The sequence below is a fragment of the Enterobacter cloacae complex sp. 394F7 genome, from assembly GCF_057320385.1.
The window spans coordinates 399,357-440,461 of the sequence record NZ_JBXWCS010000003.1; the positions used below are offsets into that span (position 1 = coordinate 399,357).

Consider the following 41,105-nt stretch of genomic DNA (forward strand, 5'->3'; position numbering starts at 1 on the left):
ATTAACGTAAGAAAGCATCGCGTGTGAGGTATAATATGTACTGTGCAACTAACAATCCTGGCTATTTATCTCATACAGGTGGACAACCTGTTTGTCATACCCCTGACATGCGTTGTTATGGTTGCGAAAAGCAATGCCGCTTTAATACGTCTGAAGATGGCCAAAACCGTGATTGCCACGCGCTTGAATATTATATCTGGCCTGATAATAACACCTTTTTGGTTGAAGGCATTCGTCATCACTTTGGCGAGGTAAATGATAAATATATTTCGCAGCCGGTTGTCATCATCGACTTCAGTCATAAAAACATCAATTATTTTTTATCTGAAAACTGGTTAGATCAGTTCAAAAACATGAGACTGATTCTTGTCACTGATAAAAAGATGACAGCAATTGCGCACTACTGGTTTTACAACGACACGTTAGAAACCACTATCAGTTCAATTATCTTTTATGACGATAGCGCAGAAGAAGTCTCGACGAAACTGAAAAAAACGTTCCTGGCAAAAACGATTAAACCGACAGGTAACAGACCCAAACTGAGTCAGAATGAATTCAGCCTGTTTTCATTCCTCTTTAACGGATGGTCGCCAAAGAAAATCGCCTACCGGAACGGCACCAGTGTTAAAAACACCTACGCCATGAAGAACCGAATTGAACGCAAGCTGGGCGTGTCCATCACGCGGCTTGCAAGTTAGTGTAAAACTGACAATACGCTCTGTCGAAAATTCCTGGATGAACAGAGCGTACTCTGACTGTCACTCGTGTTTTTCCGTAATGCATAATTAATCTGATTGTTGATATATTACATAATATTTTACATATATTATATGGACGCGTAGCGTTTGATCACATGAACATTATTACTATTAAACAAAATGAGAATGACAACTACACTATGCGTTGTTACGGATGTGTGCATAAATGCGCCTACGCCTCCATTCGCAGCACAAAGTGCGATGAATGTTCGGGAGCCGAGTTTTATATTTGGCCAGAAAATAACTCATTTCTGATAGAAGGCATTTTACAATACTTTGCTGATATTAATTCAAAAATAATTTCACAACCCATTGTCGTGATAGACTTTAATTACAAGAATATAAATTACTTCTTATCAAACAATTGGTTATCTCAGTTCAGAAACTCGCGCCTGATTCTTATCACCGATAAAAAAATGGCGGCCATTGCCCACTACTGGTTCTACAACGACACGGCAGACACGATCATCAGCACGGTCATTTTTCATGATGACCTGGCCGAGGATATCAAAATGAAGATCAGCCAGTCTTTTATGGGAAAAATAATACGACCTTCAGAAAAAAGAGCCAAACTTAGCGCAAATGAATATGCACTCTTTTCTGAACTGTATAAGGGCCAACTGCCTAAAAAGATTGCCATGAAAAATGCCACGAATGTCAAAAACATTTACGCCATGAAAATAAGAATTGAAACAAAGCTGGGCGTTCCCATTTCAAGACTGGCGAGCTAATACGTCCACGTAAGAAAGAGACGTTAAAACATCAGCATAGCAAATATGACGTAGAGTATTCTTAAAGGAACAGTTACTTTTCCTTATTGTGTGTAAGAGGGATAAAACCCTACACTACGATATTACCAGTGCTTGTATTTTTACATAATCCACCCGCGTCACCCGTTGTATTTACGGATGCCCCTGGTCGTTTTTAAATAACATATTCTTTACTTTTTAATTCTAAGTGAGGAACGCAACTACAGGTCTGAATTCAAAATGAATACGCATCTTTCCACGGTAAAAATTAATTCAGAGCATACTCTTGATGATATTGAAGCCCCTGAAAAAGATTCTCTTCTGTGGGGCGTTGAATGGCTTTGTGGGCATCATTCTAAGTATGCCAGCAAAGAGGTGCTGTATGCAGGCCTGCCAAAAAGCGACAAGCTGGAGCCTGAAATGGCATTACGTATGCTTGAGCAGATGGGCATTTCCGCCGGTTGGGTTAAACGCGATCTGAATTCGCTTTCCTCCTGGCTGTTCCCTTTGCTTATTGCACGCAAAGACGGGACATACTGCATTCTTACCGCACGCAAGGGAAAGCGCGGGCAACATACGTATCAGATTGTGGTACCTGAAAACGACGGAACGCTCCTCGTTGCAGAGGCGGATTTACACGAGGCTTATGGCGGTTATGCCCTTGTGACGACGCCAAAACCCACGTTGGACGCGCGTGCTGAAGACCAGCTGTTACCGAAAGCCCAGGATGAAGGTCACTGGCTCTATTCGACGCTGTGGCGCTACCGGCATTACTTCTACAGCGCGGCACTGGCGGCGCTGCTGGCGAACATTCTTACGCTGGCCGGTACCTTCTTCACCATGAACGTCTATGACCGCGTGATCCCCACCCAGGCGTACGTCACCCTGTGGTCGCTGGCGATTGGCGTGGTGATTGCCATTATTTTTGAATTTGCCAGCCGACAAATCCGCGCCTATTTGATCGACATCGCCGGTAAAAAAGCCGATCTGATCCTTGGTGCGAAGCTGTTTCGCCAGGTGATGTCGATGCGCATGGAATACAAGCCGCAATCCTCCGGAACCTTTGCGAACCAGTTACGCGATTTTGAGGCCGTCCGCGACTTTATCACCTCTGCGACCCTCGCCACGCTGTCCGATTTGCCGTTCTGTCTGCTGTTCATGTTCATCATTTACATGATTGGCGGCCCACTGGCCGTTGTACCGCTGGTCGCCATGCCACTGATTTTGATTGTCAGCGTCATTATCCAGTGGCCGCTGGGTCGCTACATGGAAGAAAACGTCCGGGAAATTTCGCTTAAGCAGGGTCTGCTGATCGAGAGCATCGAAGGGCTTGAGGCCTTAAAAGCCGCTCAGGGCGAAGGGGTGATGCAAAAGCGCTGGAATGATTTCAGCGCACTGGCTGCGGCGTCCTCGATGAAAACCCGCTATCTCTCCATGCTGACCACCAACTTTGTCTCTTTTGTGCAGCAAATCACCACCGTCTGCATCGTGGTGCTCGGCGTCTATTTAATCCACGCCGGAGAGCTGACCATGGGGGCCATGATTGGGGTGGTGATCCTCTCCAGCCGTTCGCTCGCGCCTCTGGCCTCCGTGGTCGGTCTGGCGCTGCGTTATCAGCACGCCAAAACCGCGCTGAAATCCCTTAACCAGCTGATGGAAACGCCGACCGAGCGCGATGCGCTGATCAATTATCTGCCGACGCCCAATTTCACCGGCAGCCTGCGTCTGAAAAAGGTGGGATTCACCTATCCGGTACCGGGAATGATGGTCGCGCCACGCATTCTGGACAACATCAATATCAACATCGAGGCCGGGGAGCAGGTGGCCGTGCTGGGCAAAATTGGCAGCGGTAAGTCGACCCTGCTGCGCGTGATGGCGCGCCTGTACCAGCAGAGCAGCGGACAGCTTTTCATTGATGGTGTGGATGCGACACAGGTGGATCCCGCCGACTGGCGCGCCGCGGTGGGCTACGTCGGGCAGGACTGCCGCCTGTTTTACGGCACCCTGCGCCATAACATCGTCATTGGCAATCCGGGCGTGAGCACGGAAGAGTTTCTGCGAGTTGTTCGCCTGACCGGGCTTGATCACGTAGCGGCCAGACATCCACTGGGTTTTGACATGCCTATCGGCGAAATGGGCAATTGCCTTTCCGGTGGACAAAAACAGCTCGTCGCCCTCGCCCGCTGCCTGTTGCTGCGACCAAAGATTTTGCTGATGGATGAACCCACCAGCTCAATGGACGCGATGACGGAAACCCTGTTCCTTCGTCGGCTCAAAGAAGCGACGCAAGGACAAACGCTGGTCATTGTGACCCACCGCATGTCCGTACTGAGCCTGGTAGAGCGTCTGATCGTCATGGAAGACGGACATGTAGTGAAAGACGGTCCCAAAGATCAGGTGATGGCCAGCCTGAATGAGAATGTCATGAAGAAAAAGCAAGCAATGCATTCAGTCGAAGAGAAGCAACAGAAACAAGGTGTGAATGAATGATGAACGAGGACGAAGTGAATCATAACGCCTCAAAGGGAGAGGCCGAAACGGATGCAGGCGTACCCTCAACGGCACTGGATAACGTCAACGCTACGCAGAGAACAGGCACCGGGCTGGCATTACACCCCACACAGCCAACGGGGAAAGTGAAAGCCGACGATCTGAAATTCATGCACGACCTGCAGGGCGCGCTGATCGCACAGAAGACCCCTTTCAGCATGATCATGCTCTACACCATCACCCTGGTTGTGGTGGTGGCGCTGGTCTGGGCGCATTTCGCCCGGGTTGAGGAAATTACCCGTGGCGACGGGAAAGTGATCCCCGCCAGCCGCGAGCAGCTCATTCAGAGCCTGGAAGGCGGCATTCTCGAAGAGCTGAACGTGCAGGAAGGCGACATCGTCGAGAAAGGCCAGATTCTGCTGAAGATTGACCCGACTCGCGCCGGGGCCAGCTATGGCGAATCGTTGTCCAAAGTGCAGGGGCTGAAAGGCAGCATTGCCCGTCTGAGGGCGGAAGCCTACGACACGCCCCTGACCTTTCCGCCGGATATCGCCGGGATTGAGTCAATCGTGCGTGATGAGACCCAGGCCTATAACGCCCGCCTGAAAACTCTGAATGAAAGCGTAGAGGCCTTAAAACGGAGCCTGACGCTGGCGCAAAACGAGGTCAGTCTGTCGGAGCCGCTGGCGCGCAGAGGGTTAATGTCGGATGTCGAAATCCTGCGCCTCAAGCGCCAGGCGAACGAATTCAGCCTGCAGATCACCGAGCGTACCAACCGCTTCCGCTCTGATGCTAATAGCGAACTGAACCGCCTGGAATCCGAGCTGGCGCAGGCGGAAGAAATTCTGCGCGGACGCCAGGACGTAATGAACCGTACCACGGTGGTGGCGCCCGTGCGCGGCACCGTCAACAACATCCGGGTGACAACCCGTGGCGGCGTCATTCAGCAAGGGGCGGAGATCATGACCCTCATTCCGCTTGAAGATAACCTGCTGGTTGAAGCCAAAATCAAACCCTCTGATGTGGCCTTTATCCATCCGGGCCTGCCCGCCACGGTAAAAATTACCGCCTACGACTATGCCATTTATGGCGGATTAAACGGTGTCGTTGAACACCTCAGCTCAGACACGCTGATCGATGAAGAGAAAGCCCGTCAGGGGCGTGGAGATTCTACCTATTACCGGGTGTTCGTCCGCACCGACCGTGCCGCGTTACAGGTAAAAGACAAGTCGTTCCCGATCATGCCGGGAATGGTGGCAAACGTAGAAATCAGAACGGGGGAGAAGACCATTTTGTCTTACATCCTCAAACCGATACTGAAAGCGCGCGAAGCCTTCAGGGAGAGATAATTATATGGTTAAGGCACGTAAAGAGCGTCGTTGGGCAAGGGTAGCAACCGCAGTTGCACTCTGCTTGCCCTGCTCTTCTTTTGTCATTCCGCTGCACGCGGCTGACATTGCTCAGGCTAAAAGCAGCCTGGCGTCATTGCCGCCGATGCGCACACAGTCACAGCTCAACCGCGACGTGCAGCCTGTGCAGCGGACGGTGTCGCAAAGTGCGGCATCGCCGCGTTCGCTGCCCGCCATGCGTACCCAGTCGCAATACGTCAGTACGCAAAAGGCGATGCCAACGCAAGCCACTGCGCGCCCTGAACGTTACGCCTCTGCACCGACAGCCAGGGAGTTTGCCCCCGCCCCGTCAAAACCGGTGGAAAGCCGGGCTGTGCTGAAGAAAAACGCAGACTTCTTCCCGCCCGTCACCGAGTATTACAAACCGGACCCGGCGTACGCCGGGGTGCGTCGTGACGGCAGTGCGCGTCAAGCCATCAGCGGCATGTCGCAGGGCTACCGTGCCGGTAGTCAGGATTCGCTTGTTTTTCTGCGCAGCATGGTGGCCAGAGCGCTGGCGTATAGCCCGGAACTGCGGGCCGCCTCAGCAGAGGTGATGGCGTCTGACTACATGGTCGATCAGGTAAAAGGCCAGCGCATGCCCCAGGTACGTCTGGGCGTAACCTCGCCGCTGTCGACCGTGGGCGGCGATCGCCAGTCGTCATCCAACAATAGCCATATCAGCGACTCTAGCGGCACAGTCTCCGTTAATACGCCGATTATTGACTGGGGAAGGATCAGTAACCAGGTGGACAACTCTCTGGAAACGGCAAAAGCAGCCCGTTATTCAAAAGAGTATTCCCGCGAACAGCTGGCCTACAACACCGTGTCCGAGCTGATGAACATGGGGCGTTACCAGCACAGTAAGGTTGTGGCGAAACAGTATGTTGGCCGCATGAAAGAGCTGGTCACCATGCTGTCGCAAATTACCCAGGCAGACCGCGGCAGAGAGAGTGAACTGGTGCAGGCCAAAGCAAAACTGATGTCGGCCCAGGCGAGTCTCGACAACATTGAGCATCAGCTGAGCGCCAGCAAAATCAAACTGGTGCGTCTGCTGGGGACCGAGCCTGAATTACCGGAAGGCATAAGCTGGCACGACACGGTCATCCCGGCGTCGGTGGCGCTTTCTGGGCTGGATAAAAACCCGATGATGCTGAACCTGCAGTCCAAAGTCCGGGCGGCGGAGTATGAGGCTGAAAGTATTAAATCGTCGGCCCTGCCGCAGGTGAACTGGGTCATCTCCAAAAGCACCGCCAAAGACAGCAACGGCAACGAAGCGGGTTGGTATACGGGCTTAAACGTCGAGTGGGAGGCGTTTAGCGGCGGCTCTCAGCGTGCCGCTGAGATGTCGGCACGGGCGAAAGCCAATATGGCGCAGCAGCAATATGAAGTGAGTTACAAAGATCTGGAGTATCAGATTAACTATCAGATTCAGGTACGTGACTCCTCTTTCCTGCGCGCCGATGATTACGATCGCCTGACAAGTGAAACGGATCGGGTGCGTCGTATGTTCTACGAACAGTGGTATCACCTTGGCAAACGCACCTTGCTCGACGTGCTGACGGCAGAAAACGATCATTTTAATAATCAGCTTTCTGCCATTAACAACCGCTACGACGGCTATATTTCCAACATTAACGTCATTGCCAGCGCCTCCATGCTGCTGTCATGGATGAAAATGAGCTAAGCGAAACAGACGTAATAAAAAGCCAGACCGTCAGTGATGAGGGTCTGGCTTTTTTATGTCTTTCAGAAGGCGACTACCAGGGGGTGTCCTCTCTGCTGATCTCCGCCCAGCGCAGATACATATCGCTCGACATCATAAAATCGGTATGCCATTTCCACCAGGTGTGCAGCGTGTAGTACACCAGACATGGCAGATAGCAAAGCAGGAAATAGACCTCAAACCAGACCTGCCATCCCGAAAGCGTAAGCAGCACGCCGATAACAGCCGACCAGACACATTCCACGCCCACCAGCATCACCAGCCGCAGCCATAATGGTTTCTCAGACAGCGTCCTCCACGGGATTGACGGGGAGAAATAGAGATCAATCTCGTTAAGGAACAGATGGCCCAGAAACACATAGCGTCGGGTAAAGCGCAAGAACAGCAGATTGATTCCCAGCACCACCACGCAGAGCACCACCATGGTAATGATGGCGGTTAAGGTGAAGTAGCGCCCATAGAGATCAAACTGCGCACTGTTGCGTAAGGGGCTGATGGTCAGGAGATTCATCACCACACTCATCACAACAGCAACGGCCACATACTGTGAAAGCTGCGTGTATTTTGCCTTGTCTCTGGCTGAGGCAACGACCTGCTGAATATAGACATGGCGCAGCGCGGCAAAGATCCCCCAGATAATCAGCGGCGCCACGAAAACCATGATCAGCAGCGTGATGCCTGGCGTGGTCAGCGCAAGGAAGAGCCCCGTGATGCCCGCGAAAATCAGGATCGAGACGGCCAGCACGATAAACGGTTCGAAGATGATCGAATTCGTTTTCGGGCTCTCTTTGCCGACAAATACCGACAAATCAACATTCTTGACGACGCATTTATAGGCCCAGAAGGCCTTAAGGTCGGCAATGAAGCTATACCCGATCAGCGCGAAAATACCGCTCGCGACCCAGGCATCCTGCCGGGAAAAAGAGAAACCGGCATTTTTCCAGTAAAAGCCCAGCAGGATAAACGTCACGATATAGATAAAAAGCACGTTCCTTTTATCCTGATAGCGGATGAAGGTTAAATAATCTGGAATCATAGCTCGGCCATTACATCCCTAACACTTTTCTGCAGTGCAGGACACGCCCGGCAGAAAAACCGGAAAAATCGTTCAGCATCTGTCCCAGATAGGGTTTGTTGCTCATCTCCAGGAACAGCGGCTGGTCTGGATGATGGATGAATCTGGCCATGGAATCGGCCCATTTCACCGTCTGCGTAAGATGCAAAGAGAGGTTCTCTTTGATATTGTCCGGCACCGTTTCGACTCTGGCGGTCACATTCATCAGCACGTCATAGGCTGGCGAGGTGAAAGGCTGTCCCGCCAGGAAGTCACGCATCAGCTGCACGCCCTCAGCCATTAAACGGGTATGCCAGGCCCCGCTGACGCCGAGCTTGATCGGCTCATAGCCTTCATCGGCCAGCACTTTGGCAAAATCACTCAGCGCAGACGGGGTCCCGCCAATCACCTGCTGACGCGGGGTGTTGTCGCAGCTGATATCCAGCGCGATCCCGGAACGGGTGATGATGTCACTCAGCGTGGCAAAATCGGCCCCCTTCAGCGCCAGCATCGCGCCTTTCTGCTTTTTACTCACCGCATCCATGGTGCTGGCACGAAAATGCAGCGTACGGAACAGGGTCTCCAGCGAGATCGCGCCTGCCGCGTACAGGGCACTGTATTCGCCAACGCTATGGCCGCAGGCACCCACGACGCGCAGCGCCGGGAAGCGCTCGCGGCAGAGGCTATAAAGCGATACGTTGATTGCCGTAACGGCCAGCTGTTGTACCGTGGTCTGGATCAGCCTGTTCATCGGCCCCTTAAGGCAGAGTCGGCGCAGATCGAGGCCCGACACATCGCTGGCACAATCCCAGATCTGTTTCGTCGTTGCATTGAGATCCCACAGATCGCTGCCCATACCAATCACCGGGTTTCCCTGGCCGGAAAACAGCAGCACCACAGGCTGCGATGGATTATCAAGCGTCATAGTCATTTCCTTATAAGTAATACTTAAAGCCAACATAGCCACCGGCAACATCGCCGAAGAAAGCAAACTCAGAATTTGCGCTACCCAGTGCTGAATAGACGCCGGTATACGCTTCCAGCTGGTCATCAATAAAGGTCAGCGGTGCGCTGATGTGGAGCCCCGACAGGGTGCTTTTATCCATCAGATTGACGACGAAATAAGGCTGCACGGCGATCTGATGCGTGAGCTGCACGCTGGACCAGGCGTTGAGATAGTGTTTCCCCTGCAACATGCCTTTGTTGCCCGTATTGCTGATTTCAGACGCCATCAGGTACTTATAGGAATCAAACGCCCTGTCGAGCGGCGCATAACCTGTCGGCGTATTCAAAAAGGTCATCAGCTCGCGCTGTTTGCGCCATTCCGTGCGGGAGTAGCCTTCGCTCTGGTAATAATATTCCAGGCCGAAAACGTTAAAGGTATCAGTGGTATATTGCCCGCCCACCGCCAGCTCTACGCCATTTTTGTCCTCGGTCTCATACAGCGATGAAGGAAATGCATAGTTCTGGACTTCTGCACTTTTCTCCTCAGAGAGATGACGCCAGCGCTGCTCCCGGTGCCAGGCCATCTCGGCATTCAGGGTCAGCTGTGGGGTGTAGTGATAGCTGTCAGAGACGGCAACCGACTGCGAGTCTCCCAGCAGAATGCGCATCCCCGGCGTATGTTGACGGAAGGCATGTGAGGTATAGCTCAGAAGCCAGGCCTCGCTGCTGTTGCCACGCTGGTTCGCGGACCAGTTGCTGGAGGTCAGATAGTATTTATCGATCGTCGCCAGCTTCGGAATCATGGTCAGCGAGAGCGACTCATCCCGGTTGTCCATTGACAGCGTCGCGGCCCAGGACGAGGACTGATACGCAGTGCGAAGCGCGGGATCGTAAAGCCGCGTCGGTTTGAACCCGGCGTAGTAATGCGGAGTCAGATCGGAAGGTGAGCGCAGGAAAAAGAGCCCCTGCTTCGCCTGAAGTTTTCCCACTTCAAGCTGCACGCTGTCTGAAACGGCGTAAACCAGTCTCAGACGCTCAATCAGCAGCTGAGAGCGGCTGTCGTCCTCTTCAAATGCTCCCACCTTGCGCGGTGAGTACCAGGTGAGCCCGTAGAGAGACAAATCCAGATCCAGCGCATTATCAACGATCGCGCACTTGCTGGTGAGATTCACGCCCGCGTCATTGTAGATATTGTGTCTGGTATACGGATTTCGGCCGTTAATTCGCCAGTCTGAAATTTGTTTTTTGACCAGCGACACCTGCTCATACAGCGTGACAGTGCTGTTTTTTGCAAAGTCGGAACCGGACAGGCAGTCCGCCAGTGCGCTCACGGGCAGAGCGGAGAGTGCCAGGGTTAACCCCAGTAATGTGCGTTTCAATTGGCACCTCGCTGAATAGACTCGCGAGTAAAGTGGGATTCAGGCAAGGACTCCAGGCGAACATCGCTGTACTCCATCACGGAGTAGCTGTTACCGTGACGGGCCTCCTTCACAATAATTTTCATCGGACGCATCTTCCCTAATACCATCTGAAAATCCTGGTACAGCACTTCTTTCATCAATTTATTATCCAGAGAGTAATACGACGCTTTAAAAGGACGGTTCTCCCCCTCTTTTTCAACGTAATAGATGACTTTTGGCCACGTGACGTCATCCGTTTTGCGCACCAACTCCAGCTTATAGCACTGCGTATCGCCGCATGCTTCCTCGCCCAGCAGCGTGGCGTGGTAGGCATACTCAAAATTGGTGACAATGACGTCGCCATTGGAAATTTGTCCAATCAGGCGCTGCTGGCGCGAAACGGGAACCGGTCGACGCAGTTCTGGCGTGTAGAACCAAAGATCGTACCAGTCAGAGAGCAGCACTTTGCCTTTGTCCCGCGGGGGATAAATAAAACGCGCCAGCGAACGGGCATCGGCTTTCATTCCCCCTTCGGGTTTCATAAAGCGCATGGAAATATCCAGCACCTGCTTATTGTCAGGCTGAGATGCGCCCGACTTATATTCATAAATGGTCAGGGTGTAGCGAAAAGGTTTATTCGGGGAACGAACCTCATCGGCACGACGAATAATCTCTGATGCTTTGTTATCCACCGGCGCTGATAATACCGCCGAGGAAAACAGGCACAGACAAAAGAGCAGTTTTGTGATGACAACGCGTTTCATATCGCTTCCTTACGAAAATTTAAAAGCATCTGAAATATTCAGCCGTGAAGCACGTAATGCAGGCAGCACAGAGGCGCCGGTTGCGGCCAGGATCGGTAATACGAGGGTTATCCAGGTCAGTGCTACGCTGTCGGTTTTAATAAAGGCCGTATAGCCCAGCGATTGCCCCGGTGACGGCGGCATCGCAATACCGTAAAGATTGATGGCAGAGGCAATGGCATAACCTGTCGCCAGACTGCCAAGGGCGCCGATAAGACCAATGAAAATCCCTTCCAGTAAAAACAGCCTGGTGACGTGCAGGGGTTTCAGGCCAATCGCCCTGAGGGTGGTTATTTCCCGGGTACGTTCGATAATATTCATGGTCATCGAATTGCCGATCATAAAGATCACGATCAATCCGACGATGAGCTTAATGAAGAAATAGATCCCGGATAATAAGCCTTCGACTTGCTGATAAAAGATCGAGGTCTCTTTCCAGTCTTTGACCAGCAGCGGTAAATGATGCTTCGCAATAAACTGGCGCAGTTTGGCGCTAAAGACGGCGGTATCGTCGTCCTTCAGCAGGATTAATACTTTACTGACGCTGTTGGTTCCCATGATGCGCTGTGCGGTATCAAGCGGGATTTTCATCGCCACATCATCGTAATCCTTAATACCGGACTCAAAGATGCCGCGCAACTTCATCGATAACGCGCCCTGGCCGCCCTCGGTATTCACCACCAGCACATCCAGCCAGTCGTCGTAGTGGGCATTGAGCGTTTTCGCCAGCCCACTGCCCAGCGTGATTTCGTCGGTACGCACCCGGGAGAGATCGCTGCCGGAAATTAATTTATCAAACGATCCCAGCTTTAACGCAGGCAGCGGCTCCACACCCAGGGCGGAAAAATAGCTGGACGTTTCGCTTTCATATTGCGAAATCACCCCGGTAAATTCCAGCTGACCGGACAGTGTCGAAATATGCGGTGCAAGATCCGGATCGTTGAGAATCGCCTTTTTCAGGGATGCATAATCGGCAATCAGGCTTTTATTTTTATTCGACGTCTGGAAATAATTTTCATTATAAATTTGCACGTGACCAATATTGGTTCGAATCGTTTGCTCTTTCAAAATCCAGAAAGAGTAATCGATAAACCCGCCATACAGAAAAATCGACACGCCACCGAGCATAATGGCGGCAATGGTTGAATAAGATCGTCTCTTGTGGCGAAAGAGGTTTAAAAAAGCAAACTTCACATCCCGCGAGCGGAATAATACGCACCAGAGGACAAAAATCAGAATCAGTACAACAACACTATTCGCTAACACCATAACCCCGGACATTTAGTTCCCTTTCACCAGCGGTAACAAGACCTCTGTCACTTCGTTGATATCCCACTCTGGCGCGTCGCCAGAAGCCAGTGGTAATGCAGAGTTGGCGTGACGCAGTTCTGTTTGCGCCAGCAGCGCGTCTGCCTCGGCGGTACGGTTACAGCTCAACAGCGCGCGATAACGCATTTCGTCAATGTGCTTCATCAACCCGGCATTGAATACGTCAGGGCTTTTCGCCATCTGTTCCGTATCTTTTAACGTCACCACACAGCGGCCAATATCGGCTGGCAGGTACGCGTCCACACGGGCACGCATGTAGCGCACCCGTTGATTGCCCTCGTAGAGGTCCACCGCTTCATCGAGATAGAAAAAGCCCGTTTTGCCATACTCAGACGCCTGAATGACGTCATTGGTATTGAGGGCATGTTCCGCCTGGCGCAGCATGCCGTAGGCATAAAAAACCAGCGACAGCGCGTTATCATTGGCCTTGTATTCGGTAAACAACGCACGGGTGATATCGGCTAGCTTATCGGCCTGCGTCGGGAAGCCATTTTTTATCACCTGCTCAGCCACGGGGGCCGCGGCGGCTTTAACGCTCCCGGCATAGGCCATGCAGATCAATAGCCAGCAGAGAATGAAGAAATTACGATTGTGAATCATGAACTAATACTCCGTCCTTAATTTCAACCACACGCCGCGCGCGCTCTTTCAGCTGGCTTGAGTGCGTCGAAATAATGAAAGTGGTGCGTGTCTCCCGGTTGATTTTCAGCAGCAGATCGAGAATGGCCTCACCGGTGACCAGGTCGAGGTTTCCGGTTGGCTCATCGGCAATCACGACCTGAGGGTCATGCGCCAGTGCACGGGCAATAGCCACACGCTGCTGTTGTCCACCCGAAAGCTGGCCCGGCTTACGTTCGGTATATCCCGCCAGTCCTACGCTCTCGATAAAATGCAGCGCCCGCTCTTTCGCCTCTTTTTTGCCAATGTGCCCATTCAGCACCAGCGGGTAAAAAACGTTATCAAATACGCTCAGCACGGGGATGAGGTTAAAAAACTGAAATATGAACCCCAGATGCTTGCCACGAATTTCTGATAATTGTTCTTCCGGTAAATTGTTGAGTAATTTTCGCAAAAACATCACCGAACCAAATCCCGGTTTATCAATACCCGACAGGATATTTAACAGCGTACTTTTACCGCTGCCGGAGGGGCCGCACAGTGCCAGAAATTCGCCTTTCTCTATTTCAAGATTGATATTTTTCAGGGCATCGACTTTGCCTTCGCCCGAGCCATAACTCTTATAGATATTGTTCAGCGATATCATTGGGAGTTCTTTAATCATTCCGCTCATGGGGGTGTCGTTATTCCTTGCAATAGTCAATGTCGAAATAGCTGTAGCCGAACTGTTTATCGGGAACGACAGTTCTTAATTTTCCCGCAAAATGAGGAGCCTGCTGGAGATACGCAAAGCTTAATGCTGGCGTCAGACAGCCACTGGCACCAAAGGTATCGACCAGATCTAACGTCTTTTGCGGCGCAACGGTTGAGCGAGACAGCATCTCTTTGCGCAGACCGGCAAACGCCACGCGATCCGCTGCCTGCGTGTCCTCAAGGGTATCGGCCATCACGTATTGACCGCCGTTCACCCGGATTGCGCTTTCATACTGGCTAAAGATGAAACAGCCCGCACGCTCAACGGTTAAATTGACATCCTGGGCTTTCCCCCTGCGCTTCTCTCCCCACTTCAGCGCGATATCTTCGTCCGAAAACACCAGCACCGGGATCGCACGGTAGGCGGCGCAGATCACCACGTAATCAAACACATCCCAGTTCAGATAATCCTTTGCCAGACTCATGGCCTGGATGAAGGATTGCCTTTCACCCCGGATTTTGCACGTCGGTGAATTCACAGAGAATTTCTTCACCAGGTTTTTTGGCAGCGTATCAATCATTGAGATGTGTAATGCGCTGGAGATATTTTCAAACGGCCCGGATTCGCCCCAGGAGTCGACATAAATAAATGCCGTGCGCTGCTTTAGCAGCTTCATTCGCTCTTTCGCCGGCAGCGCCATGAGCGCGTCATCCGCCGCTTGCTCCATCGCATCCAGGTATTTTTGATACTGAGGATTGCGGATCATCTCACCGGCATATAACTCCGGCTGCGTACCAAAACGTTTCAGACCCCAGCCGTTTGCATGGGTTGATTTGAGCGCTTTATTAAATAAATGCGACTCCCACGCGTTTAGCCAGCTGGGCTGATAGAAATAAAATTTATCTTCCGGCTCAATGAGCGAAAATGAGGATAAATACATGTTACTCTCCATGATCGTTCAACAGCCAGGATGACCCGTAGACATGACGGCGCCAATAATGGATCCATCCACGCCAACCCCAACTTTAAGCAGATGGTTTTTGTGATGACCAATAACGCCACGGTCAATCAAAACATGCTGAGCAACGGCATCAATAATGGTGTCATTACCAACGGGGGAAATAAGCTCCTGCTGGGTGAGCGAATGATGACCAATAATTAAATCGACAATCCCAGAGCCGGTTGCGGTATAGCCAATCTGGCCTTTATAAGCCAGAACCGGAACCGGATGTCCTTCCGTCAACATCGCTATCGCTTTGGCTTCCGCTTTATCGCTGACGGATGAACCGTTACCGTGAGGGATAATCGCGCACAATGCCTCAACGTCCAGTTCGGCTTTCTTCATTGTGGCCTGCATCACTTTTAAAATATTGGTGCTGAGCCATGAGCTGTCGTTGCTTCTGCCTGCGCTGATTTGGGTATAGGTTGTTTGCAACCGCACGCCGCCCTTCGCCTTTCTGGCGCGACGGTGGCGGGAATTTTCCAGCAGAATGGCGCTATAGCCTTCCGCGAAAAGCACCCCCTGGCTGTTTTCACCAAAGGGCTGAACAAGATGGCTATCCAGCATGGATTGCGTATCCAGAAACCAGATATCCTGCGTTTTAATTTTTGAGCAGTTCACCACCAGGACAATATCTACGCCGCCATGCTCGATGGCCTGGCAACCTAAATGCACGGCTGTCAATGATGAATTACTGGTGCAATTCATATTCGGGGGTAAATACTGCAGGTTGTATTTACGCGCAAGGTGACCGGCAATACGATCCTGCGACATATTATCCACATGCAGCTGCATTAATGATTTTGAAAGATAAATATCTTCCACATCATTTTTGTTATAGAAACTCTTAAAGGCCATGCCATCGACCCGCGGGCCGATACCGGTTAAATAAACCCGGGCATTGCACCCGGCGAGCCATTGAACATCCAGGTCGGCCTGGTCGAGTGCATCGTCAATCAGACGATAAAGCAGATCTAATGCGCTATCATCCGTATGATCCAGCGTGGCAATATGTTTATTGCCATCGAACCCACATTTAATTGCCTCGTCGTCGGATTTAAACCAGGGTTTTCTTTCAACGCGTTTGCCCAGCTTCAGATTTTGAATAAGCTGAAGACTGTCTTCGGCAAACGGCAGACAAGAACTGAACCCCGAAATGATAGCGGCATTATCCACAATATTATCCTTTAATCACAAACGCGTAGTAGTTACCGCCTTCCGTCGCACCCACCAGCAATACGTGCTTCAGGGCAAGTTTTAACGGTTCACGAACGAAGTTAATTCGCTTATCGAAAAACTCGACGGTATGAGGAATAGCGGGCACCGCCTGCGTCTTAAAACAGTCAATGATGACGGCCAGGTTAAGCAGTCCGGCAGCAGACGCGACAAAGCCAAAGCAGGCGTTGTAGTTCACGACCGGTACGTCCGGTTTTGCCTGGGCGAAGGTGGCGTAAATCGCATCGATTTCAATGCGTGAGCTCTCATCGCTACCGTTGCTGGTACCACAGACCAGGTCGATCTCCTGCGCCGTTACACCGGCATCCGCCAGCGCACGGTCGATAGCCAGCGCCATGGAGGAGGATTTCTCGTCCCGCTGAGAGGCATCAAAATAGCTGTTGCTACAGGCTTTACCGTAGCCGGCCACTTCCGCCAGCACTTCTACACCACGCGCGGCTGCACGCTGCGGATCTTCCAGCAGCAACATGCAGGCACCTTCGCCAGGAATGTAACCCTTCGGATCGTTACCGTAGATCTGATATTCCCTGGCGTCGGAGGTCATATGCAGCTTGCGGGTAACGGCGTCCATATAGAGTGACATGGACGGGAAATACTCGTCCGCGCCGCCCACCAGCACCTGCGGCTGCAGATCCTGACGCACGATTTCGTAGCCGTAGGTTAATGCGCCTAATGCCGCATTCTCGCCGGTCGCCAGCGTAGTGGTGTAGCCCTTGATCCCTTCCGAAATACCGCAGAACGTCGGGATGGAGTTCATCAACGATCCCGGGAATTCAGAGGTTCTGACTTTACGTGGGTCTGGCTTAAGGCTCTGCAGATATTTGTAGGTCGTCTCCTGCGGGCCACTGGACATTCCCATGACCATGCCAAGCTCATCGCCATCACGCTTGATTTTACGCTTCGCCTGCTCCAGCGCTTCGGACAGGGCAATTAATGCGAACGTACCGCCACGCGTGGCCTTGCGAGGGTCAAAGCGGCGCAGATGTTTACGCGGTTCCAGCCCGGAAACCTGGAAGGTCTTAAAGTGTTCATTCGCTTCCGGCAGCGTTTCGGCCAGCGCGTTGAAATCGTCACCAAACAGCGCTTCGAACTGACGGGTGGTTTCCAGCACATCCAGTAACTCTTTTGCCTCTTCCAGCGTGTCTTCCGGGAAGGTGACGCCGCCCAGCTCAACGGTATGGTTCTGTTGCCATACGTTGTCGAGGATCTCGTGAACGGTGTGACCAATCGCGGAAACGGCACCCAGGCCGGTGATCGCCACGCGCTTTTCGTCGTAGGCACTGACCGGGATCGAACAAGGCTCCATGCTGATAATCATGCTGCAGTTGTTACCGCCGAAGGCATAATTGTTCTTCATGAAGAGGTTGATTTTCTGGTCACGGAAGTCGTTTGGCACGTAATCCAGATCGCAGTTTGGACGCGCGTTGGTGAAGTTCAGCGTCGGCAGAACGCGGTTATCCGGCAGCGTGACCAGGCAGGCGATCAGTTCGACGATCCCCGCCGCGCCGATGTTATGACCAAAATAAGACTTGGTAGAGCTCACCAACAGTTTCTCATTGTTGGCAAACACCTTTTTCATCGCCAGCGTTTCGATACGGTCGTTGGCTTCTGTTCCGGTACCGTGGGCGTTGACGTATTCGATCTGATCCGGGGTAACGCCGGCATTTTCCATCGCCTTATGCATCACCTGTACCGCGCCGCTGGCGCGTGGATCCGGTCCGGTTTCGTGGAACGCATCGCAGGAGGTGGCATAAGAGAGAATTTCACCGTAAATGGTGGCGCCACGTGCGACAGCATGTTCGTACTCTTCAAGCACGATCGCCCCGGCCCCTTCACCGATGGACATACCCGAATTGCCGGAGAACGGCGTGCAGGCGTCCGGATGCATCACGTTCAGGGCATAAAAGCCCGCGAAGGTGGGCAGGTAGATAGGTTCTGTCCCGACGGCCAGCATGGTTTTGCTTTTGCCGTTCTGGATGTAGTCAAACGCCATGCCGACCGCGTTAGGGCTGGCCGTACAGGCGGTCGCGACCAGTTCAACACCGCCCTGTAACCCGAGCAGCGTGGAGACGCTGGAACAGCAGGAGGAGAAACCGCCAGAGAACAGCGCCTTACGCAGGGAAAAGTCTTCCATGCGTTGCTCAAACAGCGGCAGAAATGCCTCGGTCCCGGCAGACGACACGCCAACAATTAAACCGGTTTCTTTGAGGTGCGCTTTGTTCTCAGCCAGCCCCGCCTGATTGAGCGCATCTTTACCCACTTTGTAGGCCCAGAGTGCGGCATTATCCAGGGAGGCGATAACGTCGTCCGGTAATTCCGAATAGTCAATGTCATGCAAGACTTCAGCGGCTCTGGCGTTTTCAAACCATTTTGAAAAACGCACGCTGTCCGTGACGCCATTTTTTTTATTCAGTAAGGCGTCTCTGAAATCCTGCAGGTTTTCAGCCAGCGAAGAGAGAATACCGATCCCGGTAATGACAACCCGTTTTCTGTTTGTCTTCATAAATATATGTACCGCCATGTACAGGCAATGAGCAGCGAAAAGGATCCGTGGTGTTATTCCCACGGATTCGCTTCTCGCTGTATCGATTAATAATTACAGTGCGCTTTTCGCTTTAGAGGCATCCACAAAACTGTGTTCAGTTGGATTAACCAGCATGCTCAGGTTATAAATAAATGGCATACCTTTGGTTTTCGCGGCTACCGTTTCAGAGCGCGTTTGAATAGCAAAGCCGCTAATATCAGACCATGCATATTCATTGTCGATCAGCGCCAGGGCAATAAAGCACTGCAGGGCTGGAGAATAGATAGCCTTAGCGACTTTCCCTACCACCTGATCCTCAACCAGTACGTTATCGCCGGATTCAATGCCTGAACATTCGCCCTCGACAATCATGCCGATCACCTTGCGTGCGCCTTCGCGGTGAGACAGCTCTTCGGCCGCGTCTTTACCTACAAAGCCCTCTTTGTCGTACTGCACAGCCCATTGCAGCTGCAGCTCTACCGGATTGAGGTTGTACTCAGCCCACAGCGCGTCATCCCAGCCTGGGTTTTCGATACGCACAATTTTCTGGTAATCCAGCCCGCCGGTCTGCAGCAGGTATTTGCCGCCGTGCTCCAGCAGTTGCTGCCACTGATCCAGCAGCTGTTCCTGCTGGCCAACAACCATATAGGCGAATTCACCGTGTTTACCGCAACGGAATACCATCAGCTCGTCGTCGGTATTCATGTACTCGTAATAAGGCAGACCAATCACGTCGAAACCGTGGATTTCAGACATCAGTTCCCAGGAGTACGGCCCTTCTACCATGATCGCGCCCCAGTTCTGCTCGCGCATATCAGCAATTTCAGGGGTTTCCTGGATATCCAGTTCGTCGGCTTTTTCCAGAAGGGCGTTCAGGCCAGCGATAATTTCCGCCGCCGGAATGTTCTCGGACATGATGTAATAGCCGTCGGATGAGCAGAGCACATACACATCACCGCGCACCGTACCGTCTTCATTCAGTACCAGCGAGTAGATCCCTTGCTCGTCACGGATAATTGATACATCGGCAGAGACAAAATAATTCACCAGTGCCCAGGCATCATCACCCATCACGCTGACAATGGACATGTGGGAATAGTCCACCAGCAGGGCATTTTCACGTACGGCTTTATATTCCACCATCGGATCGTGATAGGCAGAAGGAACGTTGGCATTGTTGTAAATGCCCATTTTCGCATTGTTTTTTAAATGAAAATCATAAAGAGACTTCATAACGTGATCCTGTTATTCGCAATGATAAATTAAGCTTTTTTCTTCTGGATGATAAACGTCGCCAGATTGTTGATACTTCTCATATAAGAAGGATCATCGCTTTCGCTCACTTTGATATCGAAAACTTTATCCAGCATGACCACGATTTCCGTTGCATCAACGGAGTCCAGTTTTAAACCATTACCAAACAGGGCGGTATCATCATCAATTTGAGATTCATCACGTTGGATATTTAAACGCTGAATGATCTCAGTTTTAATTGTCATCAGCACGTCCTTGCGCTGGTCAATTTCGTTTTTCATTGTAGACATGGTTTTAACTCTCTCAGGGGTTTACTTTGTTTCGCGGAAATTAATAATGGTGCCATGGCTGATTAACCGCTTGCCGACGTTAGCCGTCACGGAATAATGCTTAAAGCCATGGGCATCAGAAAATGCCAGCTTGCTGGTCACTTCAATCGAATCACCTGGGTAGGCAATATCTTTAAATTTCAAATTCTGGGCCGCCAGAACACCACGAACCTGCGCGCGGCGCGTGCGAATGATCTCCCGCATCTCGTCACGCTGAATGAGTGCATGAATATCGCGTAACGATTTCAGTTCCGTGCCGTATGTCTGGTTGTAGATATCGCAAATATCGGTGAGGAACGAGAGGTACTCGCTGGCCTGACCAAAAATCTCAGAAATAATAACCCCAGGCATGATCGGATCGTCCGGGAAATGCCCGAGCAAATAGGGCTCGTTGTAGGTGATATGCTTCGTCACCTTCACAAAGCCATTTTCGCCATATTTGAAGTCATCAATTCTGTCGACCATCAGCAGCGGCTGACGCCAGCCGCCCATTTCCAGAAAGATCTTCGAGGGGATAACGTATTTAGACATAAATCACCGCATCACCAGGCCGCCATCGATAACGATGGTTTGACCCACAATGTAGCTGGAGGCAGTGGAGCCCAGATAAACGACGGTATTGGCAACCTCGTCGCATTTACCCAGACGACGCAATGGAATAGAAGCCGTTACGCCACGCACCACCGTGCGGGATACTTTTTTCACCATTTTGGATTCAATCATCCCCGGCGCGATGGCATTTACGCGCACGCCATACGGCGCCAGTTCAGCCGCCAGCGTGCGGGTGAATCCCAGGATTGCGCCCTTCGACGCGCTGTAGTTCGCCTGCCCGACGCTTGGGATAATGGCCGCAATGGAGGCCACATTGATGATGGCCGGGTGTTCTGCGGAGCGCAGCAGCATTAAGGCTTCTTTCGTCAGACGGAAAATGCTGAACAGGTTGGTGTCTACCACCTGGCTGAAGTCATCAAAGCTCATCGAGGCAAACAGGCTGTCTTTTACAATCCCGGCGTTGTTAACCAGCACATCCAGCTTGCCCGCTTCCTCGGTCAGGCGTGAACAGAGTGCAGTGACACTCTGCGCATCGGCGAGATCGCACTGAATTACAGTGAGCTTGCTTCCTGCCGAATGCGTTTCTTTCAGTTCCGTTAATTGCGTGGCATTGGATTTATACAGCGCATAAACATCGCAATTCTGGTCAAGAAATTTAGCGCAGATCGCCAGGCCAATATCACCACTGGCGCCGGTGACCAGAACCGTCTTTTCCTTAAGATCATTATATTGATACATAATATTCACAATTAGTTAGGTTAATAAAGTATGACAACGGCTGTCGCATAGTGCTGACAATGCGAAATACTGAGCGAGGCATTCGCCATCTGCTTTTCAATAAGCAGCTCTTTGACTCGCCCAGAGAAAATCAGATGGGGACAACCCAATTCGTCATGGTTTATTTCAATATCCTTAAAGGTGATGCCGTCGCGATATCCACAGCCAAGCGCCTTAACGACCGCCTCTTTTGCCGCCCAGAAACCTGATGCGCGCTCATAGTTAGGATCTTCCCGGTTAATTTTTATATTTTCTTGCGGAGTAAAGACGCGCTGTAAAAAATCGCTTTGCCAGTTTGTTATCGCTCGCTGTATACGCGAAACTTCCACAATGTCCGTGCCGATACGCATTTATCGTGCTTCCCTTTCAAAGCTGATAAGAAAGATTCAGATTAAAATTAAATTTATTCACGTCCATGCTGCCAGGATATTTAACCGGCATGGAGACTGATGAATCGTACGCCAGGCTTTTCACATTCCCCTGAATACCCAGGGTGCTGCCGACGATAATCTCTTCACCATAGACACTGTCCCGTCTTATATGACCGGCATCTACGCCAACATAATAATTTGCGTTCATTCCTCGCACCGGGCGATAAAATGTATTTTGCAGGTAGTACCCGCTGTTCCCGGTCAGGCCAACGCTGTTTTCAAACCCGCGCACGCTCCAGCGATCGCCCATCGTCATTTGATCCTGCAGCGTCAGCTCACGCGGTGCGTATTGCGCCAAAAAAAAAGCGCTATAGGCGTTTTGAGAAAATTGTCGGGTATAGCGACTTTCCACATTCACCAGCTGACTGACGGGACTGACATTGCCATACACCATATCCGGCGTTTTTTCGGCGCCGAACCAGGTGACAAAACGCTGCCAGGATACCGTTGAATCCCAGTTGGCATTCACCAGCTGCTGCGTGTAATTCACACCAAACCTGACGTTATCCATGTCACGCTTCTGTAAGACAAGTTCCTCGCCATTAAGGGTATAGCTGGCTTTTCGACGGATCAGCTCGGCATTCCCCGTTACCTTCCGGCTTTTATCCCGGTAGACCGTGCGCGTCGCCTTAATGCTCCCGTAGTCACTCTTACCGGCGTAATCCACCGTGGTGTAATAGAGCGGTATCGCCTGACGCGACTTGCTGCTGCTATAAAACAGCGAATAGTTCCAGTAGCCTACCGGCAAGGCATAGTAACCACTTACACTCTGATACTGACCCGTCGTGCTCTTCGTTCCGGCGAGATAAAACAGATCGCTAAACCGGGCGATGTTATAGAGATAGCCCACCACAGAGGTCAGGTGTTCTCCTGTCGCTTTATCGCCCCAGTTGTTATAGCTCGCCCGCACGCTCCACTGTTTTTCCCGGTTGGTGCTGATGCGAATGGTGCTATACCCGTGCTTTGTACCCGGCTCGATATTGATCTTCACATCCACGCCGGGTTCTTGCTGCAGGTTTTCCAGACCCTGCTCGATATCGCGAATATTAAGGATGTCCTCTTTCGCAAACGGCAGCATCCATGGATTAATATCATTATGCTCGACAATAATTTTTTCTATTTTCCCCGCATTGACGTCAAGCTTCAGCGTGCCAGACGAAATATTCTGCGAAGGGATCGTAATGCGGGTCGTGATGTAACCGGCATCGATATAAAAATCCTGTAACGCGGCGGCAATTTTCACCACACCGATGCTGCCCACGCAGCGTCCGACGATCTCTTTTTTTATCGCCTTTTCGGTTTTACGTTTCAAAAAATCATTATCAAGAACAAGTGCTTTAAGGGTAAAACAGTTTTTCTCCTCAGGTAATTTTTCCAGTCTAAATACTTTACGTTCGGTGCTGGAGAAAACATCCTGCCGATACACCTTGTGTTCTTTGAAAGTATTTAGATCTGCATTTTGCTGTTGTTTAATCAGGGCATTAATATCGTCATCTGCAAACGCTTGAGACGACATTACCAGCAATGACAGTAAAAATTTAAATCGCAGTTCCATTCACTTTCTCAGAAAAAAAGGCAGCAGGGTCTCGTACTGACTTTGCGCTATCAGACAATAGCTGCTGCCTTTTGTTACACCTTTAGATTACATACCAACAATCGTGCCGGTATTGGTCACTTTATTGGTAATCAGTTCCATACCGTATAAGCCACCAAATACTGCATCCTGACCGCTGTTTGTCACGTTATTCGCAGTGACACCTGCAACGCCATAAGTCAGCATATTGAGGTAGTTATAGATATTCCCTGCTGTTTTCACAGACAGCGTATAATCGCTCACAATATTACCGCGGTTGTTAATGTCGGCACCGGCATTAATCACGATATTCTGTGCAAGGATATTGCCGTTGGCATTATTGGTAACATGACGCTGAGTATCAATTTTCGCGCTGGCCACACCCACGATGTCTTTAAAGTTCTCAACACCGTTCAGGGCATTAATCGCCAGAGCGTTACCTGAAGAGATTGCATTGCGGTTAGTCAGTGCACCTTTCAGGATAGTGAAGTTCAGATCGCCTTTACCGCTGATCCAACCGTAGTTGGTGACGTTGTTATCAACCGTCAGATTGAGATTCTTATCTGACGCGATAACGCCGGTCGCCGTGTTGCTCTCCATGCTGCCATCGCTGTAGTTGTTCAGCGTACCTGCAGTGATGTCCAGGTTGCCTGCACTGTAGGTGGTGGCATAGTTGTTATAGAACGTACCGGCCGCTTTGATGATGGCGTCAGCGCCGCTCACCAGCATAGCGCGGGTGTTGTCCAGCGTCCCTTTAGACAGCACGCTCAGCGCACCGTTATCAGCGATGATGCTACTGTTGTTGTTGTAGACGTTTTGACCGGAAACAGCGACACCTTCACGGCCAATCATGCCACCCACATCGCCCGTCACACCGAAGGTTTCGCCATGATTACGTACGAAGTTGTTACCGTCACGGTTTTCAACATTCCCTGCCGCGTTCACGGAGAGCTTTTTGTCCGCCACGATCATCGCAGTGTTGTTGTAAACCGCACCTTTGGACTCGACGGTGACATTCTTACCGGCAATCAGACCGTTGTTGTTATCAACGGTGTTGGCAGCCAGTGTGATATCACCCGTCTGAGAAAGGACGGAACCACGGTTGCTGTCGTAATACCCCGTCAGCGCCAGATCGATATTGCCGTAAGCGGCAACCCGACCGTAGTCGTTGTTCAGACGGTTCGCTTTCAGCGCAATATCGCTACCGGACAGGAGCTGGCCGTAGTAGTTATCTACGGTGCCACCCGCATTGATAGTGATATCGCCAGTCTCAGAGCTGATTTCGCCGCGGCTATTGCTTACATTCCCGGCCGCTGTCAGCGTGACATCACCCACCGCTTTGATTTTACGCGAGGCGTTATCAATGTTATTGGCACTTAAGGCAAGGTCACCATAGCTGATCATATTCAGATCGTTATAGATATTGCCTTTAGCGCTCATCGCCAGGCTGCTGTCAGCCACGATATTGCCACGGTTGTTAATATCATAGACCGCAGAGATCGTGACCTTATCACCCACCATATTGCTGTTGGAGTTGTTGGTCACACCACGCTGGCTGTTCACCACCAGATGCTCGCCCGCGGCGATATCTTTCAGGTTTTCAACCCCGGTCTGTGCAGATACGGTCAGAGACTTCTCAGCGGAGAGCGTATTACGGTTAGTTAAAGAACCGTTCAGAATATTGAGAATGGCATCACCGAGGCTGCTGATCCAGCCATAGTTGGTGAAGCTGTTCTTCACATTCATGGTCAGTTTTTTATCTGCCGCGATAACGCCAGTCGCGTTGTTATCTTCCAGCGCACCGTTGCTGTAGTTGCTCACGCTGTTCGCATCAATCAGCAGGTCGCCCACGCTGTAGATGGTTGCGTAGTTGTTCGTCAGGGTGCTTCCCGCTTTGATGGAGGCATCCCCGCCGCTGACCAGCAACGAACGCGCGTTATCAATGCTGCCTCGTGCCTGCATTGTAAGCGGGCCATTTTCAGCAATGATGCGGCTTTCGCCGTTATAGATATAGTTCCCGGACAGCGAGACGCCTTCTTTACCAACCATACCGCCGTTCTGCTGCGGCATGCCGAAGTAGGTACCAAATGCGGATCCGAAATCGGTACCGTAACGGTTTTCGATGTTATCGCCTGCAGTGACGCTCAATACCTTACTGGCAACGATGAACGCGGTGTTGTTGTTCACCCCTGCGTTGGCATTAATGGTGACGTTTTGTCCCATAATGAAGCCACCGCGGTTGTTCAGGGCATTCGATGCCAGGGCAACATCCCCTTCTTCAGAGCTGAAGACGCCGATGTAGTTGGTGATATTTCCACCCACTGCGGCACTCACACCGGTACGACCCGCAACACCGCCGTTGTCGTTACGCATAGAAGCCGCTTTGGCAATAACCTTGCTGTTTGAGTTCAGTTTGCCCGAGTAGTTATCAATCGCGCCGGCACTTTCAAGGGAGATATCGCCATTTGACGCCATCTGCCCACCGTTGTTATTGATGCTGTTCGCGGCAATCTGCACGCCCTTCTCAGCGATAATGCCTAACGAGTCATTGCTGGCGGTATCTGCGGTTTTGGTCGCGCCGTTGTTAATCGTACCTTTCGCGGCAATCTTGGTGAAACCGCCCGCAGAACGGATCATGCCCCGGTTGTTATCGACGTTACCGCCGCTCACAACGTTCACATCGCCAAGGGAGTCAACTAAACCGCTGTTGTTGTTCACAGCAGCAGATTCAAGACCCACATAACCGCCCTTGATCTGGCCGTTGCTGTTATTCAGGGTACCGGTTTTTAACGCCACGATACCGGCTTCAATACCGACAGTATTCCCTTTGCCGTAGTTGGTTAAGGTGTTGCCGTTGGTATCCGCCGCCAGCATGCCTGCCGCCGCCATTTTGCCGTTGGTGTTATCAATGGCGCCGCTATTGACATAGAGGTCTCCCATTGTCGAAATGTTGCCTGAACGGCTGTTGTTGAGGCTGTTTTTATTGGTGTCCAGCGCGATGGTACCCACAGAGGTAATATCCCCGGTGACGTTGCTCAGTGCGCCGTTGGTTTTAATATTGATCTGACCAGAGGACTCAATGCGCGCATTGTTGTTCAGCAACTGACCGTTAGCGTCAATATTTACGCCGTTGATGCCACCCGCAATAATGCCCTGGTTACGCACGCCCACACCGCTTTCGGTGCTGACGAGGTTAATCTTATTGGCATACATACCGCCCAGCGCAGCAACGTCAATGCTGTTGGCATTACGCGTTCCGGCTGCGGTTACTGAACCGGTCACCTGACCTGCAGCGTTAACGTAGTTATTACCGGCGACAACGTTCAGCTCGTTAGCTGTGACTTTGTCGGTCACGACAACATTGCGAGACAAAATTTCCGTCGGGCTGGCGTTATTCAGTTTACCCAGCGTAATGGTGCCACCGTTAACAGAATAACCGGCTAACTGATCGTTCTGAATATCCGGCGTACCGGTTGTCAGGGTCAGTTTACTGGTGTTAATGGCGCCGCCACCGTTAACGGTAATACCGTTCGGGTTAGCAATAATTAAATCGGCTTTATCGCCGGCCACTTCCATCATGCCGTTAATCGCAGAGGCATTTTTAGACGTGACTTCGTTCAGGATGACTTTCGCCGTCCCGGACGTCAGGTTGCTGTTCCCCTGAATCTTACCCGCCAGAACGGTATTTGATTCAGTCATGCTGTTATTGAAGATAAGCCCATTCTTATCAACGTTTAACTTGTCATACACATTATGAGAAAGCCCCTTATCGTTGGCTTTATTAATGTTAATGACAGGCACATTCCCGGCAGTATAAACCACGCCGTTCTTGATGTTGATCTCTGCTGAGTGCGCAACAATTGGCAGAGCGAGTAGCACAGAAGCGGCAACAGGATGCCACTTCAACTCTAGTTGAAAGACTTTATTTTTATTACTATTCATTTAATCGACTCTTTATTTCGGAATCATTACATTTTTTCAAAATATAACATCACCACTCTAAATAACTACTTCACATCCGTTGATTACTGTTTATCCCCCCTTGTGGTTCCCTGATGGTTCATTAATTTAGATTTTAAGAGCATTCCTTGGTATTAATTCTGGCATTTTTATCTGGAATTGGCATTCAGACTGCATTACATAACGGGAACTTTTAACCAGGAACAAGTCCACAGGCATTAGGAATATTAGACATTCCCGGCCTGTCAAGACTTATTCCTTAAAAGAAGAGAGATGAATTACTCCTGGTATGAGTAATCGCCATAGCTATAGGTGGCCGAAGCGCGTTTTTCAACGCCGTTGAATATGACCCCCTGGATGGCAATCCCGTTTTGATTGAATCGACGCAGCCCCGCTTCCACCTCCTGGACCGAGTTCTGTTCGAACCTGACGACCATCAGAGATGTTGAGGCAAATCGGCCAATAATCGCGGCATCCGTGACGCTCAGAATAGGCGGCGTATCGAGAATAATGACATCGTATTGCGCTGAACAGGCGTCAACGAGTGTCTGGAATTTCTCCGTCATAAACAGCTCGGCGGGGTTATTGACCATTCTTCCCCGGCCAATAAAATCGACGCCCTGGTACTCTGTCTCTTCTATCACCTGGGACACCGCCACATTCGCTGAGAGATAATCGGCAAGCCCGGCATGGCCTTCCGCCTGGGAGAAGATGCTGTGCAAATATCCCCTTCTCAGATCGCAATCAACCAGCAGCACCCGTGAACCGGCCTGCGCCATCAGCACCGCCAGGTTTGAACTGACGAAGGATTTACCCACCCCCGGAGAGGTGCCTGAAATCATTAATATTTTATTTTCTGACTTCAGCATGGCGAAATGAAGGCTGGTCCGCAGCCCTCTTATCGCTTCGACCGCCAGCGAGGTTGGCGACGATTTCACTAACAGCTCATCAGACTGATAGGTGGTAATCGCCCGGCAGCGTCTGCTCTTTGTCAGTTCAGGTGCCAGCGGTACGACGGCATGGACAGGGATGCCCCGTTTTTCCAGCTCCGCGGGTTGTTTGATCCCTTTAATTAACATGTTCCGTAGCAGAATCACACCGGAGGCGAACAGGAAGCCCAACAGCGCCGACAGGATGACAATCAACGTTTTTTTCGGTTTAATCGGCTTATGCTGCGTGACGGCATTGTCAATAATGCGAACATTGCCCAGCGTACTGGCCTTATTGATATTGAGTTCATGCTGCTTATTCAACAGCACCATATAGATATCATTTCCCATCTGCACATCACGGGTCATGCTCAAAATTTCTTGCTGAGTCCGCGGCATCGTACTGATACGCTGATTGAGCTTCTCTTTCTCTTCCTGCAGTACCGCACGTTTTTCTGACAGCGCTTTATAAGCCGGATGCGAACGTTTATAGAGCTTTGATATTTCAGCTTCTTTAAAGGTTAATTCATTCAGTTGGGTATCAATGGACACCACATTGTCTAAAATGAATTTCGCTTCAAGGGATAAATCCACCGACTCATTATTCTTTCTGAAATCATTGAGTTTCGTTTCTGCCGTCACCAGATTGTTTTTGATTTGCAGTAATTGTTCGTTCACAAAGGCCAGACTCTTGCTGGCCTCTTCTGACTTACGCTCAACGTCCTGGGCAAGATAATTGTGGCTGATGGTTTCAAGGATTTTACTGATCATGACCGGATCGGTGCCGGTCATGCTCAGATGCAGCATCCCATTGCCACCGGATTTTCCATCCACGACGATATTGTTTTTGATCTCATCAATTACCGAATATTCATTGTGCTTACGTAAAATGAACACGGTGTCCTGGGTCAGTTCGGCACGTTCAATCATAAAATCAATGCCGTGCGCGTGAAGAGGAACCCCCACTTTACCGTGCAAAACGGCCTCGCCGACCTGCAGGGTGTACTCACCCGCAGCAGTTATCGTCAGGATCAACGCTTCGTTCAGGAACTCCTCGGGGACAGTTAAGGTTGAAACCTCAATGTTACCCGTGGGTTTACCAAGCAGGCGCAGGAGCAGGCCATTCGCAAACGGATAGCGTTTTTCAGTCACGGAGATATCCAGCCCCAGATCGCGCACGGTTTTACCGATCACCATCCGCGATTTAATTAACGAAATTTCAGATTCTGAAGCGACCCCGGAACCTTCAGGCAGCATCGTAGAGAGCTTATTCAACAGCCCCGTAGATGCATTTCTCTCAACCTGAATTAACGCATCACTTTTATAGACCGGCGCTAAGGTGTAAGCAATAACGATGCCGAAAGCGATAAACAGTAATGTCGTCGCCGCTATCCAGACCTTACTGTAATATAAGACTTTGAGGAGTTGAACGATGTCAATATCCTCCTGCCGCGGAACATTATCGGTTTGCGAATTGCTAATCTGTTTGTCAAACATGCTCTAATCAGCCCTGATTATTTAACCTGCTGGAAAACCTTGACCCATTCTTCGGCAGCGGAAAAAAGTTGTTGAAAAATAAAACCTGAGATATCTCGACCCCGACGATAAGGATCAGGAATTTCCATTTGCTGGAGCCAATATCCGAATAAAAATGTCTTTCCCCGGGCTTCCATCGCCAGGCGGGTCACGGCTTCAATATGGTTTTGCTCCATGGCCAGAATCAAATCATATTCACGACACATCAGCGGTGTAAGTTGTTTGGCACAATGACCCTCTAACGAAAGGCCATTCTCACGTGCAGTGTTAACCATTACGGGATCTGCCGCTTCACCCGTTAACGCAGCAATCCCGGCGGAATCCACGATCATATTGGGCAAGCGTGAACGCAAAATGCGTTCCCCCACCGGGGAACGACAAATATTGCCTGTGCAGACGACAAGAATGGACTGATACCTGCCATTCATATCAATTACTCCAGTTTCTGATGAAGCGCGTCGTTTCAGTCAGGCTGTAGACACCACTAATGGTTGGCATTAATTGATTAATGACTCTGTTCCAGCGCGCAATCGGTGCGGTCGTCACATACACAATATCGTACGGCTTGAGCCTGAATTCGGTGCCAAGCACCAGCGCCGTCGCATCCCTGGCATCAAGCTGATAAATATTTGCCTGTTTTCCCTTTGACGCATCCGGCTTGTTTTCCGAACGGATCACAAAAATACCGCTGGCATCACTGGTTAATTGATTCATGCCCTCCGCATTACCCAACGCTTCGGTCAGCGTCATGCCTGAGCGATCCATTTTCATGGTGGTTTGCTTCACCACATCGCCCATAACAAAGACTTTTAAATCATCATTACGCGGGATATACAGAATATCGCCGGAATAGAGCAGCCTGTTCTGCTGCAGGTCGCCATACTGCATAAGCGCTTGCAGCGAAATGATTGATTTTTTACCCCCCTGGGTTAAAACAGCATTCCCCCAGTCTGCGTTTTCAGTCAGCCCACCCGCCAGATTAACCGCATCAATGATGGTCAATGGAACGTTAGTGATGGGCTGCTGCCCGGACTGATTAACTTCACCAGAGACATACACTTTCTGAGAGCGAAACGCGGCAATCCCCACATCGACCTGTGGGGACTCAATGTATTTCGCCAGATGTTCGGTAATCAGCTCTCTGACTTCAGTGACCGTTTTATCCTTAACATGGATTTTCCCGATGTACGGATAAAAAATAGTGCCGTCTGAATGGACCCAGTTTCCCGTATCGCTGGCGCTACGATACTGGCCAGACGGGGTGGTAAGCTCAGGATGTTCCCACACCGTGACCATAATGATGTCACCAACCCCAATACGGTACTCATACGCTTCGAGTCGTTTATTCAGCTCCGCATTGGCGTGGGCGACTACGACGTTTTCACGTAATTTCTCAATCAGCGCCGGCGTAACGGGGTAAACATTCACCTTTACGTCATTGATATTATCGGGGTCGGGCGTTTCGACAACCGTTTTTCCGTCGGTATCAATATGGCTTCCGGGGGTTATCTGACACCCTGCCAGTAAAAATAGCGTGGTGAAAATAAACAGAGCTGGCAATTTTCTCATACTTTTCTTTATGCCATTTCGGTGAAATGACATTTCCTTATAATTAATCAATCACCCATGGCGGTGCAGAGAGAATGAAGCGTGGCATTCCACAATTGATTAAATGATAAACCTTAAAAGTATGCATGTCCTGTAGACGTGGAGTAATCCTAACCCCTGACATCACTTTCTTATTATTAATATAGAAAGCGGTCCAATCATCAGGCACGTAAACAATTCCCATTTATGCGAAGACTATTCTCACATATTAACCCTGAGACATCGTGTAAAATGAAAATATATACATACCGTATCATAAGATCGTTAGCATGCAAATCTTACACCAAAAAGAGGCGTGCAGAATACATTAACCAAAGGGATAAAAATGGATACGTCGCGGGTCATATTATCAAGATGTCATTTCAGCAACATCGGATTGCGCCATTTACTTTCCAATACGTTCAAAAAAGAAGAGATTCTCTCTTTTTATAATCAGCACCATTTTCATGACTGGGTAAAAGGTATGAAAAAAGATAGTTTTTTTACCTTGTACCTGGTGCTTCCTGACTCTATTTATAGCAACATCATCTACTTTCAGTGGCTTATCTCACTAAAACAGAAAACAAACCTCCACGCCATTGAAGAGATCATCATCGCTTACCACTCGGATATCTTTCCGGAGCTTTTCGCCTGCATCTGCTCGCATTACAAACATCGTCTCGTGAATATCAATAATCTGACCAACGATGAAATCGTCAGGAAAATGCATACCCAGCGTCACCCCAGCAAAAGCGGGATCGTCAAAAAACATATCGAACTGACGCATATGGAGTTCTGTGTCCTGAAGTTAATGATCTCAGGCTACACGATTGATGACATCAGTACCTTATATAACATCAAACCCAAAACCACCTATACCTACAGCAACAGCATAATGAAACAGTTGGGGTTTAACTCTTTAAAGAAAATCTATTCCTGCGGCGAAATCATTAAATCCTCGATTGACCATGACATAATCAGAGAAAAGAAAAAGTACTACAGCATTGCCCACATTAAGATGTACGAACCACAAACTGCTTAATCCCTCACCGCCTCTAACACGTCCCCCGTGTCTCCATAACACCGTCAAATTATTCACAAAAAAAAATACGGAAAGCGTCTCCGCAATCCGTATTTTTGTATCGATGCTGACTTAGTGGCTTTTCACTAAAATTTCTACGCGGCGGCTATTGACGTTACATCCTGCCGCTTGCTGGCTGGCAGAGGTACCGCAGCCTTCAGCGCTTTGTGCTATTCCTTTGCCCGTCGTGTTATTGATCAGCTCCGGTTTAATCCCTTTCTCGATCAGCAATGAACGAACGGTATCGGCACGTGCTTCAGACAGGCGCTGGTTAGCCTCACGGCTACCAATTGCGTCGGTATAACCCACAATCTGGATCTCACTGACGTTATTCGCCTTTTTGGTGAATTTCACCACCTCGTCCAGCTTATTGCGGGATTCAGCAAAAATCCCTGCCGCATTACTTGCCGCAAAGCGGAACAGGACTTGCTCCTGAATAAGCACCACACCGCTGTTATTAATGTAATCACAGGTTTTTACCTGCGATGCACGGTTAATAATTTTGGTCTGTTTATGCATCTTACTCAACAGGGCTTCAGCCCGGGAACGCTCTTCCAGGGCCGCCGTATTTCCTGACGTACCTGGATTAACCTGAATAAAATAGGTTTGCGCACTCTCGGCATTGAGCTGTTGCAGAGGATTTTGTTTCCCCTGATAAGCAGGGTGATCGTTGAACCAGGACTCCACCGCATGCGCGCCTGGCGCGGCGCACAGGACGGTAAATTGCCCCGGCAGCAGTACCGACTGCAGCTCGCGGTCGACGTAAATCGTCGCGGGCACGCTCCCCTCAGGGTAATAAACCACAATTTGTGCCAGTTCCGGTGTCACATCCGCAACCGGACGGTAAGGCTGTGGTGCCGTCTTCCCTGAAGTGGTTTTGACGTCTTCCGGTATATCGATGACGTGCTTCACTCGTTCTGCCGAATATGCAGTGCTGGATATCAATATGCTGAGCGCGGCAGTAATCGCACACGCCAGGTTTATTTTTTTAAACTTATTAAGGGTTACTTTCATTTATCAAATTCCCGATTAACCCAGTGAATGACTGTGTAACAACGATTGGTAGATGCGTGCAGAAAGCCCGCCATCCGAAGATGGCGGGTATTTACTGGGTTACATCATGATTTGGTTATTCTGTAGCAGCGTCACCAAATCCGTTTGCACGTCAGCCAGCGTGACAACCTGCGTAAATCCATGCTGTCCGCCCTGACCGTCACGGTCGATACTGATCACGGTATCACTACCCACAACTTCCACCTTGACGTAGTCAAGTACGCCGCGGGAGGAGTAATCCAGCTCCAGTTTTCCTTCGTCTTCGAAGAAGGAGATAGAACCTTTGTAGTCAAGCAGTTCACTCATATCGAGCAGATCTGCATCACTATCTTTCACCAGATTACCCACCTTAAAGCCGTGGATCGTGTCATGACCATTGCCACCGGTGCTGTCGTTGCTCAGACCTGCCAACACCTTGTACATCAGCGTATCGTTACCGCCGTTGACCAGGTAGAAGGCGTCATTGCCACCACGTCCTTCAAACACGTTATTCGCGGAGTTATCCGTAAACGTATCTTGCTGACTGGAACCTACGAGACCCTCGATGTTGAGGAGCTGATCGGTGCCGTTACCAGTTGCAGTGCCTGTCCACAGGTTCGCGTTGATCGCAGTGGTTGAACGGCTGTAGTCAACAACGTCCATACCGGCAGTTTCGCTCCAGACCGGATTACCGCTCACAATCTGGTTCCAGCCGCCGCCACCGTTGTAGGTGTCGTTGCCTGCAGAACCGAAGAAGGTGTCGTTATAGCCCGTCCCGATGATCCCGTTGTTTCCGGAGGTGTTGTTCGCCGCATTGCTGCTTTCCGCCGTCAGTACGTAAGAGTCATGGGCTTTACCTGTTGTCAGGCCCCCCCAGCTCTCATTTACCGTACCGTTGGTGTACCCACCAATGCTGCTCGTTGCGCCAACGTGATCCGCTTTACCATCGGTAATGCGCAGCATCTGCACGGAGTAAACTTCATTCGGATCCAGCCCGAAGAAGCTCACCAGACCCATACTGTTGCTGGAACCAGAGGACTGCGGGTTAATCAACTGGGTTGCCACAAGCTCGCCCGCTGAGTTGTATAACTTCACGGTGTTGCTGTAGAAGGTATTGATGCCGTTGCCGTCAACAATACGGATCTGCAGGCTCGTGCCGTCCGCCGCGATATTGGTGTTTTTCACCAGCATCGTGCGTCCCGCGTCGTCTCTTGCCACGACATCAGCATCTGCTCCAGAGCGGTACAGCACCAGGTCCATCGAACCGTCCCAGTCATAGTCGAGTGCGACGGCACCCGTCATGTTGTTGAACGTCGTGCTACCTGTCAGGCTGACTTTATTGGCGCCCCAGTTGTTACTACCGGTATTGGTATACAACATCGGCGAGCCAGTCACGCCAGAGCGTGGCACTTCGATGATGTCCATCTTACCGTCGTGGTTCCAGTCCACTGCCAGCGACGTGCCGCCATCAACGTTATCGCCAAACCACTGCGCCTGGCTGTCCGTTGCATTGAGCTTACCGGTACCATCGTTCAGATAGATACGGCTCTCGTCGCTGTTACTGCCCCCCTTCGAACCACGGCTCAGGAACAGATCCAGCCAACCATCGTTGTTGTAATCCGCATAGGTCATGGAGATAGACAAGTTACCGTAGTCTTCATGGCCATCGTCACGGAACACGTTCGCGTAGTAGCCAACTTCACCGAAGTTGGTGTTCGACGTCCCGGTAGTCTGGTTATACAAGATACCCAGACCGCGGGAGTTGTTGCCGACGAGGTTGCCAGCGCCGTTGTAGTCAATATGTGCCGTAATATCTACAGTACCGTTGTTATCGATATCCACAGCCCCGACTTCGTGCAGCACACTCAGCGACGTTGGCAATGCCCCGCCAGGATGTCCGTCAGAGAAGCCGGAGTTGTCCTCGTAACTCAGCGTGCCCTGCGTATTTTTGATGAACGAAATGGAGTCTGCTTCGGAGTCACCCAGCACAAAGTCCAGATAGCCATCACCTTCACGGTCATAGGAAATCACGCCGCCGAGGTGGTTCAGGGTGCCCTGATCCAGCGCCTTCGCGGAGTAACTACCGTCCGCGTTCTGCAGCCAGTAGGCGGTACGACCCGCGTTACCATAGCTACTGACCTGCGACATCACGTCGGCATAACCATCACGGTTAATGTCCGCAAAGGCTGCCGAGTTGATATAGCGACTGTAGGACGCGTCATCGACGTTATAGCCTGCACCATTTCCGGTGGACGGTTGCGCAAGGTACGTTGAATCGTAGTCTTCACGCGTGACAGCGTCATAGACACGTCCGGCGTTAGCGGTTGTTGTACCTGACGTGCCGCGAGCACTCTGGAAGAATGACCACAAACCGTCCTGACTGATGGTCACCGCAGCGGCGTTCAGACCGCGGCTATCCGCATCGGTCGTCCCCCCCCAGGTTTGTTCAATCAGCGTACTGCCGCCACCTTCGGTGACACCTGTACTGGTGCTGGCGCTCATGCTTGAGCGGTTACCCGCTTCATCCCAGACCACAAAGGCCAGGTTATGTGCGCCAGAAGGCAGTGACGTATTCAGACTCCAGGAGCCGTCAGCGTTAGCCTTCACGAAGCCAATGACCTGATCCAGACCTTCCTGATATGTCCCGTTGTTGTTGACGTCACTCACCAGCGAGACAATCGCCCCCGCTTCAACACGACCGTATTGACCGCTGGAGAAGGTAAACGAATCTCCTGTGGTGGTGTGCTGCGGCACATCTGGCGCCCCGGTAATACCGTTCGGAGAATCCAGATCGATAACCACGTTGTAGCTATCCGCAAACTTCGTGTTCGTACCTGGGTTGCCCGCAACGTCAATGACCTGCAGCTTGAAGCTGTGAGTGGTGCTTGCTGTCGCTTCAGGCAGTACATAGCTCCAGCTCTGGCCGTTAAGTGCCAGCGTTTGCCAGGTTTTGCCGTTATCCAGGGAGATCTGCAGATGCTCACCCGCCTGTAGCGCCGCGCTCAGGTTACCGCTGATGGTCACCGTACGGTCACGGGTGACCATATCGCTGTTGGTTGCTGTCGCAGCATGGCTGAAGTGATCACCGGTCGTCAGGCCATGGCTGGTATCGGTGGTGACTTTGGTGGTCGTAGACAGACCATTCATGTCACTGCCGCCTGTTGTCACCTGCAGCGCCTGAGAATCAGTGCTACCAACGTTACCGGCGTTATCCACCACGCGAGCCTGAATGGTGTAAGCACCATCATTCAGCGGCGTGTTCTGCATATCCACAGTCCAGGATGTACTGGTCACCGTTGAGGCACGCGTCCAGGTTGCACCGTTGTCGAGGCTAATCTCAACCCATTCGTCCGCCTGCAGGGCTTTCGTCAGCTGACCGTTAATCAACAGCGTGTTATCGCTGGTGATGAAGTCAGTATCTGATGCCCCCCGGTCTTCTGAAATAGAGCTGATATTGATAACCGCGTCAGACACGGTGGTATCGACAACAATCGTCCAGGTGTTGCTCGGCGTACTGATGTTGCCAGCCGCATCCGTGGAGGTTGCCACCAGATTCCAGGTGCCTTCAGTCAGCTTGTTCGCGTCAGTGATCTGCAGCGTCCACAGGCCCGTCGTGCTATCGGCAACGGCGGTACCCAGCAGAATACGCGTGGTCGCATCCACCTGATGGTACACATTGACCGTGCTTCCCTTCTCCGCCGTACCGGTGATTTCCGGCGTGGTGTCGTTGGTAGGCTTGCCGTGAGCAACGGAACCTTGAACAGGATTCACATCATCCAGCACGTTTGTGATAACCGGCGCAACAGGCGCAACCGTGTCCACCACCAGATCGAAGTCAATCGGGGTGAGCGGGTTATTTGACGGATCGGTCCCGGTAATACGCAGCGTATGCGCGCCATCACTCAGGCTGCTCAGCGACGTGAATTCCCAGTCACCGTTGGCATCTGCTTTCACCGTGCCAAGCTGAACGCCACCGACGTCAGTGATGATAATGGTGCTGCCTGCCGTCGCCTTACCAACCAGCTGTACCTGGCTGTCGTTGGTGACTTCACCCTCGCGAAGCACGCGTGAGCCGCCCGTTTCCTGGACATCATCCACCACCTGCAGCAGTTGCAGATAGCTTGCGCCCGTGGAGACGTTAACGGTGATATCGTCAACGATCGCGCTCGCGTTACCCGCCGGATCCGTTACCTGGGTCGCAAACTGGTGTTCACCATCTGCTAATGGCGTGGTTGGCGTGTACTGCCAGCTACCATCAGTGTTAGTCACAACAACTGAACCAATCGCCTGGCCGTTATCGTAGATAGTGACCGTGCTACCCTGCTCTGCTTTACCCGTGAAGGTCGGTTTGTTGTCGTCGGTGGTCATACCGTCGGTTAACTGACCTTTCCAGGCCCCCTGATCGTCAGCCACCTGTAAACCGGAAACCGGATTTGGTGCTGTTGAGTCAATAGTGAGGGTGAACGAACCACTACGATCGCTCTCCTGACCCGCGCTGTTGGTATTGGTCACCGTAAAGATATAGTTACCATCAGCCAGCGCTGGTGATGGCGTAAAGCTCCAGGTGCCATCGCTGTTCAGCGTTGTTTTACCCACAACCTGACTACCGTTGTAGATGGTGATGGTATCGCCTGCAACACCATCCGCAGTCCCTTTCAGGGTCGGCGTGTCATCTTTGGTCAACGCATTGTCGGCCAGATTGATAACGGTTGTGCCAGTATCATCCAGGACGTTAACAATCGCTGGCGCATTCGGGGTGTCAGACATAATGACGTCATAGCTGTCAGCCGGTTTCGCCACGTTGCCAACACTATCGGTTTCCGTCACGGTCAGTTTGTTGATTGAATCACCGTAAAGAGACTCAGATGGCGTCAGTTCCCATTTGCCATTCTGATCCACTTTGGTCGTGCCCAACACTTTCGTGTTGCCGTCTTTGTCGGTGGTATAGACGGTAATGACGTTGCCCGCTTCAGCACCAGAGCCGCGGATCACCGGACGTGAGTCATCCAGTACCCCGCCATCTGCAACAATACCCTGAACGTTACCCACGTTATCCGTTACGGAATCAATGGTCACTTTGCTCGCATCCGGCGCGGTGTAGTCGGTGGTCAGAATGAAGTCCGCAGACTTGTCACTGACGTTGCCGGCTTCATCCGTGGCCGTCACGTAGAAGGTGTTTTTGCCTTCCGGTAACTTGCTGCCCGGTTTGAAGTTCCATGCCCCGTTGCTGTTCGCGGTGACTGAACCCAGCAGGGTGCCGTCAACGGTGTAAATATTGACGGTGCTGCCCGCTTCAGCCGTACCGTGCAGGATTGGCTGCGGATCGTCAGTGACATCGTTGCTGTTCAGATCGTCCTTGACCGTCCCAACCTGATCTTCCGCGTAATCGATACTCGGACGGTTCGGTGCTTTACTGTCAATTTCGAAGCTGAAGGTGCTGGAGGTATCCTCTTTACCCGTCAGATCTTTCGCGGTTGCCGTAATGTTATGTACGCCATCGCCCAGATCGCTGGTAGGCGTAAATACCCAGGTGCCACTGGCATCGGCCTTGACGCTGCCCAACACCACGTTGCCATCCATGATGGTGACAGTGCTGCCTGCTTTCGCCTTACCGATGATTTCCGGACGCGCGTCGTCAGTGACGTCGTTCGCCTTCAGTTCACCCGTGACGCTGCCTTTATCATCCATTACGCGGACGATGGTGACCGGAACGCTGGAGGTATCAAGCGTGACGGTGACACCGGCATTTTCAGCCCCCAGGTTGCCTGCTGAATCTTCAGCACGCGCGGTGAAGGTGTATTCTCCATCCGCCAGAGAACCGGTGGTGTAAGTCCAGTTACCGTTCGCGTCTGCAACCGCAGTACCGTTTTCCTGGCCGTTCACATAGATGTGAACAACGCTGCCTGGCTCTGCTTTACCGCTGATCGTCGGTGTCGCATCGTCAGTGGTATCGCCATTGGACAATGTACCGGTCTTCGGACCTTCGTTATCGCTCACGATAAAGCCAGTGACCTCACCCGGCGCGCTGGTATCTACCGTGATTGGGAAGCCGCCAGTCTGCGGGCTTACCTGACCAATGTCGTTAATCGCTTCCGCGACAAACGTATGAACGCCGTCCGCCAGTTTCGGCGTATTGAAGCTCCATTTGCCCTGGGCATCGGCCTTGGTTTCACCCAGCAGGGTGGTACCGTTCGGGCCGCCATAAATGCGAACCGTGACACCGGCTTCAGCCGTACCCGTCAACAACAAGGTGTTGTCGTTGGTTGTCGCATCCTTTTGTAATGGCCCGGTATGCGGCGCAACATCATCTTCCACACTGCTCAGGGTCGGTGGCAGCGGCTGACCGCCAGCATCGATCTGAATAATGTATTCCGGTGATGCCGCCGTGGTGTTACCCACGCTGTCGGTCTCTTTCACCGTCAGGTTGTACGTCCCGTCAGGCAGGGCTTTCGTAACCTGAAGTTCCCAGGTGCCGTCAGCCTGTACTTTCGCGGTGCCGATCACCTTGTCGCCGTTATAGACGGTGATGGTGTTGCCCGGCTCTGCGCCCGTACCCTTGATCAACGGCGTGTTATCGTCCGTCTTACCACCCGAAGCAATCGATCCGGTCACGGAACCAAAATCATCCACCACATCGGTAATGCTCACTTTGCTCGCATCCGGGGCGGTGAAGTCCAGAGTCAGGACGAAGTCGTCCGATGCCACACTGGTGTTGCCCGCCCTGTCGGTGGCCGTCACGTGGAAGCGGTGCTCGCCTTCCGGCAGTTTCGCCACCGGCGAGAAGCTCCAGGTGCCGTCGGCTTTCGCCGTCACTTCGCCCAGCAGGCCGTTCTGATCGTAGATCTTCACGGTGCTGCCCGCTTCCGCCTTACCGCTCAGGGTCGGGGTCGGATCGTCGGTGGTGCCGCCGTTCGCCAGGTTACCCTGCACGCTGCCCACGTCGTCCAGCGCCGCGTCGATGGTCGGCTTCACCGGTGCATCAGTGTCGATGGTCACGGTCCAGCTGCTGCTGCTCGACTCATTACCCATCGGGTCCTTCGCCGTGGCGGTGAAGGTGTGGTCGCCGCGGCCCAGGTCCACGCTCGGCGTGAAGCTCCAGGTGCCGTCCGCGCCCGCGGTGGTGGTGCCCAGCACGTTGCTGCCGTCCATGATGGTCACGGTGCTGCCCGCCTTCGCCGTGCCGCTGATTTGCGGACGGGTGTCGTCGGTGAGCGCGCCCTGCGACAGGCTGCCGGTCACGCTGCCGATGTCGTCAGTCACGGCGGTGATTTCCACCTTGCCCGGGACCACGTCAACGGTGATGACCACGTGCGAGCCTTCCGGCCCGGTGTTGCCCGACGGATCGGTGAC

28 protein-coding genes are annotated in these 41,105 nt (G+C 51.6%); 6 read left to right on the plus strand and 22 right to left on the minus strand.

Going from position 1 to position 41,105, the window contains the following annotated elements; genetic code table 11:
- Positions 1-35: 35 nt before the first annotated feature.
- From AC2FAK_RS06760 to AC2FAK_RS06780, 5 genes are all read left to right on the plus strand, one after another.
- On the plus strand, positions 36-698 hold the full coding sequence (locus AC2FAK_RS06760; protein WP_072203694.1) for a helix-turn-helix transcriptional regulator: 663 nt from the start codon (positions 36-38) through the stop codon (positions 696-698).
- 155 nt (positions 699-853) lie between these two features.
- Positions 854-1,489 carry a hypothetical protein gene (locus AC2FAK_RS06765; RefSeq protein ID WP_058661593.1) on the plus strand — a complete coding sequence of 212 codons (636 nt, stop codon included), beginning with the start codon at positions 854-856 and terminating at the stop codon, positions 1,487-1,489.
- A 258-nt stretch (positions 1,490-1,747) separates the two neighbouring features.
- Positions 1,748-3,997 carry a type I secretion system permease/ATPase gene (locus AC2FAK_RS06770; protein WP_058661591.1) on the plus strand — a complete coding sequence of 750 codons (2,250 nt, stop codon included), beginning with the start codon at positions 1,748-1,750 and terminating at the stop codon, positions 3,995-3,997.
- Positions 3,994-5,346, plus strand: coding sequence for an HlyD family type I secretion periplasmic adaptor subunit (locus AC2FAK_RS06775; RefSeq protein WP_052950831.1), 1,353 nt, complete (start codon positions 3,994-3,996; stop codon positions 5,344-5,346). The genes AC2FAK_RS06770 and AC2FAK_RS06775 overlap by 4 nt, the downstream gene beginning before the upstream one ends.
- Before the next feature lie 4 nt (positions 5,347-5,350).
- Positions 5,351-7,072 (plus strand): TolC family protein, encoded by a 1,722-nt coding sequence (locus tag AC2FAK_RS06780; protein WP_095455696.1) that lies wholly within the window; start codon positions 5,351-5,353, stop codon positions 7,070-7,072.
- Positions 7,073-7,145: 73 nt separating this feature from the next.
- On the opposite strand, the gene AC2FAK_RS06785 is transcribed toward AC2FAK_RS06780, so the two are convergent.
- The 20 genes from AC2FAK_RS06785 to AC2FAK_RS06880 all read right to left on the minus strand — a co-directional run bounded on the left by AC2FAK_RS06785 (position 7,146) and on the right by AC2FAK_RS06880 (position 31,624).
- Positions 7,146-8,099, minus strand: coding sequence for a hypothetical protein (locus tag AC2FAK_RS06785; RefSeq protein ID WP_372588465.1), 954 nt, complete (start codon positions 8,097-8,099; stop codon positions 7,146-7,148).
- Positions 8,100-8,157: 58 nt separating this feature from the next.
- Positions 8,158-9,090 (minus strand): ACP S-malonyltransferase, encoded by a 933-nt coding sequence (locus AC2FAK_RS06790; RefSeq protein WP_047352045.1) that lies wholly within the window; start codon positions 9,088-9,090, stop codon positions 8,158-8,160.
- Between the two features lie 10 nt (positions 9,091-9,100).
- Complete coding sequence (locus AC2FAK_RS06795; RefSeq protein WP_095455697.1) at positions 9,101-10,489, minus strand: hypothetical protein; 1,389 nt, start codon at positions 10,487-10,489, stop codon at positions 9,101-9,103.
- On the minus strand, positions 10,486-11,274 hold the full coding sequence (locus tag AC2FAK_RS06800; RefSeq protein ID WP_058678578.1) for an outer membrane lipoprotein-sorting protein: 789 nt from the start codon (positions 11,272-11,274) through the stop codon (positions 10,486-10,488). Before AC2FAK_RS06800 ends, AC2FAK_RS06795 begins: the two co-directional genes overlap by 4 nt.
- 9 nt (positions 11,275-11,283) lie before the next feature.
- Positions 11,284-12,594 carry an ABC transporter permease gene (locus AC2FAK_RS06805; protein WP_029882416.1) on the minus strand — a complete coding sequence of 437 codons (1,311 nt, stop codon included), beginning with the start codon at positions 12,592-12,594 and terminating at the stop codon, positions 11,284-11,286.
- Positions 12,595-13,242 carry a hypothetical protein gene (locus AC2FAK_RS06810; RefSeq protein ID WP_045295530.1) on the minus strand — a complete coding sequence of 216 codons (648 nt, stop codon included), beginning with the start codon at positions 13,240-13,242 and terminating at the stop codon, positions 12,595-12,597.
- Positions 13,226-13,933 (minus strand): ABC transporter ATP-binding protein, encoded by a 708-nt coding sequence (locus tag AC2FAK_RS06815; RefSeq protein WP_014830757.1) that lies wholly within the window; start codon positions 13,931-13,933, stop codon positions 13,226-13,228. The genes AC2FAK_RS06810 and AC2FAK_RS06815 overlap by 17 nt, the downstream gene beginning before the upstream one ends.
- Positions 13,934-13,943: 10 nt before the next feature.
- On the minus strand, positions 13,944-14,894 hold the full coding sequence (locus AC2FAK_RS06820; RefSeq protein WP_095455698.1) for an ATP-binding protein: 951 nt from the start codon (positions 14,892-14,894) through the stop codon (positions 13,944-13,946).
- A gap of 18 nt (positions 14,895-14,912) precedes the next feature.
- A complete protein-coding gene (locus AC2FAK_RS06825; protein WP_047023438.1) occupies positions 14,913-16,130 on the minus strand; it encodes a beta-ketoacyl synthase in 1,218 nt (405 codons plus the stop codon).
- A gap of 4 nt (positions 16,131-16,134) precedes the next feature.
- The gene (locus AC2FAK_RS06830; protein ID WP_095455704.1) at positions 16,135-18,693 is read right to left on the minus strand and encodes a beta-ketoacyl-[acyl-carrier-protein] synthase family protein; all 2,559 of its coding nucleotides are present in this window, start codon (positions 18,691-18,693) and stop codon (positions 16,135-16,137) included.
- A 93-nt stretch (positions 18,694-18,786) separates the two neighbouring features.
- On the minus strand, positions 18,787-19,947 hold the full coding sequence (locus AC2FAK_RS06835) for an aminomethyl transferase family protein (protein WP_095455699.1): 1,161 nt from the start codon (positions 19,945-19,947) through the stop codon (positions 18,787-18,789).
- A 29-nt stretch (positions 19,948-19,976) separates the two neighbouring features.
- Positions 19,977-20,258 carry an acyl carrier protein gene (locus AC2FAK_RS06840; RefSeq protein WP_013095701.1) on the minus strand — a complete coding sequence of 94 codons (282 nt, stop codon included), beginning with the start codon at positions 20,256-20,258 and terminating at the stop codon, positions 19,977-19,979.
- Positions 20,259-20,279: 21 nt separating this feature from the next.
- Complete coding sequence (locus AC2FAK_RS06845; protein ID WP_013095700.1) at positions 20,280-20,828, minus strand: 3-hydroxyacyl-ACP dehydratase FabZ family protein; 549 nt, start codon at positions 20,826-20,828, stop codon at positions 20,280-20,282.
- Between the two features lie 3 nt (positions 20,829-20,831).
- On the minus strand, positions 20,832-21,587 hold the full coding sequence (locus tag AC2FAK_RS06850; RefSeq protein WP_095455700.1) for an SDR family oxidoreductase: 756 nt from the start codon (positions 21,585-21,587) through the stop codon (positions 20,832-20,834).
- 20 nt (positions 21,588-21,607) lie between these two features.
- Positions 21,608-21,976 (minus strand): holo-ACP synthase, encoded by a 369-nt coding sequence (gene acpS / locus AC2FAK_RS06855; protein WP_014830751.1) that lies wholly within the window; start codon positions 21,974-21,976, stop codon positions 21,608-21,610.
- 16 nt (positions 21,977-21,992) lie between these two features.
- Positions 21,993-23,369, minus strand: a complete 1,377-nt coding sequence (locus tag AC2FAK_RS06860) for a ShlB/FhaC/HecB family hemolysin secretion/activation protein (protein ID WP_240516912.1) — start codon at positions 23,367-23,369, stop codon at positions 21,993-21,995.
- A gap of 330 nt (positions 23,370-23,699) precedes the next feature.
- Complete coding sequence (locus AC2FAK_RS06865) at positions 23,700-27,572, minus strand: two-partner secretion domain-containing protein (RefSeq protein ID WP_095455702.1); 3,873 nt, start codon at positions 27,570-27,572, stop codon at positions 23,700-23,702.
- A 296-nt stretch (positions 27,573-27,868) separates the two neighbouring features.
- Positions 27,869-30,016: a polysaccharide biosynthesis tyrosine autokinase gene (locus AC2FAK_RS06870; RefSeq protein ID WP_062676540.1), complete on the minus strand. Its 2,148-nt coding sequence runs from the start codon at positions 30,014-30,016 to the stop codon at positions 27,869-27,871.
- A gap of 17 nt (positions 30,017-30,033) precedes the next feature.
- The gene (locus tag AC2FAK_RS06875) at positions 30,034-30,483 is read right to left on the minus strand and encodes an arsenate reductase/protein-tyrosine-phosphatase family protein (RefSeq protein ID WP_058661568.1); all 450 of its coding nucleotides are present in this window, start codon (positions 30,481-30,483) and stop codon (positions 30,034-30,036) included.
- A 1-nt stretch (position 30,484) separates the two neighbouring features.
- A complete protein-coding gene (locus tag AC2FAK_RS06880; RefSeq protein ID WP_013095696.1) occupies positions 30,485-31,624 on the minus strand; it encodes a polysaccharide export protein in 1,140 nt (379 codons plus the stop codon).
- A gap of 364 nt (positions 31,625-31,988) precedes the next feature.
- Here AC2FAK_RS06880 and AC2FAK_RS06885 point away from each other — a divergent pair, with 364 nt between their 5' ends.
- Positions 31,989-32,684, plus strand: coding sequence for a helix-turn-helix transcriptional regulator (locus AC2FAK_RS06885; RefSeq protein ID WP_029882406.1), 696 nt, complete (start codon positions 31,989-31,991; stop codon positions 32,682-32,684).
- Between the two features lie 111 nt (positions 32,685-32,795).
- Here AC2FAK_RS06885 and AC2FAK_RS06890 read toward each other — a convergent pair whose 3' ends face one another.
- Positions 32,796-33,635 carry an OmpA family protein gene (locus AC2FAK_RS06890; protein ID WP_272941380.1) on the minus strand — a complete coding sequence of 280 codons (840 nt, stop codon included), beginning with the start codon at positions 33,633-33,635 and terminating at the stop codon, positions 32,796-32,798.
- A gap of 201 nt (positions 33,636-33,836) precedes the next feature.
- Positions 33,837-41,063, minus strand: a complete 7,227-nt coding sequence (locus tag AC2FAK_RS06895) for an Ig-like domain-containing protein (RefSeq protein ID WP_320713915.1) — start codon at positions 41,061-41,063, stop codon at positions 33,837-33,839.
- Positions 41,064-41,105: the final 42 nt, after the last annotated feature.

Coding starts and splice junctions, on each gene's coding strand:
- AC2FAK_RS06760 (WP_072203694.1), top strand. CDS start 36: ATGTACTGTGCAACTAACAATCCTGGCTATTTATCTCATACAGGTGGA.
- AC2FAK_RS06765 (WP_058661593.1), top strand. CDS start 854: ATGAACATTATTACTATTAAACAAAATGAGAATGACAACTACACTATG.
- AC2FAK_RS06770 (WP_058661591.1), top strand. CDS start 1,748: ATGAATACGCATCTTTCCACGGTAAAAATTAATTCAGAGCATACTCTT.
- AC2FAK_RS06775 (WP_052950831.1), top strand. CDS start 3,994: ATGATGAACGAGGACGAAGTGAATCATAACGCCTCAAAGGGAGAGGCC.
- AC2FAK_RS06780 (WP_095455696.1), top strand. CDS start 5,351: ATGGTTAAGGCACGTAAAGAGCGTCGTTGGGCAAGGGTAGCAACCGCA.
- AC2FAK_RS06790 (WP_047352045.1), bottom strand. CDS start 9,090: ATGACGCTTGATAATCCATCGCAGCCTGTGGTGCTGCTGTTTTCCGGC.
- AC2FAK_RS06800 (WP_058678578.1), bottom strand. CDS start 11,274: ATGAAACGCGTTGTCATCACAAAACTGCTCTTTTGTCTGTGCCTGTTT.
- AC2FAK_RS06805 (WP_029882416.1), bottom strand. CDS start 12,594: ATGTCCGGGGTTATGGTGTTAGCGAATAGTGTTGTTGTACTGATTCTG.
- AC2FAK_RS06810 (WP_045295530.1), bottom strand. CDS start 13,242: ATGATTCACAATCGTAATTTCTTCATTCTCTGCTGGCTATTGATCTGC.
- AC2FAK_RS06815 (WP_014830757.1), bottom strand. CDS start 13,933: ATGAGCGGAATGATTAAAGAACTCCCAATGATATCGCTGAACAATATC.
- AC2FAK_RS06820 (WP_095455698.1), bottom strand. CDS start 14,894: ATGTATTTATCCTCATTTTCGCTCATTGAGCCGGAAGATAAATTTTAT.
- AC2FAK_RS06830 (WP_095455704.1), bottom strand. CDS start 18,693: ATGAAGACAAACAGAAAACGGGTTGTCATTACCGGGATCGGTATTCTC.
- AC2FAK_RS06835 (WP_095455699.1), bottom strand. CDS start 19,947: ATGAAGTCTCTTTATGATTTTCATTTAAAAAACAATGCGAAAATGGGC.
- AC2FAK_RS06840 (WP_013095701.1), bottom strand. CDS start 20,258: ATGTCTACAATGAAAAACGAAATTGACCAGCGCAAGGACGTGCTGATG.
- AC2FAK_RS06845 (WP_013095700.1), bottom strand. CDS start 20,828: ATGTCTAAATACGTTATCCCCTCGAAGATCTTTCTGGAAATGGGCGGC.
- AC2FAK_RS06850 (WP_095455700.1), bottom strand. CDS start 21,587: ATGTATCAATATAATGATCTTAAGGAAAAGACGGTTCTGGTCACCGGC.
- acpS (WP_014830751.1), bottom strand. CDS start 21,976: ATGCGTATCGGCACGGACATTGTGGAAGTTTCGCGTATACAGCGAGCG.
- AC2FAK_RS06865 (WP_095455702.1), bottom strand. CDS start 27,572: ATGAATAGTAATAAAAATAAAGTCTTTCAACTAGAGTTGAAGTGGCAT.
- AC2FAK_RS06870 (WP_062676540.1), bottom strand. CDS start 30,016: ATGTTTGACAAACAGATTAGCAATTCGCAAACCGATAATGTTCCGCGG.
- AC2FAK_RS06875 (WP_058661568.1), bottom strand. CDS start 30,483: ATGAATGGCAGGTATCAGTCCATTCTTGTCGTCTGCACAGGCAATATT.
- AC2FAK_RS06880 (WP_013095696.1), bottom strand. CDS start 31,624: ATGAGAAAATTGCCAGCTCTGTTTATTTTCACCACGCTATTTTTACTG.
- AC2FAK_RS06885 (WP_029882406.1), top strand. CDS start 31,989: ATGGATACGTCGCGGGTCATATTATCAAGATGTCATTTCAGCAACATC.